This window comes from Sinomonas sp. R1AF57, from assembly GCF_002224485.1.
GTDB classification, from domain to species: domain Bacteria; phylum Actinomycetota; class Actinomycetes; order Actinomycetales; family Micrococcaceae; genus Sinomonas; species Sinomonas flava.
This window is the reverse complement of the sequence record NZ_CP022463.1, coordinates 1,336,817-1,393,589: the sequence shown is the minus strand read 5'-3', so window position 1 is coordinate 1,393,589 and position 56,773 is coordinate 1,336,817. Positions and strand designations below refer to the sequence as shown.

52 protein-coding genes, 1 tRNA gene and 1 rRNA gene (1 of these 54 only partly in view) are annotated in these 56,773 nt (G+C 71.0%); 16 read left to right on the top strand and 38 right to left on the bottom strand.

From position 1 onward, the window contains the following. Positions 1–1,000 carry the 5' portion of an acetyl-CoA hydrolase/transferase family protein gene (locus CGQ25_RS06385; RefSeq protein ID WP_208712319.1) on the bottom strand. The gene continues 533 nt to the left of window position 1, outside the view, so the window shows 1,000 of its 1,533 coding nt (coding positions 1–1,000); the start codon lies at positions 998–1,000; its stop codon lies off the left edge, out of view. A gap of 141 nt (positions 1,001–1,141) precedes the next feature. On the opposite strand from CGQ25_RS06385, the gene CGQ25_RS06380 reads away from it, so the two are divergent. Beyond that, complete coding sequence (locus tag CGQ25_RS06380) at positions 1,142–2,302, top strand: glycosyltransferase (protein WP_208712318.1); 1,161 nt, start codon at positions 1,142–1,144, stop codon at positions 2,300–2,302. A 57-nt stretch (positions 2,303–2,359) separates the two neighbouring features. Here the strand turns inward: CGQ25_RS06380 and CGQ25_RS06375 are convergent, their stop codons facing one another. The 7 genes from CGQ25_RS06375 to CGQ25_RS06345 all read right to left on the bottom strand — a co-directional run bounded on the left by CGQ25_RS06375 (position 2,360) and on the right by CGQ25_RS06345 (position 9,056). After that, complete coding sequence (locus CGQ25_RS06375) at positions 2,360–2,953, bottom strand: dienelactone hydrolase family protein (protein ID WP_208712317.1); 594 nt, start codon at positions 2,951–2,953, stop codon at positions 2,360–2,362. A 51-nt stretch (positions 2,954–3,004) separates the two neighbouring features. After that, positions 3,005–4,054 (bottom strand): LLM class flavin-dependent oxidoreductase, encoded by a 1,050-nt coding sequence (locus tag CGQ25_RS06370; RefSeq protein ID WP_208712316.1) that lies wholly within the window; start codon positions 4,052–4,054, stop codon positions 3,005–3,007. 117 nt (positions 4,055–4,171) lie between these two features. Then, positions 4,172–6,073, bottom strand: coding sequence for an FAD-binding monooxygenase (locus CGQ25_RS06365; protein ID WP_208712315.1), 1,902 nt, complete (start codon positions 6,071–6,073; stop codon positions 4,172–4,174). A gap of 187 nt (positions 6,074–6,260) precedes the next feature. After that, complete coding sequence (locus CGQ25_RS06360; RefSeq protein ID WP_208712314.1) at positions 6,261–7,637, bottom strand: wax ester/triacylglycerol synthase family O-acyltransferase; 1,377 nt, start codon at positions 7,635–7,637, stop codon at positions 6,261–6,263. Positions 7,638–7,874: 237 nt separating this feature from the next. Further along, positions 7,875–7,948 (bottom strand) — tRNA-Pro (locus tag CGQ25_RS06355). A gap of 148 nt (positions 7,949–8,096) precedes the next feature. Continuing rightward, positions 8,097–8,441: an ester cyclase gene (locus CGQ25_RS06350; RefSeq protein WP_208712313.1), complete on the bottom strand. Its 345-nt coding sequence runs from the start codon at positions 8,439–8,441 to the stop codon at positions 8,097–8,099. Positions 8,442–8,459: 18 nt separating this feature from the next. Further along, positions 8,460–9,056, bottom strand: a complete 597-nt coding sequence (locus CGQ25_RS06345; RefSeq protein ID WP_208712312.1) for a TetR/AcrR family transcriptional regulator — start codon at positions 9,054–9,056, stop codon at positions 8,460–8,462. Between the two features lie 100 nt (positions 9,057–9,156). On the opposite strand from CGQ25_RS06345, the gene CGQ25_RS06340 reads away from it, so the two are divergent. Then, positions 9,157–10,284 carry an ABC transporter permease gene (locus CGQ25_RS06340; RefSeq protein ID WP_208712311.1) on the top strand — a complete coding sequence of 376 codons (1,128 nt, stop codon included), beginning with the start codon at positions 9,157–9,159 and terminating at the stop codon, positions 10,282–10,284. Between the two features lie 27 nt (positions 10,285–10,311). Here the strand turns inward: CGQ25_RS06340 and betT are convergent, their stop codons facing one another. The 9 genes from betT to CGQ25_RS06295 form a co-directional block, all read right to left on the bottom strand. After that, the gene (betT, locus tag CGQ25_RS06335; protein ID WP_208712310.1) at positions 10,312–12,558 is read right to left on the bottom strand and encodes a choline BCCT transporter BetT; all 2,247 of its coding nucleotides are present in this window, start codon (positions 12,556–12,558) and stop codon (positions 10,312–10,314) included. A gap of 177 nt (positions 12,559–12,735) precedes the next feature. Beyond that, the gene (gene der / locus CGQ25_RS06330; protein WP_208712309.1) at positions 12,736–14,283 is read right to left on the bottom strand and encodes a ribosome biogenesis GTPase Der; all 1,548 of its coding nucleotides are present in this window, start codon (positions 14,281–14,283) and stop codon (positions 12,736–12,738) included. 31 nt (positions 14,284–14,314) lie between these two features. After that, positions 14,315–15,142, bottom strand: a complete 828-nt coding sequence (gene cmk, locus CGQ25_RS06325) for a (d)CMP kinase (protein ID WP_255405618.1) — start codon at positions 15,140–15,142, stop codon at positions 14,315–14,317. Beyond that, positions 15,124–16,224, bottom strand: a complete 1,101-nt coding sequence (locus CGQ25_RS06320; RefSeq protein ID WP_208712308.1) for a prephenate dehydrogenase — start codon at positions 16,222–16,224, stop codon at positions 15,124–15,126. The genes cmk and CGQ25_RS06320 overlap by 19 nt, the downstream gene beginning before the upstream one ends. A gap of 14 nt (positions 16,225–16,238) precedes the next feature. Then, positions 16,239–17,273 (bottom strand): pseudouridine synthase, encoded by a 1,035-nt coding sequence (locus tag CGQ25_RS06315; protein ID WP_208712307.1) that lies wholly within the window; start codon positions 17,271–17,273, stop codon positions 16,239–16,241. 128 nt (positions 17,274–17,401) lie between these two features. Beyond that, positions 17,402–17,959: an SMC-Scp complex subunit ScpB gene (gene scpB, locus CGQ25_RS06310; protein WP_208712939.1), complete on the bottom strand. Its 558-nt coding sequence runs from the start codon at positions 17,957–17,959 to the stop codon at positions 17,402–17,404. Continuing rightward, positions 17,949–18,911: a ScpA family protein gene (locus CGQ25_RS06305; RefSeq protein WP_208712306.1), complete on the bottom strand. Its 963-nt coding sequence runs from the start codon at positions 18,909–18,911 to the stop codon at positions 17,949–17,951. Before CGQ25_RS06305 ends, scpB begins: the two co-directional genes overlap by 11 nt. Further along, positions 18,898–19,797 (bottom strand): ParA family protein, encoded by a 900-nt coding sequence (locus CGQ25_RS06300; protein WP_208712305.1) that lies wholly within the window; start codon positions 19,795–19,797, stop codon positions 18,898–18,900. The genes CGQ25_RS06305 and CGQ25_RS06300 overlap by 14 nt, the downstream gene beginning before the upstream one ends. Positions 19,798–20,030: 233 nt before the next feature. Next, on the bottom strand, positions 20,031–21,410 hold the full coding sequence (locus CGQ25_RS06295; RefSeq protein ID WP_208712304.1) for a cation:dicarboxylate symporter family transporter: 1,380 nt from the start codon (positions 21,408–21,410) through the stop codon (positions 20,031–20,033). A 132-nt stretch (positions 21,411–21,542) separates the two neighbouring features. Between CGQ25_RS06295 and CGQ25_RS06290 the strand changes: the two genes are divergently transcribed. The 6 genes from CGQ25_RS06290 (at position 21,543) to CGQ25_RS06265 (ending at position 25,516) form a co-directional block, all read left to right on the top strand. Beyond that, positions 21,543–23,147 carry a sensor histidine kinase gene (locus CGQ25_RS06290; RefSeq protein WP_208712303.1) on the top strand — a complete coding sequence of 535 codons (1,605 nt, stop codon included), beginning with the start codon at positions 21,543–21,545 and terminating at the stop codon, positions 23,145–23,147. After that, the gene (locus CGQ25_RS06285) at positions 23,144–23,860 is read left to right on the top strand and encodes a response regulator (RefSeq protein ID WP_255405617.1); all 717 of its coding nucleotides are present in this window, start codon (positions 23,144–23,146) and stop codon (positions 23,858–23,860) included. Before CGQ25_RS06290 ends, CGQ25_RS06285 begins: the two co-directional genes overlap by 4 nt. A 143-nt stretch (positions 23,861–24,003) precedes the next feature. Then, a complete protein-coding gene (locus CGQ25_RS06280; RefSeq protein ID WP_208712302.1) occupies positions 24,004–24,174 on the top strand; it encodes a hypothetical protein in 171 nt (56 codons plus the stop codon). Between the two features lie 63 nt (positions 24,175–24,237). Beyond that, a complete protein-coding gene (locus tag CGQ25_RS06275; protein ID WP_208712301.1) occupies positions 24,238–24,438 on the top strand; it encodes a hypothetical protein in 201 nt (66 codons plus the stop codon). 211 nt (positions 24,439–24,649) lie between these two features. Next, positions 24,650–24,853, top strand: coding sequence for a cold-shock protein (locus CGQ25_RS06270; protein WP_208712300.1), 204 nt, complete (start codon positions 24,650–24,652; stop codon positions 24,851–24,853). A gap of 84 nt (positions 24,854–24,937) precedes the next feature. Further along, entirely contained in the window at positions 24,938–25,516 is a 579-nt protein-coding gene (locus CGQ25_RS06265) for an NTP transferase domain-containing protein (protein ID WP_208712299.1), read from the top strand. Here the strand turns inward: CGQ25_RS06265 and CGQ25_RS06260 are convergent. Continuing rightward, on the bottom strand, positions 25,513–28,410 hold the full coding sequence (locus CGQ25_RS06260; protein ID WP_208712298.1) for a chitobiase/beta-hexosaminidase C-terminal domain-containing protein: 2,898 nt from the start codon (positions 28,408–28,410) through the stop codon (positions 25,513–25,515). The genes CGQ25_RS06265 and CGQ25_RS06260 overlap by 4 nt on opposite strands. Before the next feature lie 291 nt (positions 28,411–28,701). On the opposite strand from CGQ25_RS06260, the gene CGQ25_RS06255 reads away from it, so the two are divergent. Then, positions 28,702–29,388, top strand: a complete 687-nt coding sequence (locus CGQ25_RS06255) for an SGNH/GDSL hydrolase family protein (protein WP_208712297.1) — start codon at positions 28,702–28,704, stop codon at positions 29,386–29,388. 20 nt (positions 29,389–29,408) lie between these two features. Here the strand turns inward: CGQ25_RS06255 and CGQ25_RS06250 are convergent, their stop codons facing one another. The 7 genes from CGQ25_RS06250 to CGQ25_RS06220 all read right to left on the bottom strand — a co-directional run bounded on the left by CGQ25_RS06250 (position 29,409) and on the right by CGQ25_RS06220 (position 36,350). Continuing rightward, entirely contained in the window at positions 29,409–30,134 is a 726-nt protein-coding gene (locus CGQ25_RS06250) for an aspartate/glutamate racemase family protein (protein WP_208712296.1), read from the bottom strand. 1 nt (position 30,135) lies between these two features. Continuing rightward, on the bottom strand, positions 30,136–31,605 hold the full coding sequence (locus tag CGQ25_RS06245; protein ID WP_208712295.1) for an amidohydrolase family protein: 1,470 nt from the start codon (positions 31,603–31,605) through the stop codon (positions 30,136–30,138). Next, a complete protein-coding gene (locus tag CGQ25_RS06240) occupies positions 31,605–32,393 on the bottom strand; it encodes an aspartate/glutamate racemase family protein (protein WP_208712294.1) in 789 nt (262 codons plus the stop codon). The genes CGQ25_RS06245 and CGQ25_RS06240 overlap by 1 nt, the downstream gene beginning before the upstream one ends. A gap of 56 nt (positions 32,394–32,449) precedes the next feature. Further along, positions 32,450–33,097 (bottom strand): GntR family transcriptional regulator, encoded by a 648-nt coding sequence (locus tag CGQ25_RS06235; RefSeq protein ID WP_208712293.1) that lies wholly within the window; start codon positions 33,095–33,097, stop codon positions 32,450–32,452. A 118-nt stretch (positions 33,098–33,215) separates the two neighbouring features. After that, positions 33,216–34,550, bottom strand: coding sequence for an MFS transporter (locus CGQ25_RS06230; RefSeq protein ID WP_208712292.1), 1,335 nt, complete (start codon positions 34,548–34,550; stop codon positions 33,216–33,218). 199 nt (positions 34,551–34,749) lie between these two features. After that, positions 34,750–35,598: an NAD(P)-dependent oxidoreductase gene (locus CGQ25_RS06225; RefSeq protein ID WP_208712291.1), complete on the bottom strand. Its 849-nt coding sequence runs from the start codon at positions 35,596–35,598 to the stop codon at positions 34,750–34,752. Between the two features lie 173 nt (positions 35,599–35,771). Beyond that, positions 35,772–36,350 (bottom strand): NADPH-dependent FMN reductase, encoded by a 579-nt coding sequence (locus CGQ25_RS06220; protein ID WP_208712290.1) that lies wholly within the window; start codon positions 36,348–36,350, stop codon positions 35,772–35,774. A gap of 103 nt (positions 36,351–36,453) precedes the next feature. On the opposite strand from CGQ25_RS06220, the gene CGQ25_RS06215 reads away from it, so the two are divergent. Together CGQ25_RS06215 and CGQ25_RS06210 are read left to right on the top strand one after the other, a co-directional pair. Further along, the gene (locus CGQ25_RS06215; protein WP_255405615.1) at positions 36,454–36,972 is read left to right on the top strand and encodes a MarR family winged helix-turn-helix transcriptional regulator; all 519 of its coding nucleotides are present in this window, start codon (positions 36,454–36,456) and stop codon (positions 36,970–36,972) included. Between the two features lie 4 nt (positions 36,973–36,976). Next, positions 36,977–38,377 (top strand): DUF1731 domain-containing protein, encoded by a 1,401-nt coding sequence (locus CGQ25_RS06210; protein ID WP_208712288.1) that lies wholly within the window; start codon positions 36,977–36,979, stop codon positions 38,375–38,377. A 12-nt stretch (positions 38,378–38,389) separates the two neighbouring features. On the opposite strand, the gene CGQ25_RS06205 is transcribed toward CGQ25_RS06210, so the two are convergent. Both CGQ25_RS06205 and CGQ25_RS06200 read right to left on the bottom strand, forming a co-directional pair. Next, positions 38,390–38,932: an acyl-CoA thioesterase gene (locus CGQ25_RS06205; protein ID WP_208712287.1), complete on the bottom strand. Its 543-nt coding sequence runs from the start codon at positions 38,930–38,932 to the stop codon at positions 38,390–38,392. Between the two features lie 31 nt (positions 38,933–38,963). Beyond that, positions 38,964–40,832 carry an AMP-binding protein gene (locus CGQ25_RS06200; protein WP_255405746.1) on the bottom strand — a complete coding sequence of 623 codons (1,869 nt, stop codon included), beginning with the start codon at positions 40,830–40,832 and terminating at the stop codon, positions 38,964–38,966. Positions 40,833–41,097: 265 nt separating this feature from the next. Here CGQ25_RS06200 and CGQ25_RS06195 point away from each other — a divergent pair, with 265 nt between their 5' ends. The 4 genes from CGQ25_RS06195 to CGQ25_RS06180 are packed head-to-tail and all read left to right on the top strand — an operon-like array spanning position 41,098 to position 45,370. Next, a complete protein-coding gene (locus tag CGQ25_RS06195) occupies positions 41,098–41,769 on the top strand; it encodes a GntR family transcriptional regulator (protein ID WP_208712285.1) in 672 nt (223 codons plus the stop codon). Beyond that, positions 41,762–43,282, top strand: a complete 1,521-nt coding sequence (locus CGQ25_RS06190) for an MmgE/PrpD family protein (RefSeq protein WP_208712284.1) — start codon at positions 41,762–41,764, stop codon at positions 43,280–43,282. Before CGQ25_RS06195 ends, CGQ25_RS06190 begins: the two co-directional genes overlap by 8 nt. Beyond that, on the top strand, positions 43,282–44,187 hold the full coding sequence (prpB, locus tag CGQ25_RS06185) for a methylisocitrate lyase (RefSeq protein ID WP_208712283.1): 906 nt from the start codon (positions 43,282–43,284) through the stop codon (positions 44,185–44,187). Before CGQ25_RS06190 ends, prpB begins: the two co-directional genes overlap by 1 nt. Before the next feature lie 31 nt (positions 44,188–44,218). Further along, positions 44,219–45,370: a bifunctional 2-methylcitrate synthase/citrate synthase gene (locus CGQ25_RS06180; RefSeq protein WP_208712282.1), complete on the top strand. Its 1,152-nt coding sequence runs from the start codon at positions 44,219–44,221 to the stop codon at positions 45,368–45,370. Positions 45,371–45,404: 34 nt separating this feature from the next. Here the strand turns inward: CGQ25_RS06180 and CGQ25_RS06175 are convergent, their stop codons facing one another. The 10 genes from CGQ25_RS06175 to CGQ25_RS18285 all read right to left on the bottom strand — a co-directional run bounded on the left by CGQ25_RS06175 (position 45,405) and on the right by CGQ25_RS18285 (position 55,154). Continuing rightward, positions 45,405–45,887, bottom strand: coding sequence for an 8-oxo-dGTP diphosphatase (locus CGQ25_RS06175; RefSeq protein WP_208712937.1), 483 nt, complete (start codon positions 45,885–45,887; stop codon positions 45,405–45,407). Between the two features lie 13 nt (positions 45,888–45,900). Then, on the bottom strand, positions 45,901–46,917 hold the full coding sequence (xerD, locus tag CGQ25_RS06170; RefSeq protein WP_369802321.1) for a site-specific tyrosine recombinase XerD: 1,017 nt from the start codon (positions 46,915–46,917) through the stop codon (positions 45,901–45,903). Between the two features lie 2 nt (positions 46,918–46,919). Next, a complete protein-coding gene (locus CGQ25_RS06165) occupies positions 46,920–47,603 on the bottom strand; it encodes an NUDIX hydrolase (RefSeq protein WP_208712280.1) in 684 nt (227 codons plus the stop codon). A gap of 9 nt (positions 47,604–47,612) precedes the next feature. Next, positions 47,613–49,346: a CTP synthase gene (locus tag CGQ25_RS06160; RefSeq protein WP_208712279.1), complete on the bottom strand. Its 1,734-nt coding sequence runs from the start codon at positions 49,344–49,346 to the stop codon at positions 47,613–47,615. A gap of 31 nt (positions 49,347–49,377) precedes the next feature. Further along, on the bottom strand, positions 49,378–51,126 hold the full coding sequence (gene recN / locus CGQ25_RS06155) for a DNA repair protein RecN (RefSeq protein WP_208712278.1): 1,749 nt from the start codon (positions 51,124–51,126) through the stop codon (positions 49,378–49,380). Positions 51,127–51,140: 14 nt separating this feature from the next. Next, a complete protein-coding gene (locus tag CGQ25_RS06150; RefSeq protein WP_208712277.1) occupies positions 51,141–52,160 on the bottom strand; it encodes an NAD kinase in 1,020 nt (339 codons plus the stop codon). Next, the gene (locus CGQ25_RS06145; RefSeq protein ID WP_208712276.1) at positions 52,157–52,999 is read right to left on the bottom strand and encodes a TlyA family RNA methyltransferase; all 843 of its coding nucleotides are present in this window, start codon (positions 52,997–52,999) and stop codon (positions 52,157–52,159) included. Before CGQ25_RS06145 ends, CGQ25_RS06150 begins: the two co-directional genes overlap by 4 nt. A 1-nt stretch (position 53,000) precedes the next feature. Further along, on the bottom strand, positions 53,001–53,195 hold the full coding sequence (locus CGQ25_RS06140; protein WP_208712275.1) for a hypothetical protein: 195 nt from the start codon (positions 53,193–53,195) through the stop codon (positions 53,001–53,003). A 66-nt stretch (positions 53,196–53,261) separates the two neighbouring features. Continuing rightward, positions 53,262–54,242, bottom strand: a complete 981-nt coding sequence (locus tag CGQ25_RS06135) for an HAD-IIA family hydrolase (protein WP_208712274.1) — start codon at positions 54,240–54,242, stop codon at positions 53,262–53,264. Next, positions 54,243–55,154, bottom strand: coding sequence for a tetratricopeptide repeat protein (locus CGQ25_RS18285; protein ID WP_222703708.1), 912 nt, complete (start codon positions 55,152–55,154; stop codon positions 54,243–54,245). Positions 55,155–55,160: 6 nt separating this feature from the next. On the opposite strand from CGQ25_RS18285, the gene CGQ25_RS06125 reads away from it, so the two are divergent. Beyond that, complete coding sequence (locus CGQ25_RS06125; RefSeq protein ID WP_208713196.1) at positions 55,161–56,483, top strand: hypothetical protein; 1,323 nt, start codon at positions 55,161–55,163, stop codon at positions 56,481–56,483. A gap of 157 nt (positions 56,484–56,640) precedes the next feature. On the opposite strand, the gene rrf is transcribed toward CGQ25_RS06125, so the two are convergent. Continuing rightward, positions 56,641–56,757, bottom strand: a 5S ribosomal RNA gene (gene rrf / locus CGQ25_RS06120). Positions 56,758–56,773 lie beyond the last annotated feature (16 nt).

Below are 56,773 nucleotides of genomic sequence, written 5' to 3'. Positions count from 1 at the left end.
GGTAGAGGTCGACGTTGGCGGTGAAGTCCGCGACGCCGTCCTCACTGAGGGAGAACGAGGTGGCGGACGCGAACTCGATCGTGCCGTCCTTGACCAGGCCGAGCATGCCGTCCTGGATGACCTCGGTGTAGGCGCTCAGGCCCCGGTAGCCGCCCTCGGCGAGGCCGGCGAGGACCGCGTTGGCGATGTTGCCCACCCCCGACTGAAGGGGCAGGAGTCGCTCGCCGAGCCGACCGCGGCGGACCTCATGGTCGAAGAAGTCCAGAAGGTGCGCCGCGATGGCGCGGGACGCCTCGTCGGGGGCGCTGAAGCCTGAGAGCCGGTCCGGGGCGTCGGTCTCGACGACAGCGACGACCTTCTCGGGGTCGACCCGGAGGTACGGCTCGCCGATCCGGTCGCTGGGGGCGAGAATCGGGACCGGGCGGCGGTTCGGCGGCAGGGCCGTGCCGTAGTAGACGTCGTGCATGCCCTCCATGGCGGCCGGCTGGCGGGAGTTGACCTCGAGGATCACCCTGCTGGCCATGTCGAGCCAGGTCTTGTTGTTGCCCACCGAGGAGGACGGGATGAGACGCCCGTCCTCGAGGATGCCGACCACCTCGACGACGGCGACATCCACGTCGCCGTAGAAGCCGAACCACGTGTGCTGGGCGACGTGGCTCAGGTGGATGTCCATGTAGTCCAGCTCGCCGTCGTTGATCCGCTTCCGCAGCGCCGGGTCGGACATGTACGGAAGCCGAAGCTCCATGCCGTCCGCCTTGGCGAGCACGCCGTCGAGCTCCGGGGCCGTCGACGCGCCCGTGAGGACCTTGATCTTGAACTGCTCCCCGGCCGAGTGCGCCGCCTCCATGTGGGCCGCGAGCGCCTGGGGCACGGCCTTCGGGTAGCCGGCGCCCGTGAAGCCGCTCATCGCCACGGTCATGCCGGGCCTGATCAGGGCCGCCGCCTGCTCCGGACTCATTCTCTTCTGCAGCATCCCGGCGTGGCGGATTCGCTCGTGCACCTGATCCCTCTTCTCTGCGGGGGCAGCTCTGCCCACGCAGCAGACGAGTCTATTCCTTCTGCCGCCGCCGGCGCTGTGACCTCTGTCATCATGGCACTGTGGGCGACGGGACAGAGGGTGCAGAGGAAGGCAAGACCGCCAGTGCCTGACAGGCCAAGGATCGTCCTCGCCACCGCTCCCGCGTTCGGGCACCTGTATCCGCTCATGCCCCTGGCGGAGGCCTTGGTGCGCGCGGGGGCGGACGTCCACATCGCGGTAGGCGAGCCGTTCCTCGGGCGTCTTCCGGTGCCCACGACGCGGTCGCTTCCGCCCGGGCTGACCTCGCTCAAGGATCTTACCCGTGCGGTCGTGTCCGAGTTCCCGGCAGTGAGGGACGACCCCGCCGGCCGCTGGGCGCCCGCGCTCTTCGGCGCCGTGGTTCCCCGCGCAGCCGCGCCCCAGCTCCGGCAGTCATGGGCCCGTGAGAAGCCGGACGCCGTGGTGCACGAAGCCCTGTTCCCTGCGGCGGGCATCGTTGCGGACGAGCTGGGGGTCCCGTCCTACACCTTCGGAATCGTCCGCTGGGCGCCCTTCGTCGGGACCATTCGGAGCGTGGCCCGCGCCGCGCTCGGCGACGACCCGCGTCCACCGTGGGCGCTTGGAGAGCCGCAGCCGGCACTGGACGTGGGGGCCGGCTACGTCGACCCCTTCCCCGTCACGCTGCAGGGCGTCGCGGGGCTTCCGGCCGCGCGGGTCCCGATCCGGACCGCCGCCTGGGCCGAGCGCGCGCCGTCGTTCGAGACATCACTCCTGGCACGGCCGGCTGGCGGCCGGCAGCGGGTCTTCGTGAGCCTGGGCACCGTCTTCAACACAGCCGGCTCATTGCGGACGGCGGTCCTCGGAGCTGCGCGGACGGGCGCCGAGGTGCTCGTGGCGTGCGGGGCGGACGGCGACCCCGCCGCTCTGGGCCCGGTGCCCGACTCCGTGAAGGTGCACAGGTTCGTGCCACAGGCCCTCGTGCTTCCGACCGTGGACGCGATCGTGCACCATGGCGGGTCGGGCACCATGCTCGCGGCCGCGCAGCACGGCATACCACAGCTGGTGGTACCGCAGGGCGCCGACCACTTCGTCAATGCCGCGGCAGTCACGGATTCCGGAATCGGCCTGCGTCCCGATGCGGACACCCCTGAGGGGATCGCAGCCGCCGTCGGGCGGCTGCTCGGGGACCACCGATTCCGGGACGCTGCCGCGGCGGTCGCCACGGAGATCGCCGCGATGCCCTCGCCGGACGACGTTGCGCGGCGGCTCCTCGAGGCGTTCTGAGCCGTGTCCGGACGGACCGCGCCCGGACCGGACTCGACGCTCGCGCCCGTCGCCCTGTCAGGATTGCGTTGGCGGCCCGACCGCGTCCAGGAACGCCAGGACCCTCTCAGCGAGGAGGGCCGCCTGCTCCGGCCGGAAGCTCGGCAGCATCGGCTCGGCGAAGTAGTGCTGGTCGCCGGGATAGGGGAAGAGCTCGCCGGAGTCGGCCTGCGAGACGAGATCCCGCGCCGCCTCGAGATCCCCCTCCTCCATGAACAGAGGGTCATGGTCCATGGCGTGGACCTGCACGGGAACGCCCTTCGGCCACGCGCTTCCGAATTCCGTGAGTGGGAGGCACGAGTAGAAGAAGAGCGCCCCGGCTGCACCCGGGCGCGTCTGGGCGAGCTTCTGCGCCGGGAGGACGCCGAGGGAGAATCCGGCGTAGACAAGGTTCTCCGGCATGGACGACGCCGCCTGCTCGCCCCGGGCGATGAGCTCGCCGATGCCGATGGACTGGGCATGCGCGACCCCCTCCTCCACGGTGGCGAAAGTCCTGCCGTCGAACAGGTCAGGCGTGGTGACGGTGTGGCCGTTGCGGAGGAGCGTCTCGGCGAACGATGCGATGCCGGACGTGAGGCCGAGCGCATGATGGAACAGGAGGACGTCTGCCATCCCGCCACGCTATCGGGCACGCAGGCGTCCGGCCAGAGGCGAGGGGAAGGGTCAGTCCACCGGATCGCCCTGGACGGGGCCGTCCGTGTTCGGCTTCCAGCCGAGTTCGGGAGCGACGTGCTTCGCGAACGATTCAAGGATGTGGAGGTTGTAGTCGACCCCGAGCTGGTTCGGGACCGTGAGCATGACCGTGTCGGCAGCCATCACGGCGGAGTCGGCTCTGAGCTGCTCGATGAGGTCGTCCGGCTCTGCGGCGTAGGTCTTGCCGAACGTCGACTGGAAGCCGTCGATCACCCCGATCTGGTCGGCGTCAGTGCGCATCCCGAAGTACATGGCGTCCTTCGAGTTCACGATCGGGAAGATGCTGCGGCTCACCGAGACGCGGGGCGGCCGGGTGTGGCCTGCCGCCTTGTACGCCGCCCGGTAGGCGTCGATCTGCTCGCGCTGGAGTTCGTGGAACGGCACACCCGTGGCCTCCGTGAGGAGAGTCGAGCTCATCATGTTCAGTCCCAGCTTCCCGGTCCACTCGGCGGTGGTGCGGGTGCCGCTCCCCCACCAGATCCGGTCGCGGAGGCCGGGCGAGTGCGGCTCGACCGGCAGAAGGGTCCCGGCCGGCGCCTGGCGCGGGTCGGCAGGGGCGATGCCCTCCCCGTCGATGGCCTTGAGGAACAGCTCGAAGTGCCGCCGCGCGAGGTCGGCGCCGCGCTCGTCCGTCGATCCGGTGTAGCCGAACGCCTCGTAGCCGCGGAGGGCGGGCTCGGGCGACCCTCGGCTCACGCCGATCGCGATCCGCCCGGCGCTGATGATGTCGAGCGCCGCGAGCTCCTCGGCCAGGTAGAGGGGGTTCTCGTACCGCATGTCGATGACCCCGGTACCGACCTCGATGTGCTTCGTCCTGGCTGCGATCGCGGACAGCAGCGGGACCGGCGCCGCCTGCTGCGGGGCGAAGTGGTGGACGCGGAAGTAGGCGCCGTTCACGCCCAGCTCGTCTGCGCCGACTCCGAGGTCGAGGGCCTGGCGGATCATGTCCGCCGCCCCCCGGGTCTCGGATCCGCGGAACGCGCCGTAGTGGCCGAAGGAGAGGAAACCGAACGCTTTCACGTGAAGCCTCAACCTTTTTCGGATCGCGTCTATTCCTCGACAAGACCCGCCGAGGGAACGAGACCCGCCGAAGGTCAGCGTGGCCCAGGCACCTGCCCGGGCCACGCTGCCGTTCTGTCAGACGGTCTGGGCCTTCTTGGCCCCCAGGACGCCTGCGAAGAACTCCCCAAGCTCGTCAGTGGCAGACAGGGGCAGGACATTGGCCACGTACTGGTCCGGGCGCACCACCACGACCACGCCCTCGCGGTCGATCCCGCGCTCCTCGAAGATGTCCTCGTCCTTGAGGGTGCCGAAGACGTTCTCGAGGTCGTTGAGCTGGAACGGGCCCACCTGCGGCTTGAACACCGCCGGGACGTCGTTGAGGTCGAACGAGCGGTGGTCGGCCTGGTACACCACCTTGACGTCGAACCACGCGTTGCGGTCGAGGCCCTCGGGGGTCGCGGCCACCGGCGAGGCGGGGTCGGCGGCGAGCCAGTCGGCGAACTTCGCGAGCGTCGAGTCGTCCGCACCCGGCTTGGCGGAGTCGGCGAAGACGTAGATGCGCCAGCGCCCGTCTGCGGCCGCGAGGTGGCCGAGGTGCAGCGGGTTCGTGTCGGAGATGCGCACGGCCTTGGCCGACTTGAAGCGCTTGCCGATGGGGAAGCCGGTGGCCAGCGCCTGGTGCTTCGCCTCGCCCACGATCATCGAGTGCGTGTACTCGGTCATGAACCCTGCGGGGAACTCCGCGGTGCGCACGTAGAAGTCCGCGAGCTCCTGGGGGTTCTCGAACTCCTCGGGCTTCTTGGCCATCATGGAGGACCAGGTGCGGTCGAAGTCGATGAGGTTCTGGGCGATGACCTGGCGCTCGGCGGTGTAGGTCGAGAGGAGGCTCTCGGGGCTGCGGCCCTCGAGGACGTGGCCCAGCTTCCAGCCGATGTTGAAGCCGTCCTGCATCGACACGTTCATGCCCTGCCCGGCCTTGGCGCTGTGCGTATGGCAGGCGTCGCCGGTGATGAAGACCCGCGGAGTGCGGGTGCCGGCCAGCTCGGTGGGGACGTCGTCGAAGCGGTGGGTCACGCGGTGGCCCACCTCGTAGACGCTGCTCCACGCGACGCTCTTCACGTCCACGGAGTACGGGTGGAGGATCCTGTTGGCCTTCTCGATGATGGTCTCGAGCGGGGTCTGGCGGATCTTGCCATGGTCGTCGTCCGGCACCACGCCGAGGTCCACGTACATCCGGAACAGGTAGCCGCCCTCGCGCGGGATGTGGAGGATGCTGCCGCCGTCGTGGGACTGGATGGCGCACTTCGTGCGGATGTCCGGGAAATCCGTGTTCGCAAGGACGTCCATGACGCCCCACGCGTGGTTGGCACGGTCGCCGCTCATCTCGCAGCCGATGGAGTCGCGCACCTTGCTGCGCGCGCCGTCGGAGCCGACGACGTACTTGGCGCTGATGGTGCGCTCCTGGCCTTGGTTGTCGGGACCGGAGCCGACGATCCGCACGGTCACCGGGTACTCGCCCTCGCCGATCTCGAGGCCGAGGAACTCCCAGCCGTAGTCCGGGGTCATCCGGGTCGGGGAGTTCTTCATGACCTCGGCGAAGTAGTCCAGGACGCGGGCCTGGTTGACGATCAGGTGCGGGAACTCGCTGATGCCCATCTCGTCGTCGACCGCGCGGGAGGTGCGGACGATGTTCTGCGGGTTCTCGGGGTCCGGGCTCCAGAAGTTCATCTCGGTGATGTGGTACGCCTCGGCGATGATCTCCGGGGCGAAGCCGAACGCCTGGAACGTCTCGACGCTGCGGGCCTGGATGCCGTCGGCCTGACCGATCTCAAGGCGGCCGGGCCGGCGCTCGATGATGCGCGTGGTCACATCCGGGAACTGCGAGAGCTGGGCCGCGGTGATCATGCCCGCGGGACCGGTGCCGATGATCAGGACGTCGACCTGGTCCGGCAGCTCCTCGGGGCGGTTGAGGCCGACGCCGGCGGCGGGCTGGACCTTCGGGTCCGTGGAGACATAGCCGTGATGGTGGAACTGCACGGTCTTCCTCACTTCTCTGTGGGGGTGGCGATGTGCCGCCGCTAGCTGATATGTTCGATATTAGAAACGCACGTTCGCATATCGCTCAATCGATAGTAAGCTGGCTCACGGCTGGGTTTCAAGCCGCGGCGTCGCGGAGGCCGCGCCGCGGAAGCAGCACCAGCCGGAGGAGTGCGGGTGAGTGAGGTCAGTCGTCGGAGAGCAGCGCCAGCTCCTCCGCGACGGCGGCGACGAGGCGGTCCGCGTCGGGGAGGGCCTGGGCGTCGGTGGTGACGGCGACGGTCAGGTCCCCGGCGTAGCTGATCATCGCCGCCGTGGCGCGGACGTCGAGGGCCACCGGGACCCAGGGGATGACGGCGAGGACGCGGCGGCCGGCCAGGTACTGGGTCTGACCGGGGCCGCGGAGGTTGGTCGCGGCGACGTTGACCCTGCCCTGCCGGGACCGGCCGTAGGCGGTGCCGGCACGGGCCAGCAGCGGAGCGGGGATGTGGTCTGCCATGGCCGCGAACGCGGCCGTCGCCTCAGCCACCCTCCGGGCCTTCTGCTCGGCGGTCCGCGCCGTGACGGCGGCAAGCCGGGCCACAGGGTCGGCGAGCTGGACGGGCAGCTCGACGAACATCGCCGAGGTCAGATTGCGCACCGCTCCAGGCCGGCGTCGGTCAGGGCCTGCAACGGGCACGATGGTCCGGAGCACCACTGTCCGGAGGTCCTCTCCCCGGTCCAGCAGGAAACGTCGGAAGGCGCCGGCCAAGGCTGCGAGGAAGACGTCGTTCACGGTGCAGCCCGCGGTGCGTGCGCGCCGCTGGACGGCGGCGAGGTCGGCGGTCGCCCATCCCCATAGCCTCTCGGCGCCCAGAGGGCCGTTCAGGACCGACGGCGGAAGGTCTGGGCGGATGACCTGGGCCAGTCCGAATCGGACGGCCCGCAGCTTCTGCAGCGCGGCGCGGGGGGCCAGGAGCGAGCGCACGGCGAGCCGGAGCGTCCGCAGCGCGAGGCCGGCCGCCCAGACGGGGAGGTCGACGGCGAGCTGGACCGTCGATGGCTTCGGCCGAGGCTGGGCGGCCGGGGCAGCAGCGGGAACCCTGCCAGGGCCGTCGGCCAGGAGCGCCTGCACGAGGCCCACGCCGGACCGGCCGTCGACCATGGTGTGATGGGCCTTGGCCACCGCAGCCCATCGCCCGCCCGCGAGTCCGTCGACCTGCCAGACTCCCCACAGCGGGCGGCGCGGGTCGAGCCGGGGAGCCATGAGGCACGCCACCGCGGCGCGGAGCTGGTCGTCCGAGCCCGGCTCGTCGAGGCAGTAGTGCTGCACATGGTCGGAGGCGTCGAATCCTTCGGCGTCGACCCAGATCGGACGTCCGAGCCCGAAGGGCATCGGCAGGACACGCCGGCCAAGGATCGGCAGGGAGGCGACCCGCTCCGCGACGTGGTGCCGGAACTGCTCCGGGCTAGGGGCTGGTCCTTCGAGGATGAGCACGGTGCCCACGTGCAGCGACTGGGCCCCAGTCTCCAGACGCAGGAACAGGGAGTCGAGGGCGCTGAGCCGATCGCGCGACCTCGGCATACGCCCTCCTGCCGTCCACGGAACCGTCCCCGGAGGCCAACTGCTTGACCTCCGTGAGCGGCGTCGTGGGGCCGGCGTCGTCCCCCCGGCGTCGGCCCGTTCGGGATGCCCCTCCTCGAGGCTCCTCCGCACAGTCAAGCCCCCCGGTGTGCGGCAGGCTAGGGACCAACGGCCCGGTCCGCGCCGGGGAGGACGCCAAAAGCCCCGGCGAGACATCGTCTCGCCGGGGCTTGTTCGTCGGGCTGACAGGATTTGAACCTGCGACCCCTTGACCCCCAGTCAAGTGCGCTACCAAGCTGCGCTACAGCCCGAACATCGCACGCCTAACACGATCACTTTCGCTCTCGCGCCCGGCCAAGCAACCGCTCCAGCATATCCGACGAGGGCGGATCGCGCGAATCGGGAGGAGGTCCGCGTGGCTCCTTGACGGGGGCCCGTCCGGCCAGTCATCGCCCGTGATCAGGCGTCCGTCGCCGGCGTCGGACGGCGCAGCGCGCCTACCTGGGGCATGAGCGCGAAGCGGTCGGGCACGCCCCAGTGCTCCGCCATGCGGCCGCCCTCGAAGCTCGCGATGTCGATGACCGTCAGCACCAGTTCGCAACCCGTGGGCGGCTGTCCCATGACGGGCACGGAGTGAGTGCCCCTGGACGTCATGCGAACCCACAGGGTGTTCCCGTCGAGGACCTGGTCATCGATCGTGCAGGCGACGTCGGGGATCATGGCCCGCACGCCGCGCACCACCGCGTCGTTGCCTGTGGCGAAGCCCTCCATGATGAGGCGGGTGAAGACTGCGAGTGGATCCACTCGGACATTCTGCGCCGGTCAGAGGCTGGCGAGTAGGGCCCGCGCCGACTCGACGTACCGCGCCTCGATCCCCGGGCCCCCGAGGGCGGCCTGGACGGCGAAGCCCTGGATCAGTCCCATGACAGCGGGGGCGAGGCGTCGCGCCTCGGAGGCTGCGGCGTCGGCCGCCCGGCCCCGGGAGGCGGCGAGCCACGCCGTCAGATAGTACTCGATGTGCGCGCGGATCTGGGCGATGATGTCCCGGGCAATGGCGCCCAGCTCGTCGTTGCGCACGGCCTCTCCCCACACCTGGACGGCGACCCCGGGAAAAAAGTCGGTGCTGGCCAGACCTCTCATGAGGGCGGTGACGGCCTCGGCGGGAGGGGGAACGGGGTCGTGGCCCCCGAGCTGCTCGAGCGCGGTCATGCGTTCGCCGAAGACCCTGCGGCCGACGTCGACGACCAGCTCCTCTTTTGAGCGGTAGTACACGTACACGGCGCCGGCGGAGAGACCGGCCGCGGCGATGATGTCCGCCATCGACACGTTCGAGAAGCCCCTGTCCGCGACGCAGGCCAGGGCCGCCGCCTGGATCCGCTCGCGCATGGCCGCGCGGTGCTCCTCGCTCACTTTCGGCATGAGGCTACGGTACCGCAAAGAAAACGAATGATCATTCTTGACGCATTGCGGCGCCTGAGGACAATAGAGAACAGGCATTCGTTTTAGCGAGAGGGCGATCATGTCCACCAGAACGCTCACCCCACGCGCCCCTGCGCACCGGGACGGCCCCGCCCGCGGCGCTCACACGCCATGGAGGCACGCCCTCCGCACGGCGGTCCTCGCGGCCATCGCAGTGTGCATCGTGCTCCTGGCCTTCGCATGGCCGAGCGTCACGGCAAAGGTCCAGAACCTGCCCGTCGCTGCGGTCGGCACGCCGGAGCAAGTCGCGCAGGTCACGTCCAAGGCGCCCGCGGGCGCACTCGACGTGCGGACAGCGGCGAGCCGCGACGAGGCGGTGGAGCTCATCCGGACGAAGGAGGCCTACGGAGCGGTCATCCTCGGGAACGCACCCGAGGTACTCATCGCGAGCGCCGCGAGCCCGGCCGCCGCGCAGGCCCTGACCCAGGTGGGCCAGCAGATGCAGTCCCAGATCCAGGCGCAGGTCATCGCCAGGCTGCAGGAGGCCCTCGGCCAGGCTGCGCAGCACTCGGCCCAGGGCCCCGGGCCAGCGGCTCCGCAGAGCCCGGCGGCCCAACAGGCGCCCCAGGCGGCGACGCCCACGGTGGCGGTGACCGACGTCGCGCCCCTCTCCCCCGACGACCCCCGCGGCACCGGGCTCGCCGTCGCCGGCCTGCCGCTCGCCATGGGCGGGATGATCGGCGGCGTGCTCATCTCGCTGCTCGTCTCCGGGACGTGGCGCCGGCTCGGTGCGATCACCGCCTACGGCGTCCTGGCAGGGCTGGGCCTGGCGGGGATCCTGCAGGGCTGGTTCCACATACTCCAGGGGAGCTTCTGGGCCAACGCGGGGGCGATAGGCCTCGGGGTCGTCGCCACCGCGGCGATCATCGTGGGCCTCAACGCGCTGCTGGGGCGGCCTGGCCTCGCCCTCGGCGCGGTCATCACGCTCTTCGTCGGCAATCCCCTCTCGTCGCTCACCCAGCCCAAGGAGTTCCTGCCGGCGCCGTGGGGCGATGTCGGGCAGTGGCTCGTCCCGGGCGCGTCGGGCACGCTCCTGCGCGACCTCTCCTACTTCCCGGAGGCCTCGGCGCAGTTCCCATGGCTCGTCCTGGCCGGCTGGGCCGTGGTCGGCGCTGTGCTCATCGCCGTCGGGCACTTCCGCAACGAGCCCGCGGTCGCCGAGGTGTAGGGTGCCGCGCGTCCCGGGCGCCCCCGCTCAGGCGGGCGCCTTCTCCGGCTCGGCGTCGAGCGGCACGCTCGGGACCTGGCCGGTGGTGAGGTCGACTGGCGGGGTGAGCATCGATGCCGCGGAGTGCTCGGCGGAGTACGCGAGGAAGCCCAGGTGCGCCTCGTACCGGTCCAGGACGTCGTCGATGACCTGCTGACGGGTCACGCCCATGAGGTCGTAGCCCTCCGATCCGGTCTGGGTGAAAACCTCGAGGCGGTAGTAGACGTCTTCCTCCTGGTTCACCCGGCCGCCGAACATCGGCACGGGCGCCGCGACCGCCGCAACCTCGTAGTGGAAGCTGCGGTACTCGTCCATGCTGACCACGAGGGTGTGGGTCGGGATGCCCGTCCCCTCCCCCGCGGCGGTGACGAGGCTCGCCACGTAGCCCTGCTGGGTGAGCTCGAGGGCGACGTCCCGCAGCGCCGGCTCCACCGTGCGCTCCATGAACAGCGCCACGGACTTCTTCGAGGGATAGGACCGGAGCCCGGCCAGCCGCTGGCGCCAGCTCCGCTCGGGCACCGCGCCGCCGGTCGCAGCCGTGGACCTGCTCCGCAGCGCGCGCCCCTCCCGCTCGGCGCGTTCCATCCGGAGGGCCTTCGAGAAGGACGCCATGACGAGATAGGCGATGACCGTCACCGGCAGCGCGAAGATCAGGGTGGCATACTCCATCGTGGTCACACCCCCGGCCATGAGCATGGCCACGGTGAGCACGGCAGTGAGCACCGCCCAGAAGATGCGCAGCCACTTCGCCCCGTCCTGGCCCGGGTCCGGGATCGACGACGAGAAGTTGGACATCACCATGGCGCCGGAGTTCGCACTCGTGAGGTAGAACAGCAGGCCGGACAGCGTCGCGAGGCCGATGAGGAAGGGCGCGCCGGGGAACTTCTCCAGGAGGGCGTACCAGCCCTGCTCGGGGCTCTCCATCGCCAGGGTCGCGAAGTCCATGTTGCCGTGCATCACCTCGTACAGGGCGCTGTTGCCGAAGATCGCCACGATGAGCAGGTCGCACAGCACGGGCGCGGTGATGGCCGCGATGACGAACTCGCGCAGCGTCCGGCCGCGGGAGATGCGGGCCAGGAACAGGCCCACGAACGGGCCCCACGCGAGCCAGAACGCCCAGAAGAAGAGCGTCCAGACCGCCATCCAGGAGGAACCGCCCTCCTCGTAGGCGAAGGTCTGCAGCGTGCGCCCCGGGAGCGTGGCGACGAAGCGGCCGATGTTCTCCACGGTCGCGTTGAGCACGAACGAGGTCTGCCCGGTCACGAGGATGTACAGCAGGAGCGCACCGGCGCTCCAGAGGTTGAGCTCGGAGATGAGGCGGATCCCCTTGTCCACGCCCGAGGTGCAGGCGGCGATCGTCATGACGACAGCCACCACCACGAGGGCGATCTGCAGGCCGAGGCCCTGCTCAAGCCCGAACAGCGTCGCGAAGCCGACGTTGAGCAGCACCACGCCGATGCCCATCGACGTCGCGACCCCGAAGACCGTCCCGACAAGCGCGAAGATGTCGATCGTGTCGCCGATGGCTCCCCGCACCCTCTTGCCCAGCAGGGGGTAGAGGGCGGCTCGGATGGACAGGGGCATGCCCCACCGGTACGCAAAGTAGCCCATGGCCATGCCCAGCAGCGCGTACATGGCCCAGCCGGCCACCCCGTAGTGGAACATCGTCCAGACGACCGCATCCTGGGCGGCCTCAGGGGTCTGGCCGGAGCCCGAGGGCGGCGCGATGTACTGGGTGATCGGGCCCGTGACGGAGTAGAAGAGCATGTCGATGCCGACTCCGGCCGCGAAGAGCATCGCCACCCAGGTGAACAGGCGGTACTGCGGACGCGAATGGTCCGGGCCGAGCCGGACGCTGCCCTCCTTGGACAGCGCGACCCACACCACGAACAGGATCACGAGCGTCACGGTCAGCACGTAGAACCATCCGAGGTTCGTCGCGATCCACTCGACGACCGCATGCATCGTCGAGGCGGCGTGCCCCGGCATCGCCATGGCGCACACCGAGAAGGCAAGGATGATGGCGGAGGAGATGACGAACACCCTCCAGCGGACCCTGGGTCCCCGACTCTCCCCGAACTCCTCCGGCCCTCGTCCCAGCTCGGCGCTGGAGACTGGAGGCCGGCCCTCGCCCCCGCCGGTCCGGCGACGCTCGGTTCCCCCGAGCCGGCTGCGTTCGATCGCCGCCCTCGGCGACGTGGTGTCGAATCCCTGGATATCCGCTGTTTCTGCCACTCATCCTCCTGTTCTCTGGCCGTCGCATCGTCAGGAGTCCGGGCTGTCCGGCGGTCCGACGGAGCGCTGCCAACCTTCCAATGGTACTACCTTCAACCTTTCTGGTATCCCGGGAAGCACGACGGCGGCGCCTCACCCGCGTGGGTGAGGCGCCGCCGTCGTCCGCGGTGGTGGCCGTTACTTCTTCTTCGAGCGCCTCTCGCGCACGCGCATCCCGATCTCGATCGGGGTGCCCTCGAAGCCGAACGTCTCGCGCAGCCGGCGCGTGATGAAGCGGCGGTAGCCCGGGTCCAGGAACCCGGTGGTGAACAGGACGAACTTGGGCGGGCGGCTCTGCGCCTGGGTCCCGAACAGGATGCGCGGCTGCTTGCCACCGCGCACTGGATGGGGATGCGCGGCCACGAGCTCGCCCAGGAACGCATTGAGCCGACCGGTCGGGATGCGGGTGTCCCATCCCTCGAGCGCCTTCTCGAGCGCCGGCACGAGGCGGTCCCGGTGCCAGCCCGTCTTCGCCGAGATGTTCACGCGCGGAGCCCATTCGACGTGGGCGAGGTCCTTCTCGATCTCACGCTCGAGCCAGCGGCGCCGCTCGTCGTCCATGAGGTCCCACTTGTTGAATGCGATCACGAGCGCGCGCCCCGACTCGATCGCGAGGTTGAGGATGCGCACGTCCTGCTCCGCGAGCACCTCGTCCGCGGCGAGGAGCACGACGGCGACCTCCGCCTTCTCGAGCGCGGCCTGCGTCCGCAGGGACGCGTAGTACTCCGCGCCCTGGGACATGTGCTGGCGGCGGCGGATGCCCGCTGTGTCGACGAAGCGCCACGTCTTGCCGCCGAGCTCGATGTACTCGTCGATCGGGTCGCGCGTGGTCCCGGCCATCTCGTTCACGACCGCCCGCTCGGAGCCGGCGAGCTTGTTCAGGAGCGAGGACTTGCCCACGTTGGGACGGCCGATGAGGGCCACGCGGCGCGGGCCGCCCGAGCGTTCCACCCCAGCGACGGCCGAGAACTCCGGCAGCACCTCCAGGGCGGCGTCGAGGAGGTCGGCGACGCCGCGGCCGTGCAGCGCCGAGACGGGCCAGGGCTGGCCGAAGCCGAGGCCCCACAGGACCGAGGCGTCGGCCTCCTGGGCAAAGTCGTCGACCTTGTTGGCCACGAGCAGGACCGGCTTCTTGGACTTGCGCAGCATGCGCATGACCGCCTCGTCGGTTGCGGTCGCCCCCACGGTGGAGTCGACCACGAACATCACGGCGTCGGCGAGGCCGACGGCGATCTCGGCCTGCTCGGCCACCATGGCGTGGATGCCCTTGGCGTCGCGCTCCCAGCCGCCGGTGTCGACGAGGGTGAACTTCCGCCCGTTCCACTCTGCCGGGTAGGACACGCGGTCCCGCGTGACGCCGGGGACGTCCTCGACGACCGCCTCGCGCCGGCCGAGGATGCGGTTCACGAGCGTGGACTTGCCCACGTTGGGCCGGCCGATGATCGCGAGCACGGGGTCCATGCGCGTGGGCGCGTCCGGGTCCCACTCCTCGCCGAGGCCCGCAAGGAGGCGCGCGTCCTCGTCGTCGAGCTCGTAGTCGTCCAGCCCGGCCCGGAGCGTCGCAGCACGCTGCTCCGCCTCGGAGTCGTCCATTGCGGCGAGGTGCTCGGCGACCTCGTCGGTGCCCTCGGGCACGAACTCGTCGTCCTGGGCCGATGAGGATCCGGTTTCCACGGATTCGGTCATGTGAGTCTCCTTGACATCTCTGGGGGCCGGCTCAGGCGCCGGCCGGGCGGCCGCCGACGGCCGCGTGCACGACGCCGAGCACGGCGTCGACGGTCTGGTCGAAGTCCAGGTCGGACGAGTCGACGGTGAAGACGCCGTCCGCGGCCTGGGTGAAGCTCGCGACCGTCGAATCCTTCGCGTCCCGCGCGACGACCTGCTCGCGCAGCTGCTCCGCGGTCTGGGTCCCGCCGAGCTGGGCGCCACGGCGGCGCATGCGCGCCTCCTCGGAGGCCGTCAGCAGGAGCCGGACCTCGGCGTCGCGCGCCACGACGGTGGTGATGTCCCGGCCTTCGACCACCATGCGGCGGCCGTGGGCGGCGATGAGGGCGCGCTGGCGGCGGATGAGCTCGTCGCGGACGCCGAGATTCGTGGCGACGGCACTCACGGCGGAGGAGATCCGCGGCTCGCGGATCTCCGCGGTCACGTCGTGGCCGCGCACGACGACGCGCTCCGCGTCGGCGCTCGTGCTCAGCTCGAGGTCGAGCGCCCGCGCGGCGGCCTCGACGAGGGCGCCGTCCGCGAGGTCGAGGCCCCGCTCGAGGCAGTCCCACGCCACGGCGCGGTACATCGCCCCCGTGTCGAGGTACGCGAGCCGCAGCCGGCGCGCCACCTCCTTGGAGATGCTCGACTTCCCCGAGCCTGAGGGCCCGTCGATCGCGACGACGAGGGGACGGCCCACGCGCAGCGGCTGGCCCGACTGCGCCGGACCGCCGCCGGGGCCCGGGGTGTACCGGACGGACGTCCCCTCGGACGTGCTCGCCGAGCTCAGCGACCCACCGTGCTGCGCATCCTGCCGCGCGCTCATTGCAGTACCCGCCATCCGCGCTCCTCCAGTTCCGTTACCAGTGCATCGTGCTTGCTCGGGAGCACGGAGATCTCCACCATGCCCACGTTCCGGCCCGACGAGTGGTCGAGGCGGAGGTCTTCGAGGTTCACCCCGATCTCGCCGATCTCCGTCAGGAGCCTGGCGATCTGGCCCGGGCGGTCGTCCACGAGCACCGTGAGCCAGGCGAAGGCATGCGGCGGTCCGCCGTGCTTGCCCGGGATCCGTGCCTGCCCGGCATTGCCCTCCGCCATGAGCTGCGCGAGGTCGAGCCGCGCACCCGGCGCCGCCGGGGCCTCGAGAGTGCGGATGAGCCGCTCGACGTCCTCGCGGACGCCGTAGAGGTGCTCGACGATCTTCGGCGCGTTCGCCCCGAGGATCTGCACCCAGAGGCCCGGGTCGCTCGCGGCGATCCTCGTGGTGTCACGGAGCCCGTTGCCCGCGAGGGCGAGCAGGCGCAGGTCCGTGCCCTGCAGCCGCGAGGCGAGCAGCGAGGACATGACCTGCGGGAGGTGGCTCACGAGGGCCACCGCCTCGTCGTGCTCCTCGGGGCCGAACTCGACCACCGTGGCGCCGAGGTCAGCGCCGAGCGCCTTGGCCGCGCGGACGGCGTCGGGCGCCGCCTCTCCCCCGGGGCACACGACCCAGGGCATCGACGTGAACAGCTCGCCCCGGGCGGCAACCGGCCCGGACTTCTCCCGCCCGGCCATGGGGTGCGTGCCCACGTAGCGGGACAGGTCCACCCCGCGCCCGCGGAGGTCGGCGAGGATCGCGCCCTTGACGCTCGCAATGTCCACGACGACGGCGCGCGGCCACCGCTCGAGGGAGCGCGCGACGACGTCGGCGGTCACGTCGGGCGGCGCGGCGACGACGACGACCTCGGGCTGCGCACCTGGGTCCGCCTCCAGCTCCGCGACCGGCCGTCCGGCTCCGATGTCGACCGCGACGGCCTGGTTGGTCGGCGAGGGGTCCTCGAGGAACACCGGCACGCCGCGGTGCTCGAGACCGAGCCCGATGCTCGTTCCGAGAAGGCCCGTGCCGATCACGACGACGGGCCCGTGAAGGTGGGTGACAGCCATTCTCTCGTCCCGGATCAGAGACCCACGGCCGCCATGAGGTGGCCGATCTCCTGCTTGCCGAGGCGGCGGACGGTGCCCTGCTTCTGGTCTCCGAGGCCGATGGGACCGATCTTGGCGCGCACGAGGCGCTGGACGGGGAACCCGACGGCGTCGAACATGCGGCGCACGATCCGGTTCTTGCCGGAATGGAGCACGACCTCGCACAGCACGAAGCCTGGGGTCGAGTCGACGAGCCGGAACGAGTCGACCTTCGCAAGGCCGTCCTCGAGCTCGACGCCGCGGCGCAGCTGGGCGCCGACGCCCTGCGGCATCGGGCCGCGCACCTGGACGACATAAGTCTTGGGCACCTCGTAGGACGGGTGCGTCAGCCGGTTCGCGAGCTCGCCGTCGTTGGTCAGGGGCAGCAGGCCCTCGGTGTTGGTGTCGAGCCGCCCGACGTGGAAGAGCCGCTCCGGCGAGCCCGGGCGGAGGTAGTCCGAGATGCACGGCCGGCCCTCGGGGTCGTCCATCGTGGACACGACCCCGCGCGGCTTGTTGAACGCCATGTAGACGAGGTGCTCGTTGGTCTGGACCCGCACGCCGTCCACGTGGATGACATCGGTCTCGGGGTTGACGCGCGAACCGAGCTCGGTGACGATCTGCCCATTGACCTCGACGCGGCCCTCCGCGATGAGCTCCTCGCAGACGCGGCGCGACGCGACGCCGGCGTTGGCCATGACTTTCTGCAGGCGCACGCCCTCCTCGCTCATCTCGGCCCGCGACCGCGGCGTGTGCTGGGGCAGCGGGGTGGGCGACTTGCGGCCCCCTGCGGAGTCCCGCTGCGGCTTGTCCCTGCGGACGGGGCCGAGGTTCTTCCCGAAGCGCTCCCCCGCGAACGGCGCCGCACCGGATCCCTTGGCCTGGGGGCGATCGCCCCGCTTGCGCGCGGGCGACTTGGGGGCGCCCTTCGCGCCTCCGCGCGCGGCGCCGCCGCGCGAGCCGGCGCCCGATGAACCGTTCCTGCGAGGGTGTCCTCCGTTGGGTGAACCCTGGCGTCCCGCCTGTGTCATGACCAATGCCTTTGCAGTATGAAGCGCCCGGGAATCCGGGGTGGCCGGAGGGACGCGTTGGTAGGTGAGGGCGAATGCCCGCAGTCAAGGATACCGGATGGCCCGCTCGGCGCCCCGGCGGCCCGCGGTCAGGGGTACGCGCCGTCGATCGAGCCGAGCTCGTCGAGCCCCGGGAGGTGCGGGGAAATCTGGGGCAGCTCGGCCACGGAGCCGATCCCGAGCCGCTCGAGGAAATAGGAGGTCGTGGAGTACAGGATGGCTCCCGACTCGGGGTCCGTGCCAGCCTCCTCGACGAGTCCGCGGGTCACGAGCGTCTTGACCACCGAGTCGACGTTGACGCCCCGGATCGCGGCGACCCGCGAGCGCGCCACAGGCTGGCGGTACGCGATGACGGCGAGCGTCTCGAGCGCAGCCTGAGTGAGCCGCGCGGTCTGTCCCTCGATGACGTAGCGGGACACGATCTCCGCGAAGTCGGGCCGCGAGTAGAAGCGCCATCCCCCTGCCACGGACCGCAGTTCGAATCCCCGTCCCTGGCGGTCGTACTCCCCCGCGAGGCGGGAGAGGTGGGCCTCGACCTCCGGCTGCGGCACGTCGAGGACGCTCGCGAGCTCGGCCGCGCCCACCGGCTCGTCGACCACCATGAGCACCGCCTCGAGCGCGGCTCCGATCCTGCCCTCATCCGTCATGGCCATCTTCCCAGCTTTCGTCGTTCTCGGACATGCCGCCCGGCACGGCGGGGATGGCGGCGCCGTCGTACTCCTCGCCCATCCGCTCCGAGGTCCAGCTGGCGGCGGCGGTCCAGCGCACGCTCAGCTCCGCCAGCGGGGCGGCCTGCTCGAACGCCACCGCGCGGTCACGGAAGAGCTCGAGCAGCGCGAGGAAGCGCACGACGACGACCAGCCGGCTCGCGGCGTCCGCCGTGAGGGCCCGGAAGCTCAAGGGGCCGGCAGCCTGCAGGCGGAGCCCGATGAGCTCGGCCTGCTCGCGCACGCTCACGGGAGGAGCGTGGAGGTGCTCCACGCCGACCTCGCTCGGCGCCTCCTCCTTCGGCGCGAACGCCCTCGCGGCAATGGCCGCGAACTGCTCGGGGGTGTGCTGCCACACGAGATCGGGCAGGAGCGCGGCGAAGGACGGCTCGAGGGTCACGGTCCGGGGGTAGCGGCGGCCCTCCTCCTCGAGGGTCGAAGCGAAGACCGCTGCGATCTCCTTGAAGGCCCTGTACTGCAGGAGGCGCGCGAACAGGAGGTCCCGGGCCTCGAGCCGGGCCACGTCCTCCTCGTCCTCGACCTCCCCGGCGGGAAGCAGGCGGGCGGCCTTGAGGTCGAGGAGGGTCGCGGCGATGACGAGGAACTCGCTTGCCTCGTCCAGGGCCCAGTCCTCGCCGCGCTCCTGGAGCGCGCGGATGTACGCGATGAAGTCGTCCGTGACGGTCGCCAGGGCCACCTCGGTGATGTCGAGGCGGTGCTTCGCGATGAGCCCGAGGAGCAGGTCGAAGGGGCCGGTGAAGTTCTCGAGGCGAACCTCGAACCCGCCGCGGTTCCCGGACGGCTGGTCGCCGGGGAGTTCGGGCGAGAGGTCTGCGGATGCCGGCCGCGCGGCGTCGTGCGCCGTCCCCGCCTCCTGGCTAGGGGGCGCCACCGCGGGCCACGAGCTCGCGGGCCAGCCGGCGGTACGCCTCGGCGCCCGGGTGGTTGGACGCGTAGCGGGTGATGGGCTCGGCGGCGACGGTTGCGTCGGCGAACTTGATGGTGCGCTTGATGACCGTGTCGAAGACCTTGTCGCCGAAGGCCTCGACCAGCCGGGCGAGGACCTCGCGGGAGTGGAGCGTGCGGGCGTCGTACATCGTGGCCAGGACGCCGTCCACGGTGAGGCGCGGGTTCAGGCGGTCCTGGACCTTCTCGATCGTCTCGACGAGCAGGGCCACCGCGCGCAGGGCGAAGAACTCGCAGATGAGCGGGATCACGACGCCGTGCGCGGCCGTGAGCGCGTTGACCGTCAGGAGGCCCAGGGAAGGCTGGCAGTCGATGAGGATGACGTCGTACTCGTCCTCGACACGCCGCAGCGCGCCAGCGAGGACCTGTTCGCGCGCGACCTCGGTCACGAGCTGGACTTCGGCCGCCGAGAGGTCGATGTTCGCCGGGAGGAGGTCGACATTCTCGACCTCGGTGTGCCGGATCGCCGAATGGACGTCGACGTGGCGGTCCATCATGACGTTGTACACGGTCGTCTCGAGCTCGTGGGGGTTGATGCCGAAGCCGGCCGAGGCAGCACCCTGCGGGTCGAAGTCGACGATCAGGACCTTGCGGCCGTACTCCGCGAGCGCGGCGGCGAGGTTGATGGCGGAGGTGGTCTTGCCGACGCCGCCCTTCTGGTTGACCATCGCGATGATGCGGGCCGGGCCGTGGGAGGACAGGGGCGCGGGCTCGGGGAACTCGCGCAGGGGCCGCCCAGTGGGGCCGAGCTCGGTCCCGGCGATGTCTGCGGAAATGCCGTCCAGAGTCGCTGCGCTCTGCTCTGTGCTCACGTAACCATCCACACTTTCGATTCGCTTGCTGGGCTGGCTTGCCTGCGGCGTCCTTGAGTCCTCAGCCTACACAGCCGCAACACGCATCCCCGGGACCTTGACAAATGCCCCTCCGGCGCGCCTCACCTTCAACTGGAACTTCAAGGTTTCCGCTCCGGACGCGGCTGAGGGCCACCTCGTGTGGGTCGATGCCAGGCAAAGACCCACGGGAGGTGACCCTCAGGCGGGGCGGGTCAGGTGCGGGCGGGCTCGCCCGGCGCGCCGACGACGTCCTCGCTCTCGGGCTCGCCGCCGTGGCCGTGCCCGGCGAGCATCGTCGTCTCGTCGAACGGGCGCCGGCCCGAGAGGACCTCGCCGACGCGGTCCGTGTCGATCTCCCGGGTCCACGTGCCCATCAGGACGGTGGCGACGGCGTTGCCCGTGAAGTTGGTCAGCGCGCGGGCCTCGGACATGAAGCGGTCGATGCCGACGATGAACGAGACGCCGCCCACGAGCTGAGGCGCGTGCGCCTGGAGGCCGCCGGCGAGGGTCGCGAGGCCCGCGCCGGAGACGCCGGCCGCACCCTTGGAGGCGATGATCATGAACACGAGGAGTCCGATCTGCTCGCCCAGGGCGAGAGGCTGGCCCATGGCCGTGGCGATGAACAGGGACGCCATCGTCAGGTAGATCGCGGTGCCGTCCAGGTTGAACGAGTAGCCCGTCGGAACCGTCACGCCGACGACCGGCTTGGAGACGCCGAGGTGCTCCATCTTGGCGATGAGGCGCGGCAGGGCGGCCTCAGAGGAGGACGTCGAGACGATGATGAGGTACTCGCGGCCCAGGTACTTCATGAGCTTGAAGATGTTCACGCCCGAGACGACCTTCAGGATCGTGCCGAGGATGAAGACGATGAAAAGGATGCAGGTGATGTAGAAGGCGACCATCAGCGTCAGCAGGCTCAGGACGGCCTTCCAGCCGGTGGCGCCGACCACGGCGGCGATGGCACCGAAGGCGCCGATCGGGGCCAGCCACATGATCATGATGAGGATGCGGAACACGAGCACCTGCGCCTGGCGGATGAACTCGAGCAGCAGCGCGCCGGTCTTGCCCATGCGCTGGAGTGCGAAGCCGACGAGGAGCGCCACAAAGAGCGTCTGGAGGATCTCGCCTGAGGTCAGGGAGGACACGAGCGTCTTGGGGATGATGCCCAGCAGGAAGTTCGTGGTGTCCGCGGACTCGGTCGCCTTGTACGTGGCGTCCTTGAGGTTCAGGCCCTCGCCCGGGTGGATGAAGTTGCCCACCACGAGGCCGATCGCGAGCGCGAAGGTGCTCATGACCATGAAGTACAGGAGGGCGAGCCCGCCGACCTTGCCGACGGTGGCGGCCTTCGCGATCGAGCCGATGCCCAGCACGATCGTGCAGAAGATGACCGGGGCGATCATCATCTTGATGAGGGCCACGAATCCGTCGCCGAGCGGCTTGAGATCCGCAGCGAACCCGTCCTTGCCGGGGAAGAGGAGGCCGACGACGACGCCGAGCACGACGGCGACGATGACGGCGATGTAGAGGACGTGCGTGCGGTCGGCAGGCTTCTTGGCGGGCGCCCGCTCGGGGGCCGTTGGCGACGTTGCCACGGGATGCTCCTTGATACCTTGGCTGAGGCCCGGTGTGGGCCTGTTCACCCCCTACTCTTTCCCGCGCTGTGACAGACCTCACCGTTGCGGTCATATTGGTCACAGGAAACCCCCGACATGGAAAGGACCAGCATGAGGAGGATGAGCCTCGCGAGCAGGCTCCTCGCGATCCTGGTCCTCGCCGTCGTGGCCCTGACGGCATTCATCGGGACGGCCATGTACGTGGACGCCCGCGACCAGACCCACCAGAACGCCGGGCGGCGGACGCTCTCCACGGCGGAGGCCATCGCGGACAGCCCGTTCGTCATCGACGCCGCGCGGAATGCGGCGACGACGGACCCCTCCCCCGTCCTGCAGCCCTACGCCGAGCAGGTCATCCAGGACGCGGACCTGGACTTCGTCACGATCATGGCTCCGGACCGGACCCGCTGGACCCACGCGAATCCCGAGCAGATCGGGGGGAAGTACCTCGGGAGCGTGGACGAGGCGCTCGCGGGGCACGCGCTCACGGAGACCTACACCGGGACGCTGGGGCCCTCGGTCCGGTCGATCGTCCCGATCGTCGACGGGGGCAAGGTCGTCGGCATGGTCGCCGCCGGCGTCCGCGTGAGCGCGCTCGAGGTGGCCGCCGCGGGCCGGCTCCCGGCGCTCCTGGCGATCGCCGCCGTCGTGCTCGCCCTCGGCTCGCTCGGCTCGCTCGGCCTCGGCCGGTACCTGTCCCGCGTCACGCGCGGCTACGGCCCGGAGGAGCTGGGCCAGCTGTTCGCGTACTACGAGTCGGTGCTGCATTCGGTCCGGGAGGGCGTGGTTCTCGTGGACCGGCGGGGCAGGGTGGTGATCCGGAACGACCAGGCCTCGCGCCTCCTGGGCCTCCCCGAGCACGACGACGGCGCGGAGCCGGCCGGGCTGGATGGCCTCGCGCTGCCCGAGAGCCTGCGCGAGCTGCTCGCCAGCGGCCGCAGCGCCCACGACGAGATCCACCTGACGTCCGACCGCGTCCTCGTGGTCAACCAGGAACCGGCGACCATCCGCGAGGGACGGCGCCCCAAGGTGATCGGCGCGGTCGCGACCCTCCGGGACCGGACCGAGATCGCCGCGCTCGGCAGCGAGCTCGAGACGCTGCGCACGCTCTCCGATGCCCTCCGCAGCCAGGCCCACGAGCACGGGAATCGGCTCCACACGATCGTCTCCCTGCTCGAGCTCGGGCGCACCGCGGAGGCGCTCTCGTTCGCCACCGAGGACCTGAAGCTGAGCCAGTCCCTGGCCGACGAGCTCGTGGTCTCCCTCGACGAGCCCGTCCTCGCCGCGCTCGTCATGGGCAAGGCCGCCCAGGCCAATGAGCGCGGCGTGCGCCTCGACGCCGACGCGTCCGCGACGCTGGCCGGATCCGGCATGGCGCCGCAGGACCTCGTGACCATCGTCGGCAACCTCGTCGACAACGCGATCGACGCCGCGGCCGCCGGCGAGCCGCCGCGCTGGGTGTCGCTCGGGATCGCGGAGGAGGGCGACGACGTCGTGATCGAGGTGGCGGACAGCGGGACGGGCGTGCCGGCGGAGGAGGCCGACCGGATCCTCCAGTACGGGTACTCGACCAAGCCGCACACGGGCCCGGGCCGAGGACTGGGCCTCGCGCTCGTCAAGCGCTCCGTCGAGCGGCTCGGCGGATCCCTGGCCCTGACGCCTGGCAAGGGTGCCGTCTTCACCGTCGTCCTGCCACGGAAGGAGCACGTGCCGTGACCCAGGCAGCAGAGGCAACCCGGGCCATCCGGGTGCTCGTCGTCGAGGACGAGCCGATCGCAGCGGACGCCCACGCGGCCTACGTCGGGCGGGTGCCGGGCTTCGTCCATTCCGGCACCGCGCACGACGGCGCGTCGGCCCTCCGCCTCGCGGGCCAGCTCGCCGCGGCGGGGACACCGGTGGACCTCGTCCTGCTCGACATGAACCTCCCAGACCTCCATGGTCTCGACGTGGGCCGGCGCCTGCGGGCGGCGGGGCATCCCGTGGACATCATCGCGATCACCGCTGTCCGCGAGCTGCCCGTCGTGCGGCGCGCGATCTCGGTGGGGGTCGTGCAGTACCTCATCAAGCCGTTCACCTTCGCGGCGTTCGCCGAGCGCCTGGAGCACTACCGGGCGTACCGCCAGGCGCTGGCGGGACACGCTGGCCCGACCTCGCAGGCCGCCGTGGACGAGGCCCTCGCCGCGCTGCGCGCGCCGGTGTCGAAGCCGCTGCCGAAGGGCCTCTCGGCGCACACCCTCGAGGCCGTCAGGGACTACCTGCGCCTGCGCGGTGACGCCGTCTCCGCGTCTGAGCTGACGGAGGCCGTCGGCATCTCCCGCGTGACGGCACGCCGCTACCTCGAGCACCTGGCCGACGTCGGCGAGCTGACGCGCTCCGCCCGGTACGGCACCCCCGGGCGCCCGGAGAACGAGTACCGCTGGGCGGGGTAGGGCGGTCCGGGGAGCCCGTCGGCGCCGCACATTGCGGCGCGCCGCAGACAGGGCCCTTGGCTCCTGTCGCTCGACGCTGGACGGGCCTACCGTTGAACCAGGGAGCCGCCAGCGCGGCGTCCCGGCGACGGAAAGGAGCAGCGATGAGCAGCGAGAGCCCCGAACTGGTCGAGCCCAACGGCGCGGCCACCGCGACGGCCGAGGCCCGCGAGGCGCCGGAGCCCGTGCTTCCCGACATCGACTCCCTGCCCGACGGTTCGGGCAATGACCGCGACGGCGACGAGACCGACGACGAGCGCTTCGACGCGGGCTGACGCAGCGGCGCACACAGTGCCGGGCCAGGACGGGCCCCGGCGGCAACGAGGAGAAGAGGAGCCATGACGCACAGCCTCGACTACGGCGACACCGAAGACGACGACCTCACCGAGCCCTTGGACGGCAGGGACAGCCAGGCCCCGGAGGGGTCCAGCGACAACCCCGAGACGATGGATGAGATCGACCCCCTGCACGACCCGCACCGGCTGATCGAGCTCGACGTCGAGGAGGAGAACCCGGACATCGAGCGCGGTCTCGACTAGGCGGCCTTCCGACTCGTCGAGGGGACGCGCGCGCCACTGGCCGGACCCCTTTCTGCTCCTGTAGGGTTGAGCTGTAGTCGTTGTGTTTCACGTTGTGTCTGCACGGCGCCCATCCTCCGCCGGAGGCCGGGGCCGTGCTTGCTTGGCGGTTTCTGGACACCGCTGCGAGCAGCCCCGAAGGCCGAGGCTGCACCCGTCCCGAGGAGGACGCATGGCAACTGGCACCGTCAAGTGGTTCAACAGTGAAAAGGGCTTCGGGTTCATCGCGCCCGATGACAACGGCGCGGACATCTTCGTGCACTTCTCCGCGATCGAGTCCAAGGGCTACCGCGAGCTCCAGGAAGGCCAGAAGGTCGAGTTCGAGGCCCAGCAGGGCCCGAAGGGCCTCCAGGCCGCCAAGGTCCGCCCGCTCTGATCTGCGTCTGCCAATCGGTTGACGCATCGCGGTCTCCCGGAGGGCCGGCAGCTTCCCGCTGCCGGCCCTCCGGCGTCTGCGCAGGTGGTCGGTCTCGTGCTCGCGGCGGGCGCCGGCCGCAGGATGGGGTCTCCCAAGGCATTGGTGGCGGACGACGGCGGCCCCTGGCTCGCGCGGGCGGCCCTGCTTCCGCTGTCGGCAGGCTGTGCGCGCGTGCTGGCCGTGCTCGGCGCTGCAGCTGAGGAGGCACGCCAGCTCCTGCCAGCCGATCCGAGGATCGTCCCCGTCGTCGCGCCCGCTTGGGCCTCCGGCATGGCGGCTTCGCTCCGTGCCGGCATCGAGGCCGCGGCAGCGATCGAACCCGCCCCCAACGCGGTGCTCGTGACCCTCGTCGACCTGCCCTCGCTGCAGGAGGAGGCGTTCAGGAAGGTCCTCGCGGGCCCCGTCGATCCGGGCTCGCTCCGCCGTGCGGAGTACGGCGGCCGCCCAGGGCACCCCGTGCTCATCGGGCGGGACCACTGGGCCCCGCTCCTCGCCGAGCTCGCCGGCGACCGGGGCGCCGGCCCCTACCTCGCCGCGCACGGCGCCGAAGCGGTCGACTGCACGGGCCTCGGCGGGGACCTCGACATCGACCTGCCGGGTCCCCAGACCTCTCGCGGCTAGGAGATGAACTTCAAGGCACCCCACCCCGTGGCGAGCTGCGTGCGCCCGTTCACGTCGATGCCGCCGGTGCCGGTGCCCGGGTAGAGCCAGAGGACGCCGCTGCCGTCTCGGGCAATGATGTCGGTCTTGGCGTCGCCCGTGAGGTCGCCGGGAGCCGCGATCGCCGTCATTGACCCCCAGCCGGTGGCGATCTGGGAGCGGCTGAGCCAGCCGTTGGCCCCGTCGCCCGGGTACAGCCAGAGGGTGCCGTTGGTGTCGCGTGCGATGACGTCGTTCTTGCCGTCGCCGTTGAAGTCGCGGCCGCTGACGATCGCGTTCATGACGTTCCAGCCCCAGCCAACCTGGACGCGTGACTTCCAGCCGCCGGTCCCGTCACCCGGGTAGAGCCACAGGGCGCCGCCGCTGTCCCGTGCCAGGACGTCGCTGTTGCCGTCGCCGTCGAAGTCGCCGGGCGAGAGGACCGCCGTCATGACGTTCCACCCCCAGCCGACCTGGACCCGGGTGCCGAAGCCGCCCGAACCGTTGCCGGGATAGAGGAAGAGGGCGCCATCGCTGGTCCTGCGGGCCAGGACGTCGTTCTTGCCGTCGCCGTTGAAGTCGCCCGGCGTCATGGTGGCGTTCATCCCGCTCCAGCCCGTGGCGACCTGCACGCCTGCCGCGATGCCGCCGGCGCCGTCGCCCTTGTAGAGCTTGAGGAGGTCGCCGTCCGCCGCGAGGACGTCCGCGTAGCCGTCGCCGGTGTAGTCGTGCCAGGAGGGTGTGACCGGCTTGGGCTGGAGCGTGTAGGTCTGGCTCTGGACGGTTGACGTGTTCCCCGCCAAGTCCTTCCCGAAGTAGGAGAGCGTGAACGTCTGAGTCAGCGTCAGCGGCCCGGTGTACGGGGTGCTGGCCGTGGTGGGTGTCGAGCCGTCGGTCGTGTAGTAGATGGCCGTGTTGCCCTCGTTGGAGGACAGCGTGATCTGCTGTCCCGAGGGATACGTGCCGCCCACCGGGTTCGCCGTGATCGTCGGCGGTGTCGTGTCGGCGGCGATCGTGTATACCTGCTGGGCAACTGCCGAGGCATTCCCGGCACTGTCCGTCGCGAAGTACTTGAGCGTCATAGCCGCATCGAGTGAGATCGGCCCGGTGTAGGTGGTCCCTGCGGTCACGGGATCCGAGCCGTCCGTCGTGTACCGGATCGTCGCGGGCTCATTGGCCGTGAGCTTGATCTGCGTCCCCGCCGGGTACGCTCCGCCGACCGGATCCGCGGTGACTGTGGGAGGGGTCTTGTCATCCGCGAGGGTGTACGTCTGCGTCGCGACCGCGGACGAGTTGCCGGCGGCGTCCTTGCCGAAGTACTTCAGCGTCAGCCCGGAACCGATCGGAATCGGCGACGTGTACGTGGGGCTCGTGGCTGTCGGTGTCGAGCCATCCGTGGTGTAGCGGATGGTCGTCGACGGCTCGTTGGAGCTCAGCGTCACCGTCTGGCCCGAGGGGTAGGCGCCGCCAGGCGGCGTCGCCGTGATCACCGGCGCCGTGGTGTCGGCGCCCTTGAAGACCTCGAACTCGGCCAGGCCGGCCGCCGTCGTGCTCGGGCTTACCCCGGTGACGGTGAACTTCACCGAGGTCACGGTCCGGCCCGGGAAGGTCACGGTGGTGCCGGCGCCGTTGTTGTAGAGCGCGCCGACCGGCACCGAGGTGCCGTCGGAGAAGTCGAGCACGCCCGACGTGACCTGCTGGTCGGCGAGCGGACGGTCGAACAGGTTCACCATCGAAACGGCGGTCGGCGAGCCGAAGGTGTACTGGATCCAGGCGCCGGTCTTCTCGCCGTTGGAGACCCATTCCTTCCCGGGAGCCTGGGGGGCGCCCCACGCGTAGCCGTCGCGGGCGCGGTCCGGGCTCTGGGTGCTGGACGCCTGGGAGGAGGCCTGGACGGTGGTCCCGGAGTCCTTGGCGGCGTTCTTGGTCCACTGGATGGCAGTGGGGTACTCGCGCTTGAGCCACTCGTTGTACGGCGAGTCCGGGCACCCCTCCCCCGGCGAGTTGCAGACGTTGTGGTCGTAGCCCGCGAACGTCACGAACGCGTCCACCTTCTTGGTCAGCTCGGGGTCGAACACGTTCTGGGCGTACTCGTCGATCACGTACGCGTCGTAGCCGGTGAGGGTGTGCGGCGCCGTGTAGGAGGCGCTGGCCTGCTGCGCGAACTTCGCCGTCGCCCAGTGGTCGCTGTGGTCGTAGGGATTGGTGTAGGAGCCGGTCCAGTCCTGGGTGCGCAGCGTCGTCGGCTTGAAGGACTGCATGGTCTGCAGCAGGATGCTGGCCAGCTGCGACTTCGTGTACGCCGCGCGGCCGTCGACCGGTGTGACGGAGCTGAGCGTGCCGTTCCAGAGCTTGAGGATGCTCTGGTAGTTGTAGGTGTCGCTGCCCGAGCCGTCCGGGAAGCCGTCCGGGATGCGGAGGAACATCACCTGGATGTTGGAACCGCTCAGCTGCCACCGCGCGATGTCCCGGTTGGCGATGCCGTCATCGATGTCGACCCACGAGTTCGCCTTGCCGGCCATCTGCGCATACGTCGCCTGGATGCCGGCCTCGAGGCTCTGCCAGTAGGAGGCACCTTCGCCCGCCTCCCCCGCTGTGGTGAAGACCGTGAGGGAACAGCGGTCCACTTCGAGGTCCCGCATGAAGTCAGGGCTCAGGAAGAGCAGGTCGTCGTCGGTATGGGCCACGATGTTCATGTCCCCGTTGGCGCACGCGGTGGCGCTCCGCGCCGGCGCCGGCGCCTGGAGCCCCACGAGAGCAGCGGCGCCCAGGACGGCGGCGAGGACGGCCGCCGCCATCCTGCGGACAGAGCCGCCCCTCTGGGAGGGCTGGAACCGTGTCCTCCGGTCCGGGTGCGAAGGCGTCTGAGTGTCCACGGTCAACCCCAATCACTGATGAACGCGCCCGCAGCAGCGCGGGCCCCGGAGGCTCCGCCCCCTGCGGCGAGTCCGAGATCGGTATGCGAGACCCGTTGCCGCTCCCTGACAACGCCACATCCACGGATCAGAGTACGCGCGGGTGCCATGCGCGGGAAGTGATCAAAGTCCCCAGAATCACAGGCAGAGTGCTCAACTCCACAGCCCGGTCACAGCCTCTGCGCCCCAGTCATTTGCGATCATGGTTGGGTCATGATGATTGGACCCGACAGCGCAGGGAGGAGTGCTCTGATGGCCCCTCCGCCCACGTTCCCCTTCGCGCGCGCGGCGTTCGCGTTGACGGCGGTGGCCCTCACCGGGGCAGTCTGCGCCACGGCCGGGCTCTGGCGGGCGCCAGCCCCCGCCGCAGTATCACCCCGCGCCGACGCATTCCACGTGGTCGTCGTCGGGGACTCCCTGAGCACCGGCTACGGCACCTCTCCTGACTTCGCCTGGCCCACGCTGCTCTCCGCCGAGGAGATGGGGCGGGTCGACGTCGTGAACTCCTCCGAGAACGGCGACGGCTTCCTCGCCGTGGGCGACGACAACGGGACCTTCGTCTCCCACGTCGCCGAGGCCGCCCGACCGGATGCCCAGATGGTCGTCTTCTTCGGCTCGGAGAACGACATGGGCGCCGATGACTCCGAACTCGGCGCCGCCGTCGACGAGGCCCTGCAGACCGCTCGAACGTCTTCCCCGAAGGCGCGGCTCGTCGTCGTGGGCCCGCCGTCCTACACCGCGGACCCCGAACCCGAGCGGGTCGCGGTGCACGACACTCTCGAGGCCGCGGCCGCGCGCGAAGGCGCGGACTTCGTGGACCCCATAGCGCAGGAGTGGTTCGTCGGGCTGGACGGACTCGTGGGTCCGGACGGTGTCCACCCGAGCGTGGCCGGGCAGTACTACCTGCGCGACGAGATGGCCCGCGCCCTCGGGCTCTGACGGCGATCCTCCACGGCTCCTCAGGCGAGGAGCTTCCCCCAGCGCGGGTCCAGGAGCGGCGCCCCTGCGATGTCGAGGCACCGCCACAGCGTGACGGCGACCGAGTCGAGGACCGGGACCCCTGTCCGCGACTCGAGGTCCGCGACGACCGGGGCCCCGTAGAGGTTGGTGCAGAGGAACACCAGCGCGTCCGGGCGCTCGGCGGTGAGCTCGAGAGAGCCGGGGACGAGCTCTTCCGGGGCGACCCTCGCGAAGGACTCGTTGTCGCTCAGGCCCAGCGCCCGATGCCCGCTGGTCCGCACGCCCGCCTCGGCGTACCGGGCGATCACCTGCTCGTTCACGTCGGCCGTGTACGGCGTGAAGAGACCGATGGTCCCGATGCCGAACGCTGCGAAGGCGTCGAGGTAGGCGAGCGTGGAGGTCGTGGCCGGGATTCCGGTGGCGGCCGTGATCTCCGCGGCGATCTCCCTGTCATGCCCGACGCCGAGCCATGACCCCGAGGTGCCGTTCCAGGCGATGACGTCGACGTCCGCCGTGGCCAGGAGCTCTGCGGCGGAGCGCATGGCCCCGACGTCGAACTGCCTGTCGGATCCGGAGTCAAGCGCAATCCGCGTCACCGGGATGCGGGTGGAATGGATCGTGACGTCCTCGCGGTCCCCGAGGAGGCGGTAGCTCATCGGTTCGAGGCAGGTGTTGGACGAAGGCACGATCACCCCGATGCGGGTGGGGCGGGCGGTCTGGGGCATCTCAGTTTCCTCTCTGGTCGGCGATGGAGGGGACGCGCACGCCCGTGCCGGATACGTCCCGGGATTCCGCGTAGCCACGCCGCTCCACGAACCGGCCGACGGGGCCTGGGTCGTGGAAGCCGTCCTCATCGAGGACCACTCGGCCGCCCGCGACGACGGTGTGGGGCCACCCGCGCAGCACGCGCCCGTGGAACGGCGAGAAGTCGGTGCCCATGTGGAGGGCGGCGCTGTCGACCGTCCGCGCCTCGGCAGGATCGAAGACGACGAGGTCCGCGTCGTAGCCGGGAGCGATGGTTCCCTTTCCGGGGATCGCGTTGATCCGCGCGGGCGAGGCCGCGAAGAGGTCGACGAACCGCTCGAGCAGCCGCGCGCCGTCGTGCGCCTCCCGGTCCGCCCACGCGTCGGCGAGGGCCGTGAAGGCCACCGGCATGCGGGTCTCGACGCCGGGCAGGCCGTGGGGCATCTGGCGGACGTCGTCCGCCCGCCCGCGCTTCTGCGTGAGGTCGTAGCACGAATGGTCGCTCGAGACGGTGTGGACGGAGCCGTCGGCGAAGCGCCGGCGGACCGCCGCGACGGTCTCGGGGGAGCGCATCGGCGGGCAGCAGGCGTACCAGTGCGGGAACTGGGACGAGTAGACGCCGTCGTCGAGGACGAGGTAGTGGGGGCAGGTCTCGGAATGCGCGTCCAGACCCCGGGCGCGGGCCTCTGCCACGAGGTCGATCGCCCCGGGCGTGGACTGGTGCACGAAGTAGACGGGGGCCCCCGTGTACTCGGCCAGGGCGAGGACCTCCCGGACGGACGCCTCCTCGGCGAGCTCCGGGCGGGTCTCGTGCAGGTGCCCGATCCCGATCCGGCCTGCCGAGGCGTGCTCCTGGGTGCAGTCGACGATCATGGCGTCGTGCTCGGCGTGGATGTAGGTGAGTCCGTCGAGCCGCACCATCTCGCGCATGACCCGCAGCACCGTGTCGTCGTCTGCCATCGTGGATCCCCGGTTGGTCATGTACATCTTGACGGACCGGATTCCCAGGACGGCGAGCTCCTCGAGCTGGGCGGGGACGGTCTCGTCCCACTCGACGACGGCCCCATGGAGGGCCACGTCGCAGCGGGACTCCGCCGCGAGGGCCAGCTTGTGCCTCGCCGCCTCTAGGGGGGTTTCGGAGGAGTCCCTCGGGATGCCGAAGTCGAGGATGGTCGTCGTCCCTCCCCACAGCGCTGCTGCCGAGGTGATGGCGAAATCGTCCAGGGTGCTCCACTGCCCGGTGGTCTGCGCCACGTGGCAGTGGGCGTCGATCCCTCCCGGGATGACGGCGCGGCCGGCGGCGTCGATGGTGCGCTCGGCGGCGGGGACTGGCTCGGCGGCGTCGACGACGGCGGTGACCCGCCCGCCGTCGACCACGACATGGGCGAGCCGGCGTGAATCCGCGTTGACCACGAGACCGTTGGCGATGACGAGGTCTGCAATGCCGGGCATCACTGCACGCTCCCCGCGCCCTGGGGCGCGCGGCCGGCTGCGAGCTGGGCCGTGTCGAGCGCGGCGTCGAGCGCCGGCGAGAGGCCGGTGCGCCGCTTCAGCGGCGGGGCAGCGAACGAGCCCGCGCGGTGGGGGCCCGAGGCGAGCCCTACCACGGCCTCGGCGAGCCGGATGCCGGCGCCGATGCCGTCCACGACGGGAACGGGGATCTCGTCGGCGACCTCGCGCGCCAGGCCCGCGAGCGGCGCACCGGCGAGGATCACGACGTCGGCGCCGTCCCCGGCCACGGCCAGCCGCGCGAGTTCGACGAGCGTCGGGCGGAAGTCCTCCTGGACGCTGCCGATGCCCCGCAGCGCCTCTGTGATCGAGCGGATCGACGCCAGCCGGGAGCCGAAGCCGAACCGCTCGACGCAGTCGCGGTACCAGGCCGTGATGCGGTCCGAGATCGCGATGATCGAGAACCGGTGCCCCTGGAGCGCGGCGGCGCAGAGGGCTGCCTCGGTGATCCCGAGCACCGGGACGTCGGCGAGTTCCTTGAGGGCGGGCATGCCCGGATCGCCGAAGGCTGCGACCACGACGCCGTCGACCTGGCCGGCGTGCTCAGCGATGAGCTCGGCCACGGCGCCGGCGGCGATCAGCGATTCGAGGCGCGTCTCGATGTACTCGACACCGTGGCCCGCGGTGCGGACGACAAGTTCGGTGGCGGGGGCTGCGGACCGCTCCGCCTCCGAGCGGATCAGCGCGGTCACGTCCTCGCTGATGTTGGGGTTGATGACCAGAAGTCTCATGTACGGGTTCCTTGAGGGGAACGGCCAGCGCTCTCGCGGAGGCCGTGTCGGGATAGTCAGACGGTGTCCGGGTACTGCGCCCGGTACTTGCCGATGTGCCGTGCGGACTGGGCTGCGGCGGCGTCGGGATCGCCGCTGGCAATCGCGGCGAGGAGGTCGCGGTGCTCCTGGATGAGCTCAGGCAGGTCGGTCACGTGCCGGAAGAGCCAGTGCATGCGCCCTTGGAGCGGCTCGAGCGCGGTCCGGAGGAACGCGTTGTCCGCGATCGCCGTGACCTCGTCGTGGAAGTCGTTGTTGAACCGGTGCGCCTCATGGACGCTCCCGCGACGCAGGGCATCCGACGCCTGGTCCAGGAGAGCCTCCAGGCGGGACACGTCCTCGGGCGTGGCGCGCTGGGACGCGAGCCGGCAGGCGAGGACCTCGAGGGACGCCCGGACGTCGAAGAGGTCCTCGACCTCCTTCTCGCTGAGCCCGGCCACCACCGAGCCCCGTGTGGCGCGGGGAGCGAGCAGGCCCTCCTGCTGCAGCATGCGCAGGGCCTCGCGCACGGGGAGCCTCGAGACGTTGAACTCCCCGGCGAGGTCCCGCTCGATGAGGCGCGTCCCGGGGGCGTAGTACCCCTCGAAGATCCGCGAGCGCAGCGTGTCGCGGATGACCTCCCGCAGCGGGCGGTCCCGGCCGGGCTCCTCGACTGGCTGTGCCATGATCGCTCCTCAGGTGAGTACGGGCCTCGGCCCGCCGTGACGGTTCGTGCTGTGGTCCATTCGACCACGGGGGCGGTGCCCGGCCGGCGGCAAGCCCGCCGGCCGGGCACAGCCGGGATCAGACGGGGAGTCGCTTGCTGTAGTCGAGCGCGAGCACCGAGACCCCCATGACGATCGCCGAGCCGACGAAGTAGAGGAGGGCCCAGGTGTAGCCCCCGGTGGCGCCGACGATGAAGCCCACGGCGATCGGGGTGACGAAGCCGGCGATGTTGCCGCTGAGGTTCATCGCCCCGCCGAGGACGCCTGCGTTCGTGCGTCCGCCCAGCGTCGCGGGCACGGCCCAGAACAGGCCCACCCACCGCAGGAAGAAGAGGACCACGGAGAGGAGCACGACCGCGGCGATCGGATCCGAGACGACCGTGACCCCGACGAGCCCGCCGGCCACGATCACACTCGAGATGCCCAGGAGCGTCCGCATCACGAGGTTCGCCCCCAGCCCGCGGGCACGGAGCCTGTCTGCGAGCGTGCCGCCGAGGATCTCCCCGACGAACCCGGCGCCGAAGATCACGAACGTGGACCACCCGATGGTCTTCAGGTCGAACCCCTTGGCCTGGGACAGGTAGAGCGGGCCCCAGGTCAGCAGGCCGTAGAAGACGCCGTTGAATCCGAGCCAGCCGAGGCACATCGCCCAGAACGAGCGGAACTTCAGGTAGGGCAGGAGCGCGCGGCGTGCCTCGCCGTTCACGCCGGCGGCCTCGTCCTCGGCCCGGTGCGAGGCCTCGATGTACTCGGCCTCCGCCTCGTTGACTGCCTTGTGGGCCCGGGGATTGTCCCGGATGTACCACCAGGTGAGCGCGCCGAGCAGGACAGTCGCAATGCCGGCGATGACGAATGCCGCGCGCCAGCCGCCGGCGGCGCTGATGAGCCAGGTGATGATGACGGCTCCCACGCCGGCGCCGAGAGGGGCACCCGCGTCGAGGATCGTGGCGCCGCGGCCCCGCTCCTTGGAGTGCATCCACAGGGCGTTGAGCTTCCCGCCCGCCGGCATGATGCCGGCCTCGGTGACGCCGATGCCCATGCGGGCGATGAACATGCTCAGGAATCCGCCGGCCATGCCGGACGCAGCTGTGGCCGCGCCCCAGCCGACGCAGGAGGCCGTGATGACCTTGCGCGGGCCGAAGCGGTCGATGAGCCAGCCGACGGGGACCTGCATCAGCGCATAGGTCCAGAAGAAGGCTGAGAGCAGGAGCCCGACCAGTTCAGGCGAGAGGTCGAACTCCTTCTGGATGACCGGCAGCGCGACGGAGATCGATCCTCGGTCCACGTAGTTCACGGTGACCAGGACCAGGAGCAGGATGAACAGCTTCCAGCGCACACTGGTGCGCTTGGGCGCGGGCTGCCCGCCATCCTTGGCGAGCGGCCGCGGGGCGGTGGCTTCTTCTCGAAGGGACACACGTCCTCCTTCACAGCGGTGGGAAGTGCGGCAGCCGAACAGGCGGATGCCGAGCCCGGGTGGGCGGTGCGCAATGTGTGGGAGAGCTCTCTCTTGGGATTCCGATTTGGGATCCCAAGAGAGAGCTTACGCAGTGTCCCAGACCACAGTCAAGGATTTGGGATCCCAATTTGGGATCCTAAGCGAGAGGCTCTGGGGCTCAGCCGACCTCGTCCCTCCAGGAGTGCTGAGGGTCGTACCCGAGGACGCGGCGGGCCTTGTCGATGGACAGGAGCGTCTCGTGCTCGCCGAGCTCCTTCGTGACGGTCACCCCGGGGAACACCTCGGCAGCGAGGTCGGCGGAGCTGCGGGACATGACCGTGTCCGCAGCGGCGATGATGTACGCCTCGAAGCCCGGCCGGGCGCCCTCGAGCGCGCGCTCGACCGCCTGCGCGCCGTCGCGCGCGTCTATGTATCCCCAGAGGTTCCACTTGCGCCCACGCGGGTCGGCGTCGAAGCCCGGGAAGGCTGCATAGTCGGCCGGGACCATCACGTTGGAGAACCTGAAGGCGCTCACGCTCAGCTCGGGGTCCCAGCGGCACAGCTGGATGGCCATCTGCTCCTCGAGGTGCTTGACCAGCGAGTATGTGCTCTCGGGTCGGGCGGGGTACTCCTCGTCGACCGGGATGTACGGAGGCGGCGTGTCGAACGGCAGGCCCAGGACGGTCTCGCTCGAGGCATAGACGATCCGCTTGACGCCCGCCCGGCGGGCCGCCTGGAACACGTTGTAGGTCGCGAGCATGTTGTTGCGGAACGTCGCGGCGTCCGGGGCCAGCCCGGGGGCAGGGATGGCCGCGAGATGCACGACGGCGTCGACCCCGCTGTGGCGGTCGTCGATGCCCGCGAGCGCGTCGGCGACCTGGCCGTAGTCGGTGAGGTCGATGCGCACGTAGCCCGGGCCGCGCTCCCCCACCGTGTCGAGGTTCCATACGGTGTGCCCGGCGCTGCGGAGGTGCTCGACCACTGCCCGCCCGAGCTTCCCGCTTCCGCCGGTGAGTGCGATCTGCATGGTTCACTCCCTTTCTCGGCGCCCACGGTGGCCGCCCCGACCATCCTCGCTGGCCTGCACCGCCGACGGCTATGCCCCACGGCCCCGACACGCACGACGGCGGCACCCGGGTGAGCCTCATGAGCTCACCCAGATGCCGCCGTCGCGCGCTGGCTGTCTGGAAAGGGGAAGGGTCAGACGGCCACGTTGAGGGAAGCCCGGACCGACTCGAGGGCCTTGGTCCAGACCACGAGCTGGTCGAGCATCGGGTCGACCGAGGCGGCCTGCATCTCGGTGGGCTTGAACACGGAGAAGTTCTCGAAGTCGCTGAAGAGCGAGAACATGCCGGTCTTCTGGACGTGGGCGACCTGGAGCTCCGAGAGGATGCCGCGGAGGTGCTCGACGGCGCGCACGCCGAAGGCCGAACCGTAGGAGACGATGCCGGCGGCCTTGTTGGCGAACTCGGCGTTGAGGTACGAGAGCGCGTTGGCGAGTGCTGGCGCGACCGAGTGGTTGTACTCGGGGGAGATGAAGATGTAGCCGTCGAACTCGTCGATGCGGGCCGAGAACTCCTTGGTGGACTCGTTGCTGTACGACTGGTAGGCAGCGGGCATGGCCTCGTTCAGGAGCGGGAGGCTGTAGTCGGCGATGTCGACGAGCTCGAACTCCACCTCGGGCTTCTGCTGCCGGGCGCGCTCGAGGACCCACTCGGCGACCTGGCGGTTGTTGCGGCCGGGGCGGGTGCTGCCAGTGACGACGGCGATCTTGGTCATAGGGTCTCTCCTTGTTGACGCATCAATCAAAACTTGATGGTTCAACTAGAACATGGGCATAATTGATGTGTCAAGCACTGATGGGGGATCTGGAGGAGTGATCGTGGGCACACAGGCTGCAACCGAGGCCGAGCCGCGCTGGCTGGACGCGCGCGAGCGGGAGGTCTGGCTTGCGCTGCGCCGGCTCATGTGGGGCCTGCCGCCCGCGATCGACCGCCAGCTCACCCGAGACTCGCGCCTGTCCGGTCCCGAGTACTCGGTGCTCGCGACCCTCTCCGAATGCCCGGACGGTGTCCTCCGGTCGGGCACGGCGGCACAGGAGCTCGGCTGGGAGCGGAGCCGCCTCTCGCACATCCTCAAGCGCATGGAGGCCAAGGGGCTCATCTTCCGCACCTGTTCGACCCTCGACGCGCGCGGACAGGACGTCCACCTCACCGATGCAGGCCGTGCCGCGATCGTCGACGCCGCCCCGGGCCACGTGGAGTTCGTGCGCAGGACGGTCTTCGACCCTCTCTCACCGGAGCAGCAGGACCTCCTCCGAGAGGCATGCAGCCGGATCATCGACGCCGCCATGACGGTAGAGGCGGAGGCGGGGGACGGACCGGGGCGACAGCTAGACTGACCGCGTGACCTGGCAGCGCAGCGCATCGCAGTGGTTCCGCCTCCCGGCCCAGCAGCTGTGGGAGGTCATCTCGCGGCTCGAGCTGTGGCCCCAGTGGAACCCGGCAGTGGCGCACGCCGATCTCGACGGGCCCCTCCGCGAGGGGACGTCCGGCCGCTACTCCCCCAGTCACCGGCTCATCGGGCCGCTGCACCGACGGACCGCGCCGGCCTTCAGCCTGACCGCCGTCCAGGATGGACGGCGGCTCGCCCTCCGGCAGCCCCAGCCTGGCGGCTCACAGGACATCGAGTGGACCCTCGAGGAGCGGGACGGGGGTACTGTCCTGACCCAGCGCGTCTCGGTGGCCGGGCCGCTCGCCCAGCAGTTCGGCCTCACCGCAGGAGAGCCGCTCGTGCGCGGCTTCGAGCTGCAGTGCGCGCGCCTGTACCGCCTCGCCGCCCCGCCGGCGCCGTCCGCGGACGCCGACGGACGCGACCTCACCGTCATCGTCGGGGGCTCGGGCTTCCTCGGAACCCTGCTGGCCGCTGACCTGGCCTGCGACGGCCGGCGCGTCGCGGTGCTGACCCGTTCCGCGAGCGACTCGCCCTTCGAGCAGATCACCTGGGACGGCGCGCACGACGGCGAGTGGTCGGCCCGGCTGGGTGCCGAGCCCCGCCTGCGCCTCGCCAACCTGTCCGGGGTGAGCCTGGACCGCCCGGGGACGGACGAGAACCTCGCCCTGCTGACCGCCAGCCGGGTCGAGCCGACCCGGGCGCTCGTCGAGGCGAGCCGCTCGTGGGACCGGCCCGTCGAGCACTGGCTCCAGCAGAGCGCCGTCGGGATCTACGGCGACAGCGGGGACGTCGCGGACGAGTCGACCCAGCCACCGCAGCTCGCCGGCGGGCTCGCCGCCGTCGTGAGGGCGTGGGAGGGCGCCGCGGACGGGGCCGCCGCGGAGCACCGGACGGTGCTGCGCACCGCCGTCGTGCTCCACCGCGACGCGCCGCTCATGACGCGCCTGACAGTTCCCGCCCGGATCGGCGCCGGGGGCCACCTCGGCACGGGCGGGCAGTGGTTCACCTGGATCCACGCCGCGGACTGGGTGCGGATCGCCCGGGCCGCCCTCGGCCTCGCGGCCGATCCCGGCGGCTCAGGGCTCGCGGCCCTGCCGGACGGTGTGGTCAATGCCGCCTCACCGCAGCCCGTGACCAACCGGGAGCTCATGGCGCACCTGCGCGAGCTCGTGGGGGTCCCGGTCGGCATCCCCGCCCCGGCCGCCCTCGTGCGGCTCGGCGCGGGAGTGATGCGCACCAACCCCGCCCTCGCGCTGGACAGCGTGCGCGCGGTACCCGGCGTGCTCAACGAGGCAGGCTTCGGCTTCCGCTACCCGACGCTGGCCGCAGCCATCAAGGAGCTCGGCTCCTAGGAGCCCGGGGCCCTACCAGGCGTGCGGAGCGGGGCGCCGGGTGCTCGGCAGCGCGTTCTCCTCGCGCCACCGGTGGAGGAACTCCGGCAGCACGAGGTCCGCCGGCGGGCGTCCCACCTCGGCGAAGATCTCCTCGTTGGGCACGGGCCCGGCGGAGGAGACGAGGCGGGCCGCGATGTAGGCGCGGGCGTACACCTCGCCGTCGGCCACCATGCGCTGCTCGAAGAACATCGCCTTCTCGTCGAATCCGATGATGCGGCTCTCGACCGTGTAGCGCTGCCAGAGCGTCAGCGACTTGCGGAAGGTGATCGTCTCGAGGTTCACCACCGGCGACCACCCTCTGGCCCTCATCCTGTCCCACGCGCCCGCGCGGACCATGAGGTCGAACCGGCCCAGGTCCATGAGGGAGAAGTACATGCCGTTGTTGACGTGCATGGCGAGGTCGATGTCCGTGGGCAGCACCCGAAGCGGCAGGGAAGAGGTCTCCCACACGGTCAGGGGCGGGCGCCGGCGGGACGTGATCAGCAGCAGGAGCGTGCGCAGGAGGAGATGCATGGCCCCATGCTACTGGTGAGTAACTTCGCCGTCATGTCCGCTGGGTCAGGACCGGCACGAGGCGGTCGATGACCGTGGCATCCTCGATCGTCGACGGGACGGCGTAGTCCTCCCCATCGGCGATCTGGCGCATGGTCTTGCGCAGGATCTTCCCCGAGCGGGTCTTGGGCAGGGCGTCCACGACGACCGCCTGCTTGAAGTCGGCCACCGGCCCGACCTCGCGCCGCACGAGCGCCACGAGCTCGGCCGCGAGCTGGTCCCCGGGGACGGACACTCCGGCCTTGAGCACGACGAAGCCGACAGCCCGCTGCCCCTTGAGCTGGTCCTTGAGTCCGATGACGGCGCACTCGGCGACGGCCGGATGACGGGCCAGGACGGCCTCGATGGCCCCGGTCGAGAGGCGGTGGCCGGCGACGTTGATGATGTCGTCGGTGCGCCCCATGACGTAGACGTACCCGTCGGGGTCGCGGTAGCCCGAGTCGCCGGTGGCGTAGAAGCCCGGGAAGGCAGAGAGGTACGAGGCGACGAACCGCTCATCGTTGTGCCACAGGGTCGTGAGCGTGCCGGGCGGCAGGGGCAGCCGCAGCGCGATGTTCCCCTCCTCGCCCGGTCCCAGCGGGGCGCCGGCCCCGTCGAGGATCTCGAGCTCGTAGCCGGGCATGGGCAGTGAGGGCGAGCCCGCCTTGAGCGGCAGCTCCTCGACTCCGGCCGGGTTCCCGCAGATCGCCCAGCCCGTCTCGGTCTGCCACCAGTGGTCCACGACGGGGATGCCGAGCTTCTCCCCCGCCCAGCGGTACGTCTCCGGGTCGAGCCGCTCCCCCGCCGCGTAGAGCCGCACCAGGGACGAGACGTCGTATCCGGCAAGCAGCCCGAGCTCCGGGTCCGCGCGGCGGATGGCCCTCAGCGCCGTCGGCGCCGTGAAGAGGACCTTGACGCGGTGGTCCTGCACGACCCTCCAGAACGCCCCCGCGTCGGGTGTGCCGACCGGCTTGCCCTCGTACAGGACCGTCGTCGCTCCCGCCAGGAGCGGGCCGTAGACGATGTACGAGTGGCCCACGACCCAGCCGACGTCGGAGGCGGTCCACATCACCTCCCCCGGGCCGACCCCGTAGAGGCTGCGCATGGTCCACGAGAGGGCCACCGCGTGCCCCCCGTTGTCGCGCTGCACGCCCTTCGGCGTGCCGGTGGTCCCTGAGGTGTAGAGGATGTACAGCGGGTCCGACGCCGCCACAGGCACCGGGGCGACGGGGTCGGCACCGGCGAGGGCCTCGTCGAAGCCGAGCCAGCCGGGGTAGTCGGCGAGCGTATGGCCGAAGCCCTCGCGGGGCACGACGACGACCGGGAGATCGGGCACGCCGGCGACCTCGAGGGCCTCCTCGACGGCGGGAAGGTACTCGACCCGGCGGTTCGGCTCGATGCCGCCGCTGGCCGTCACGATGAGCTTCGGGCGCGCGTCGGCGATCCGGGCGGCGAGCTCGCGCGGCGCGAAGCCGCCGAACACGACCGAATGGACTGCGCCGAGGCGCGCGCACGCGAGCATCGAGATCACGGCCTCGGGGATCATCGGCAGGTAGAGGACCACGCGGTCGCCCTTGCCGACGCCCAGGCTCCGCAGGGCCCCGGCGAACCGGGCGACGAGGTCGGTCAATTCGGCGTAGGTGTACACACGCTGCGTGCCGAGGGCAGCCGAGTCGTAGACGAGGGCGGCGTCCGCGCCCCGCCCGGCCTCCACATGGCGGTCGAGCGCGTTGTAGCAGGTGTTCAGCTCGCCGCCCGGGAACCAGCGGTACAGCGGGCGCTCGCCGGCATCCAGCGCTGCGGTGGGCCGAGTGGTCCACGCGATCGAATCCGCGGCCTCGAGCCAGAAGCCCTCGCGGTCCTCGAGGCTGCGCCTGTACAGGCGCTCGTATGTGCCGGTCCCCTGGGCCGCGGCTGGTTGCTCCCCGGTCCCCGGCGTCGTCCCCGTACCCTGCGTCGTCCCCTGCGTCACTGTGGTGCTCCTCACTTCGTCGTGATGCCCCCAGCGTAGGGGACCGGACGGGCGGCCCACAAGGGTTCGTGTATACATCCAAAGCGACTTGCCCTGCCACAACGCTTGCTTTCACGCCGAGCCCCTGCGAATGTATACACAGAGGTAAATCCGGCCACCCGTCGAGAGGAGTGTCATGAAGGCCAGCGACCGCGCCTATGCGGCACTCCGGGACGACATCGTCGAGTGGCGGCTGCCCCCCGGGACCGTGCTCGGCGAGGTCGAGCAGTCCGAGCGGCTGGGGGTCTCGCGGACTCCCCTGCGCGAGGCGCTCGCGAGGCTCACCGCCGAGGGACTGGCCTCCGCCCAGCGGGGGCGGGGCGTCGTCGTGAGCGACATCTCCCTGGCCCACATCGACGAGCTCTTCGAGCTCCGCGAGGCCCTCGAGTCGAAGGCCGCCGCGCTCGCCGCGCTCAGGGGGGACCGCGAGCTCTTCGCAGTGCTGCGCGACCGGTTCGCGGCGGCGCCGGCGCTCCTGAACGACGACGACCCGCAGCGCCACGAGTACTACGCCCTCGCCGCAGAGCTCGACGCGGCGATCGACGCCGCGGTCGGGAACTCCTACCTCGCGCAGTCGCTCGAGGGCCTGCGCGTCCACCTCACCCGGGTGCGCCGCCTCGCGAAGGACGACGCCGCGCGGCTGAGGCAGGCGGCGTCCGAGCACGCCGCGATCGCCGCCGCCATTGCCGACGGCAACGCGCACCTGGCGGCCGCCGCGACCGCAGTCCACCTCAGCAACAGCCTGAACCACATCAAGTCCACCCACACCACTCCCACCCCCCACATCCGAGAGGTCTCCCATGGTTGAGATGCATAAGGTCCGCGTCTACAAGAGCGAAGAGAACCTTCCGCGCGAGGAGCAGCTCGCGCACAGGATCGCGAAGGTCGCCGCCGACCCGGTCGAGGTAACGCCCGAGGTGACGGAGATGATCATCAACCGCATCATCGACAACGCCTCCGTCGCCATCGCCTCCCTCAACCGCGGCCCGATCGTCGCCGCGCGGGCGCAGGCACTGGCCCACGCGCCGTCGTCCGGCGGCCGTGGCGCTCTCGTGTACGGCGTCACCGAGCGGGTCTCCCCCGAGTGGGCCGCGTGGGCCAACGGGGTGGCCGTGCGCGAGCTGGACTACCACGACACGTTCCTCGCGGCGGAGTACTCCCACCCCGGCGACAACATCCCGCCGATCCTCGCCGTGGGCCAGCACGTCGGCTCGAGCGGCCGCGACCTCATCCGCGGCATCGCGACCGGCTACGAGATCCAGGTGGACCTCGTGAAGGCCATCAGCCTGCACAAGCACAAGATCGACCACGTGGCCCACCTCGGCCCCTCCGCTGCGGCGGGGATCGGGACGCTGCTCGGCCTCGACGTCGAGACGATCTTCCAGGCCGTGGGCCAGGCCCTGCACACGACGACCGCGACCCGCCAGTCCCGCAAGGGCGAGATCTCGACGTGGAAGGCCCACGCCCCGGCCTTCGCGGGCAAGATGGCCGTCGAGGCCGTGGACCGGGCGATGCGCGGCCAGACCTCGCCCGTGCCGATCTACGAAGGCGAGGACGGCGTCATCGCCTGGCTCCTCGATGGCCCCGACGCCTCGTACGAGGTGCCGCTCCCGGCCGACGGCGAGGCGAAGCGCGCCATCCTCGACACCTACACCAAGGAGCACTCGGCCGAGTACCAGGCGCAGGCCTGGATCGACCTGGCGCGGAAGCTGAACCGCGAGCACCCCGAGGTGACGGACCCGGCGAACGTGGCGAGCATCCTCATCAGGACGAGCCACCACACGCACTACGTCATCGGCTCGGGGGCCAACGACCCGCAGAAGTACGACCCGACGGCCTCCCGCGAGACGCTCGACCACTCGATCCCCTACATCTTCGCCGTCGCCCTCCAGGACGGCGCGTGGCACCACGTCGACTCCTACTCGCCCGAGCGGGCCGGGCGGCCGGACACGGTGGCCCTGTGGCACAAGGTGACCACCGAGGAAGACCCGGAGTGGACCCGCCGGTACCACTCGCTGGACATCTCCGAGAAGGCCTTCGGCGGCTCCGTGGTCATCACGCTCACCGACGGCACCGTCATCGAGGACCAGATCGCCGTCGCCGACGCGCACCCGCTCGGGGCCCGCCCGTTCGGGCGCGAGCAGTACATCGCCAAGTTCCGCAACCTCGCGGCCGAGGCCGTGGCGCCGGAGGAGATCGACCGCTTCCTCGACGCGGTCCAGCGCCTCCCCGAGCTCGGCGCGGGCGAACTCGACGCGCTCAACATCGTGGCGAAGGACGGCGTGATCGACCTCGCCGCGGCCCCGAAGGGACTGTTCTGATGCTGTACTCGAAGTCCACGCCCGAGCAGAAGCGGGTGAAGCTGCGCGAGATCCTCTCCTCCGGGACGCTCCAGCAGTTCCCCGGAGCGTTCAGCCCGCTGTCCGCGCGGCTGATCGAGGAGAAGGGGTTCCCCGGGGTGTACATCTCCGGGGCGGTCCTGGCCAACGACCTCGGCCTGCCGGACATCGGCCTCACGACGCTCACCGAGGTGGCCACCCGCGCCGGGCAGATCGCGCGCATGACCGACCTGCCCGCCATCGTGGATGCCGACACGGGCTTCGGCGAGGCCATGAACGTGGCCCGCTCGGTGCAGGAGCTTGAGAACGCCGGACTCGCCGGCTGCCACATCGAGGACCAGGTCAATCCCAAGCGGTGCGGCCATCTCGACGGCAAGGCCGTCGTCGACCTCGACACGGCCCTCCAGCGGATCCGCGCCGCGGCCGACGCGCGCCGGGACCCGAACTTCCTCGTCATGGCGCGCACCGACGTGCGCGCCGCGGACGGGCTTGAGGCGGCGGTCGAGCGCGCCAAGGCGCTCGTGGACGCCGGGGCCGATGCGATCTTCCCCGAGGCCATGGCGAGCCTCGAGGAGTTCGCGGCGATCCGGGGCGCCGTCGACGTGCCGATCCTGGCCAACATGACAGAGTTCGGCAAGAGCCGGCTCTTCACCCGGGACGAGCTCGCGGGGATCGGCGTGAACCTCGTGATCTACCCGGTCACCCTCCTGCGCATTGCGATGGGGGCGGCAGAACGTACGCTGGATACCATCAGGGCGGACGGAACGCAGGAGGCCGAGGTGGAGAACATGCTGACCCGCTCGCGCCTCTACGAGCTGGTCGACTACGAGGCGTACAACCGCTTCGACACCGGCGTGTTCAACTTCCAGGTTCCCGGCCGATACTGAGTGCCAAGGACCACAGAATAGGAGTCCTGCGATGACGCAAGTGCCCAATACCGAAGAGATCAAGAAGGGCCTGGCCGGCGTGGTGGTGGACTACACCGCCATCTCCAAGGTCAACCCCGAGACCAACTCCCTCCTCTACCGCGGCTACCCCGTCCAGGAGCTCGCCGCCCGCTGCAGCATGGAGGAGGTCGCCTACCTCCTGTGGAACGGCGAGCTCCCGACCCAGGACCAGCTCGCCGAGTTCGAGGCGCGGGAGCGCTCGGGCCGCTCCCTCGACCCGGTCGTGAAGCAGGTCGTGGATGCGCTGCCGACCACCTCCCACCCGATGGACGTGTGCCGCACGGCGGCCAGCGTGCACGGCGCACGGCACGCGCTCGCGGCGGACTCGTCGCGCGAGGCCAACCTCGCCAAGGCCCTCGAGCTCTTCGCCGCCATGCCCGCCGTCGTCGCCTACGACCAGCGCCGGCGCCGCGGCCAGGACCTCATCGAGTCCCGCAGCGACCTCGGCTACGCGGCGAACTTCCTCTGGATGACGTTCGGCGAGGAGCCGGCCCCCGAGGTGGTGCGCGCCTTCGAGGTGTCGATGATCCTCTACGCCGAGCACTCGTTCAACGCCTCGACGTTCACGGCCCGCGTCGTGACCTCGACACTGTCCGACCTGCACTCCGCCGTGACGGCTGCGATCGGTGCCCTCAAGGGACCCCTCCACGGCGGGGCGAACGAGGCCGTCATGGAGACCTTCGAGGAGATCGGGATCCGCGCCGACGAATCCCATGAGGAGGCCAAGACCCGCGCCAAGGCGTGGATGGACGCCGCGCTCGCTGCCAAGAAGAAGGTCATGGGCTTCGGCCACCGCGTCTACAAGCACGGCGACTCGCGCGTGCCGACCATGAAGGCGGCCCTCGACGACCTCATCGCGTTCTACGGGCGCCCCGAGGTCCTGGGGCTCTACGACGGCCTCGAGCAGTCGATGGACGAGGCCAAGGGCATCAAGCCGAACCTGGACTACCCCACCGGCCCGGCCTACCACCTCATGGGATTCGACATCCCCACGTTCACGCCGCTGTTCGTGGCAAGCCGGATCGTGGGCTGGACGGCCCACGTCATGGAGCAGCTCGAGAGCAACTCCCTCATCCGCCCGCTCTCGGCCTACAACGGCCCGGACGAGCGGCACCTCGACTGACCCTCCGCTGAGGTCCCGGCGCCAGCCGGCGCGGTCACTGGCCGAGGACGACGAAACGGGCCACCGTCTCGTTGTCCTCGGCCATTTCCACGTAGAAGTCCCCGACCGTCCCGGACAGGACCACGGGCAGCCAGTGGTCCGCGTCCTGCCACATGTGCTCGACGGGGAGCCGGTCCACGGGGTACCACGCCGGGGCGATCTCCTCGGTCTCGCCGATCTCTCCCGTCCACACCGTCGAGGTGAACATGGTGCACTCCATGTCCCAGGCCGGCCGGGCGGGGAAGCGGAAGTCGACGGTGCCCGCCGGGGTGAGCAGCGCGGCGTCGAGCACGACGCCGGCCTCCTCGGCTAGCTCGCGCACGGCCGCTTCCGCCGGGGTCTCCCCCGGTTCGATGTGCCCCCCGAGGCCCACGACCTTGCCGAGGCCGAACCCGCGCTTCTTGCGGCCCAGCAGCACCTCGCGGCCGAGGGGAGCCTCGCGCAGGAGGAAGCAGAGGGCGACGGGGGCGCCCATCAGCGGTGGCTCCGCATCATCCTCTGGCCCTCGGGTGCGCCGCAGCGTAGACCTCGCGCAGCGTGTCTGCGGTGACGAGCGTGTAGACCTGCGTGGTGGTGACTGAGGCGTGGCCCAGAAGCTCCTGGACCACCCTCACGTCCGCGCCGCCCTCGAGGAGGTGGGTCGCGAAGGAGTGGCGCAGCGTGTGGGGCGAGACGTCCCGGCCGATCTGGGCCTTCTCGGCGACGTCCTTCAAAATGGTCCAGGCGCTCTGGCGGCTCAGCCGGCCGCCCCGGGCGTTGAGGAAGAGCGCGGGGGTGCCGCGTCCCTTGGACACGAGGGTGGGGCGGGCGCGGACGAGGTAGGCCGAGAGCGCCCGGGCGGCAAAGCTGCCGATTGGGACGAGGCGTTCCTTGGAGCCCTTGCCGAAGAGCCGCACGACCGGGGGGCCGCCGTCCGCGGAATCGAGACGGAGGTCGTCGACGTCGAGACCGACCGCCTCGCTGATGCGCGCACCCGTCGCGTAGAGGAATTCGAGCAGCGCCCGGTCGCGCAGGCCCGAGGGCGTGTCGGCGGCGGCTGCCTCGAGGATCCGGGTCACCTCGTGCACGGTGATGGCCTTGGGGAGGCGCTGGCCGGCGAGCGGGGGGTGGACGTCGACGGCGGGGTCGTTCGGCGTCGTGCCCTCGAGCGCCCAGAAGCGGTGGAGCCCGCGCACGGCGACCACGGTCCGGGCCGCCGATCTCGCGGTGAGCGGGCTGCCGCCGTCGGCCCCGTCCCGGAGAGCCTGCGCGAAGGCGCCCACGTGCTGCCGCTGGACGTGCGCCGGCAAGGTGAGGCCGGCCGCGCCGAGGTAGGCACCGTAGCGGGCGAGGTCGCGGCGGTACGCGGCAAGGGTGTTGGCGGCGAGGCCCCGCTCCACCGCGAGGTGCCGCAGGTAGTCCTCGACGCCACGGGCGACGGCGGGCGGCGGCTCTGCTGGCCCCGCGGCTGGGGCGGGGGTCGCCGGGGCGGCGGCCGGTGCGGGGTCCGGGGCCTGCACGGGGGGCACGGTCACCGCTGCGCGGGGTGCGCCGGCCACGGGGCGTCGCCGGGGCGCAGCGAAGAGAAGCCCGCGGCGCGCGCCGCGTGGGCGGCCAGGACGGCGACCGCCGCGCTGGGGTTGTGCAGCCTGCCCTCGAGGACCGCCCGGACGGCGTCGTCGAGGTCGACCCAGGCGAACTCGATCTCCGACTCCTCGTCGGTGCGGGTGTGGCGCTCGTGGTGCGGGACCTCGCGCAGACCGCGGGCGAGGTAGATGCGGATCGCCTCGCTCGAGGAGCCCGGGGAGCTGAAGAACTCCGCCAGGACGTGCCACTCGTCGGCGGCGAGGTCCGCCTCTTCGGCGAGCTCGCGCGCGGCGGCGGCAAGGTTGGACTCGCCGTCGACATCGAGGAGCCCGGCCGGGATCTCCCAGAGGTCCATCCCGACAGGATGCCGGTACTGGCGCAGGAGGAGGATGCGGCCGTCGTCGTCCATGGGAAGGACGGCAACGGCTCCGGGGTGGTCGATGAAGTCGCGGTGCAGCGTCCCGGACCCCTCGGAGAGCTCGAAGGCGTCGCTGCGGACGTCCCAGATGCGGCCCTCGTAGACGGTATGGGAGGACAGCACGCGCCGCGGGCTCACGGCATCCTCGACGGTCGTGGCAGTGTGTTCGACCGCCGGGGCGTCGTGGGGCCGCGGCGCGTGCTTCGTCATGTCCGCAGCCTACTTGCCCTTGGCGGCCGAGGCGGGCACCTTCGCGGTCTCCGTGGCGCCGTTCTGGCGCTCGAGGGCCGCCTTGACGAGGCCCACGAACAGCGGGTGGGGGCGGGTCGGGCGCGAGCCGAGCTCGGGGTGGGCCTGCGTCGCCACGTAGTACGGGTGGACGTCGCGCGGCAGCTCCACGAACTCGACGAGCTTCCCGTCGGGGGACGTGCCGGAGAACTTCAGGCCCTTGCCCGCGATCTGCTCCCGGTAGGCGTTGTTGACCTCGTAGCGGTGGCGGTGGCGCTCGGCCACCTTGGTCGCGCCGTACGTCTCGGCGATCACCGAGCCGGGCTCGAGGACCGCGTCGTAGAGGCCGAGCCTCATCGTGCCTCCGAGGTCGCCCTTGCCGCCGACGATGTCGAGCTGCTCCTCCATGGTGGCGATCACGGGGTACTTCGAGTCGGGCTCGAACTCGCTCGAGGACGCGCCCTCAAGGCCGACCACGTTGCGGGCGTACTCGATGACCATGCACTGCAGCCCGAGGCACAGGCCCAGGGTCGGCAGGCCGGTCTCCCGGGCGAGCGTGAGTGCCCCGAGCTTGCCCTCGAGCCCACGGATGCCGAAGCCCCCGGGCACGAGGATCGCGTCGACGCCGGCAAGCGCCTTCTTCGCCCCCGCGGGCGTCTGGCACTCGTCGGAGGCGACCCAGCGGATGTTGACCTTGGCGTCGTTGGCGAAGCCGCCGGCGCGGAGGGCCTCGGTCACCGACAGGTAGGCGTCCGGGAGGTCGATGTACTTGCCGACCAGCGCGATCTCGACCTCGTGGGAGGGGTGGTGGACCGCCGCGAGGAGGCGGTCCCACTTGGTCCAGTCCACGTCCTTGAAGGGCAGGTCGAGGGCGCGGACGATGTACGAGTCCAGGCCCTGGGAGTGGAGGACCTTGGGGATGTCGTAGATGCTCGGCGCGTCCGGGCAGCTGATCACGGCGTCGGTGTCGACGTCGCACATGCGGCCGATCTTGTCCCGCATCGCATCCGGGATCGCGCGGTCGGAGCGGATGACGATGGCCTCGGGCTGGATGCCGATCGAGCGCAGGGCCGCGACGGAGTGCTGGGTCGGCTTGGTCTTGAGCTCCTGGGACGGCCCGATGTAGGGCACGAGGGAGACGTGGACGAAGAAGACATTGGTCCGGCCGACGTCCTGGCGCACCTGGCGCGCGGCCTCGAGGAACGGCTGGGACTCGATGTCCCCGACCGTGCCGCCGATCTCCGTGATGATCACATCAGGGGCGTTCTCGCCCTCGGACGGAAGGCGCATGCGGCGCTTGATCTCGTCCGTGATGTGCGGGATGACCTGGACGGTGTCACCGAGGTACTCGCCGCGGCGCTCCTTGGCGATGACGGTCGAGTAGACCTGGCCGGTGGTCACGTTGGCCGAGCCGTCGAGGGACTCGTCGAGGAAGCGCTCGTAGTGGCCGATGTCGAGGTCGGTCTCTGCGCCGTCCTCAGTGACGAAGACCTCGCCGTGCTGGAAGGGGTTCATGGTTCCCGGATCCACGTTGAGGTAGGGATCCAGCTTCTGCATGGTCACCGAGAGGCCGCGGGCCCGCAGCAGGTGGCCGAGGCTGGATGCCGTCAGACCCTTCCCGAGCGAGGACGCCACGCCGCCGGTGACGAAGATCTGTTTGGTCGTCTGGGCGGAGTCTGAAAAACGGGAATGAGTACGCTGCACCACGGAATTCGAGCATATCACCCCGGCGCCGGGCAATGGGCCGGCGCGCCGGTCAACGCGCCGCCGTCGCCCTCGAGGCCTGCGCGTCCTCGAGGAGTTCGAGGGCGTGGGCCTGCGCCGACGCAGAGTCCTCCTGGCCCGCGAGCATCCGGGCCAGCTCGACCACCCGCTCCTCCTCGCCGAGCACCCGGATGTCGCTCGATGTGACGCCCTGGACGCCGTCCGAGGTCCGGCCGGTGGCAACCGAGTTCTTGATCACAGTGATGTGCCGGTCGGCGAAGGCCGCGACCTGCGGGAGGTGCGTGACGACGAGGACCTGCACGTGCTGTGCGAGCATCGCGAGGCGCCGCCCGATCTCGACCGCCGCGCGGCCGCCCACCCCTGAGTCCACCTCGTCGAAGACGAACGTGGGGACGGGGTCGACGGCCGCGAGGACGACCTCGATTGCGAGCATGACGCGGGAGAGCTCGCCGCCGGAGGCGCCCTTGCCGAGCGGCCGTGCCGGCGCGCCGGCGTGCGGCCGGAGGAGGATGGCGACTGTGTCCGCGCCCTCCGGCCCGAGCTCGTCCGTCTCCTCGACCGCGACCTGGAGGGTCGCGTCAGGCATGGCCAGGGCCGTGAGCTCCTCGCTGACGCGGGCGGCGAGGGCGCCGGCCGCGTCCCGGCGCTGCGCCGTCATCTCGGCCGCGAGCTCCCGCAGGCGGGCTTCGTCGGCCGCGATCTGGGCGGTGAGCACCTCGATGCGGCCGTCGTCGTCCTGCAGCTCGAAGAGCCGCTTCTGGCCGGTCTCGGCCCAGGCGATGACCTCGTCCAGCGTCGGGGCGTACTTGCGGGTGAGGCCCGTCAGGGCCGCCCGTCGCTCCTCGACCTCGGCGAGGCGGCCGGGCCCGTCGGAGTCGAGGGACGCGCCGTAGCTCGCGAGGGAGGCAGCGATGTCTGCAAGGAGGTAGCCCACCTCGGCGAGCCGCTCGGCAGAGGCGCCGAGCTCGGCGTCGTGCTCGGCGACCTGCTCGAGTGTGCGCTTCGCGGAGTCCACGAGCGTGGTCGCATCGGCGCCCTCAGCGAAGTCCTCGGCGACGAGGGCCTCGTGCGCCCGCTGGGCGGCGACGCGCAGCGCCTCCGCGTTCGAGAGGCGCGCCGACTCGGCCCGCAGTTCCTCGTCCTCGCCGGGCTGCGGGCCCACCTCCGCGATCTCGGCCAGGGACGCCTCGAGCGACTCGGCCTCGCGGATGCGCTCGCGCGAGGAGGAGACCAGCTCGTCGAGCTCGCGGCGCGACGCCGTCCAGCGGGTGTAGGTCTCCTCGTAGTCCTTCTGGACAGCGGTGAGCTTCTCCCCCGCGAACTTGTCGAGGGCCTCCCGCTGGGCTGCAGGGCTCTTGAGCCGGAGCTGCTCGGACTGTCCGTGGATCACCACGAGCGCCCCGCCCACCTCGGCGAGGACGCCCACGGGCGCGCTGCGTCCGCCCACGTGGGCACGGCTGCGCCCGTCGGCGCCGACCGTGCGGGCCAGCAGGAGCTCGGCGGCGCCGTCGTACTCCTCGACGTCAGCCCCGGCCTCCTGGGCGCGCACGACGGCGGCGTGGCCGGGTTCCAGCCGGACCCTCGCCTCCGCGAGGCCCGACTTGGCGCCTGTGCGCACCGCGCCGGCGTCGGAGCGGCCGCCCAGGAGCAGCCCGAGCGCGGTGACCACCATGGTCTTGCCGGCACCGGTCTCGCCCGTCACCACGCTCAGCCCGGGTCCCAAGGGCAGGGAGGCCTCGGTGATGACGCCGAGGTCGCGGATCCTGAGTTCCTCGATCACGTGTCCTCCTGGTTTCAGTTCGTCGGGTCGTCTCCGGCCGGGGCGACGTCGCCCTCGCGGCGGGCCCCCCATGGAACGGCGGGCACCTCGGGTACGCCCGGCTCCGGGCCGGCGCCCGGCCTGGCCGGAACGGGTCCGCGCCAGCCGTGGATCGGGAGCTCGAACTTGCGTACGAGCCTGGCGGAGAACGGCGTGGCGCTGATCCTCGCGAGGCGGACCGGCACCGGGGACTTCGTGACCTCGACCCGTGCGCCCGGTGGGAGGTCGACCGACCGGCGTCCGTCGCACCACAGGACCGCGTGTGCGTCGGTGCGCCCCAGGATCTCGACGGCGAGACGGGACCTGGGCGAGACGACCAGCGGCTTCGCGAACAGCGCGTGGGCGCTGATCGGCGTGATCAGGAGCGCCTCGACCTCCGGCCACACGACGGGGCCGCCCGCAGAGAAGGCGTAGGCGGTGCTTCCCGTCGGCGTCGCGAGGACGACGCCGTCGCAGCCGTACGACGTCAGCGGCTTCCCGTCGACCTCGGTGACGACCTCGATCATCCGCTCGCGGGCGGCCTTCTCGATCGCGGCCTCGTTCAGCGCCCATGTGTGGGCGACCTTGGTGCCGTGGTGCCACACCGTGACGTCGATGGTCATGCGCTCCTCGACCGAATAGCTCCGCGAGGCGACCCACTGCACCGTCTGCGCGAGGTCGGCCCGCTCGCTCTCGGCAAGGAAGCCCACGTGCCCCAGGTTCACGCCGAGGAGGGGGACATCGACCTTGACGTTCCGGACGAGCTCGGCGGCGCGCAGGATCGTCCCGTCCCCGCCCAGGACCATCACGAGCTCCACCTCGTCGAGCTCGACGTCCTCTCCCAGGATCTCCGTGGGATGGTCGAGGCCGCCGAAGTGCGCCTCGAGATCACGCTGCTGCGAAGCCGACATGACGGGTGCGAGCCCCGAGCCGTAGAGCTGGGCGCAGGCCTCCCTCGCCGCGACCATCGAATCCTCGCGGCCGGTATGGGCGAGGACCAGGACCCTCCGGTTCATGCGCGCTCCTTGCCTCGACGTTCTGCTGCTGTCTCTGCCTGCTCGGCTGGCCAGTGCGCCTCGACCCACGCCCCGGCCGGCACTTCGGGCGCGGGCGGCTGCCCGGACGGGCGGGTGAGCCACAGGAAGTACTCGACGTTGCCGTCCTGTCCCGGCAGGGGACTCCTGGCAAGGCCGCGCAGGGCGAGGCCAGCAGCGACCGCCGCCTCCGCGACCGCGGTCACCGCGCGGCGTCGCTCGCCGTCGGAGCCCACGACGCCGGTGCGTGCGAGCCGCTCCCGGCCGACCTCGAACTGGGGCTTGACCATGACCAGGAGGTCTCCGCCGGGCTCCGTGCAGCCCGCGAGCGGACCGAGGACGAGGGTGAGCGAGATGAACGAAAGGTCCGCGACCGTCAGCCTCGCGGTGCCGCCGATGGCGGCAGGATCGAGGTCGCGGACGTTGACGCCCTCGTGGACCTCGACCCGGGGATCGCTGCGCAGGCTGTCGACGAGCTGCCCGTGGCCGACGTCGACAGCCACGACATGATCGGCGCCGGACTGGAGGAGGACGTCGGTGAAGCCGCCCGTCGAGGCCCCGGCGTCGAGGCAGCGGGACCCTCGGGGGTCGATGTCCGGGAAGCTCGCGAGGGCACCGGCGAGCTTGTGGCCCGCGCGGCTCACATAGCGGTCGTGCTCGGTGGCCGAGACGTGGATGTCGGCGCCCTCGCCCACGGTCTGGGACGCGCGGGTGACCGGTTCACCGTCCACGCTCACGGCGCCGTCCGCGATCAGGCGAGCGGCGTGGGTGCGCGAACGCGCGAGCCGGCGCCGGACGAGTTCGAGGTCGAGCCGCGCCACCCTACTCCCCCGGCTCCATGCCGAGGACGCCGGACAGCGCCGCGTGGAACGCCTCGAAGGCCGCGGCACGCTCCGCGAGGGGCAGCGCCGCGGCCGCGTCGAGGGCAGCAAGCGCCTGCTCCGTTTCGGGGACCACGGCCTCGTGCTCGCATCCGCGGGCAGCGCCCGGTCCCGGAAGCTGTGGATCCTCGCTCATGGACCCCAGCTTATCGAGACCGGGCGGCAGTTTCGCCGACCCTGCCAATGGAGCGGGCCTGTGGACTCAGCCTGCCCAGCGCACCTCCGGTGCGGTGGGGAGGTCGGCGTCAGGGTGGGCCTCCCACCATGCCGCGCAGGCTGCCCGCCACGCGTTGAGGTCGCCGGGTTCGCCTTCGACGCTCACGACCGCGCCCTCTGCCCGGGCGACGGCGCCGCCCACCCGCCACGCGCCGTCGTGCGCGACGGACTCGGGGTAGGGGGCGAAGAATTCGTCCAGCGTGCCCAGGATGAACGAGGGTCGCTCCGCGGCGCGCGCAGCAAGGATGCTCTCGGGCGTGTCGACTCCGGTCAGCACGGCGGCGGTGGCGAAGCCAGCGCGGTTGCCGCCCAGGATGTCCGTGTCGAGGCGGTCGCCCACCACGAGCGGCCGGCTGGCCCCGAGCCTGTCCGCCGCGGCGAGGAAGAGCGGCGCTTCCGGCTTCCCCGCGACGAGAGGGTCACGTCCTGTTGCCGCCCGGACCGCCGCGACGAGCGTTCCGTTGCCCGGGGCCATCCCCCGGGCCTGCGGGATCGAGAGGTCCGTGTTGGTCGCGATCCACAGCGCGCCGCGAGCGACCGCGTAGGCCGCCTCGGCGAGGTCCCTCCAGCCGAGGTCTGGGCTGAAGCCCTGGATCACCGCGTCCGGCTGCTCCTCGCTCGAGCGGACGGGGACGAGCCCCCGCATCTCGACCTCGCGCCCCAGCGCCGCGCTGCCTGTCACCAGGACGCGCGCGCCCGCCGCGACGTGCTGCGCTAGCAGGTCCGCGCCCGCCTGGGCGGAGCTCACGACGTCGTCATCCGCCGCCGGCGCGCCGAGCTCCCTCAGATGGGCGGCCACCTCGGCGGGGGTGCGCGAGGCGTTGTTCGTCACGTAGCCCAGCCGCACGCCCCGGGGGGCGAGGGCCCTGAGTGCGTCGACGGCGCCGGGAATCGCATGGGGACCGGCGTATACGACTCCGTCCAAGTCGGACAGGACGGCGTCGAAGCCGTCGATGAGGGCTCCCATCTAGGCGTCGCCCTGCGGGCGCTCGTCGTCCTCCACGGAGGGGAACTCCGGGGCGAGGTCTTCCTGGTCGAGGGTCTCGGAGGTGGTCATGCCGATCTCATCCTCGGCGAGGCCTGTCTCGGGCGCTGCGTCCTCGTCGCCAACGGCGTCGAGTCCAACAGGCTCGGCTCCGGTCGAATCGGCATCGCTCGAATCGCCTCCGGTCGAATCGACCCCGGTCCCTTCGGGCGATCCGTCCCCCACCTGCGGGACGCCGCCGCCGTGAGGCGCCGCGCCGTCGTCGGAAGCGTCGTCCTGAGGGGCTGCGGCCGCCGAACGCGCCGCGCGCTCCTCCTCCTCGCGGCGTTCCTCCTCCTCGTCCCAGCCGAGGTCCATGATCTCGGGCTCCTCGAACTCGCCCACGCCCAGAGCACTCTCGGCGACGCCGATCTGGCGGTACCACTTGGCTGCCTCATCGGAGCGCCCCGCCGCCGACAGGGCGTCGGCGTACGCCTCGAAGAGGCGGGGGCTGAAGGAGAAGGCGCGGTTGATGTCGAGCTGCGGGATCTCCAGCTCCTCCACGGCGCCCTTGTAGTCCCCCATGTCGGCGCGGGCCCCGGAGGCGACCATCGCGAGCTCCGCCTTGCCGGCGTTGTCCAGCATGTTGCGCTCATCCGAGTGCGCGAGCTCGAGTGCCTTCTCGGGGCGCCCGAGACCGCGCTCGCAGTCGGCCATGTGGGCGAGGTGGATGCTCGAGCCGGTGATGCGGCGGAACGTCCGGAACTCCCGGAGCGCGTCGTCGTAGCGCCCGGCGGCGTAGGCCGTCATCCCGACGGCCTCGCGGACAGCGCCGATGCGCCCCCCGCGCCGGCTCGCGGCAAGGGCGTGCTGGTAGGCCGCTTCCGGGTCATCGTCGATGAGCCGGCCTGCCATGACCAGGTGCTTCGAGACCCACTCGCTGTTGTTGCCTTCGAGGGTGCGAAGCTGTCCGAACGTAGCGCGGTCGAGCTCCCGGCCCGTGACGTCCGGGTCGATCTCGGGGGACCGCTCGCGATCGGGCCGGTTCGAGACCCTGAGGTCAGCGGCGTTGTGGCGACGCTCCCGGTCCTCGCGCGGTTCGAAACCGCGCTCGCTGCGATCGCCACGGTCATGACGATCGCCACGGTCGTCGCGCCCAGGACGCCCGCCAAAGTCCCTGCGGTTGCCGAAGGAACGGCGCTCGCCGCCCTCGCGGTCGTCGCGCTGGAACGGACGACGCTCACCACGGTCGCCACGATCACCGAAGGAACGGCGCTCGCCGCGGTCATCGCGCTGGAACGGACGACGCTCACCACGATCACCATAGGAGCCGCGCTCGCCAGACGAACCACGGTCGCCGAAGGAACGGCGCTCGCCGCGGTCGTCGCGCTGGAACGGACGACGCTCACCACGGTCGCCACGATCACCGAAGGAACGGCGCTCGCCGCGGTCGTCGCGCTGGAACGGACGACGCTCACCACGCTCGCCGAAGGAACGGCGCTCGCCGCGGTCGTCGCGCTGGAACGGACGACGCTGACCACGGTCATCGCGCTGGAACGGACGACGCTCACCACGGTCGTTACGATCACCGAAGGAGCGACGCTCACCACGATCACCATAGGAGCCGCGCTCGCCAGACGAACCACGGTCGCCGCGGTCGTCGCGCTGGAACGGACGACGCTCACCACGGTCATCGCGCTGGAACGGACGACGCTCACCACGGTCGTTACGATCACCGAAGGAGCGACGCTCACCACGGTCATCCCGCTGGAACGGACGACGCTCACCACGGTCGTTACGATCACCGAAGGAGCGACGCTCACCACGGTCATCCCGCTGGAACGGACGACGCTCGCCACGATCACCATAGGAGCCGCGCTCGCCAGACGAACCACGGTCGCCGAAGGAGCGACGCTCACCACGATCACCATAGGAGCCCCGCTGGCCGCGCTCACCGTACGAACCGCGGTCGTCACGGTCGCCGAACGAACGCCGCTCCCCGGCGGGGCCACCCTGGGCACCTCGATCGCGGTCGCGGAAGCCACGCGGGCGACCGCCAGAGTTGCTGGTGCCCCGGAAGGGAGCGCCGGATCGGTCGGAGCCTCTATCGGAGCCGCCCCGGCGAGGACCGTCGAATCCCCGTCCCCTGTTGCCTCGCCCGTTCTCGTCTGCCATGGTGGCTCCTCTTCCCTGATGTCCTTGGTGATCGGCGACTTGGCGCCGTCACGTCCCTATGTACTTTGAATGAAGCTGTCAGTCTCGATGCTGAGACGCACCGCAGCCGCGAACCTGACCGACGCTCGCGCCATCAAGTCTACGTGGGCTGCCTTCGCCCTGCCGAGCCGTCGTTAAATGCAGGGAGCCCCCCGGCGGGTGCTGGGGGGCTCGACCTGGTGGTGTTGTCCGGCGGTGTCCTACTCTCCCACACCCTCGCGGGTGCAGTACCATCGGCGCTGTGGGTCTTAGCTTCCGGGTTCGGGATGGGACCGGGCGTTTCCCCCACGCTGTGACCGCCGTAACCCTGTGTCCCGTCC

Bases quoted from the DNA above. Each gene is read 5' to 3' on its own strand.
- CGQ25_RS06375 (WP_208712317.1), bottom strand. From the start codon at position 2,953: ATGGCAGACGTCCTCCTGTTCCATCATGCGCTCGGCCTCACGTCCGGC.
- CGQ25_RS06340 (WP_208712311.1), top strand. From the start codon at position 9,157: ATGTCCACCAGAACGCTCACCCCACGCGCCCCTGCGCACCGGGACGGC.
- CGQ25_RS06280 (WP_208712302.1), top strand. From the start codon at position 24,004: ATGAGCAGCGAGAGCCCCGAACTGGTCGAGCCCAACGGCGCGGCCACC.
- CGQ25_RS06250 (WP_208712296.1), bottom strand. From the start codon at position 30,134: ATGCCCCAGACCGCCCGCCCCACCCGCATCGGGGTGATCGTGCCTTCG.
- CGQ25_RS06315 (WP_208712307.1), bottom strand. From the start codon at position 17,273: ATGACACAGGCGGGACGCCAGGGTTCACCCAACGGAGGACACCCTCGC.
- CGQ25_RS06255 (WP_208712297.1), top strand. From the start codon at position 28,702: ATGGCCCCTCCGCCCACGTTCCCCTTCGCGCGCGCGGCGTTCGCGTTG.
- CGQ25_RS18285 (WP_222703708.1), bottom strand. From the start codon at position 55,154: ATGGCAGGCCGGCTCATCGACGATGACCCGGAAGCGGCCTACCAGCAC.
- CGQ25_RS06180 (WP_208712282.1), top strand. From the start codon at position 44,219: ATGACGCAAGTGCCCAATACCGAAGAGATCAAGAAGGGCCTGGCCGGC.
- scpB (WP_208712939.1), bottom strand. From the start codon at position 17,959: ATGACGGATGAGGGCAGGATCGGAGCCGCGCTCGAGGCGGTGCTCATG.
- CGQ25_RS06360 (WP_208712314.1), bottom strand. From the start codon at position 7,637: ATGCCGAGGTCGCGCGATCGGCTCAGCGCCCTCGACTCCCTGTTCCTG.
- CGQ25_RS06195 (WP_208712285.1), top strand. From the start codon at position 41,098: ATGAAGGCCAGCGACCGCGCCTATGCGGCACTCCGGGACGACATCGTC.
- CGQ25_RS06225 (WP_208712291.1), bottom strand. From the start codon at position 35,598: ATGCAGATCGCACTCACCGGCGGAAGCGGGAAGCTCGGGCGGGCAGTG.
- CGQ25_RS06220 (WP_208712290.1), bottom strand. From the start codon at position 36,350: ATGACCAAGATCGCCGTCGTCACTGGCAGCACCCGCCCCGGCCGCAAC.
- CGQ25_RS06135 (WP_208712274.1), bottom strand. From the start codon at position 54,242: ATGGGAGCCCTCATCGACGGCTTCGACGCCGTCCTGTCCGACTTGGAC.
- CGQ25_RS06290 (WP_208712303.1), top strand. From the start codon at position 21,543: ATGAGGAGGATGAGCCTCGCGAGCAGGCTCCTCGCGATCCTGGTCCTC.
- cmk (WP_255405618.1), bottom strand. From the start codon at position 15,142: ATGGCGGGTACTGCAATGAGCGCGCGGCAGGATGCGCAGCACGGTGGG.
- CGQ25_RS06275 (WP_208712301.1), top strand. From the start codon at position 24,238: ATGACGCACAGCCTCGACTACGGCGACACCGAAGACGACGACCTCACC.
- CGQ25_RS06150 (WP_208712277.1), bottom strand. From the start codon at position 52,160: ATGAACCGGAGGGTCCTGGTCCTCGCCCATACCGGCCGCGAGGATTCG.
- CGQ25_RS06205 (WP_208712287.1), bottom strand. From the start codon at position 38,932: ATGCATCTCCTCCTGCGCACGCTCCTGCTGCTGATCACGTCCCGCCGG.
- CGQ25_RS06240 (WP_208712294.1), bottom strand. From the start codon at position 32,393: ATGAGACTTCTGGTCATCAACCCCAACATCAGCGAGGACGTGACCGCG.
- CGQ25_RS06140 (WP_208712275.1), bottom strand. From the start codon at position 53,195: ATGAGCGAGGATCCACAGCTTCCGGGACCGGGCGCTGCCCGCGGATGC.
- CGQ25_RS06345 (WP_208712312.1), bottom strand. From the start codon at position 9,056: ATGCCGAAAGTGAGCGAGGAGCACCGCGCGGCCATGCGCGAGCGGATC.
- prpB (WP_208712283.1), top strand. From the start codon at position 43,282: ATGCTGTACTCGAAGTCCACGCCCGAGCAGAAGCGGGTGAAGCTGCGC.
- der (WP_208712309.1), bottom strand. From the start codon at position 14,283: ATGACCGAATCCGTGGAAACCGGATCCTCATCGGCCCAGGACGACGAG.
- CGQ25_RS06235 (WP_208712293.1), bottom strand. From the start codon at position 33,097: ATGGCACAGCCAGTCGAGGAGCCCGGCCGGGACCGCCCGCTGCGGGAG.
- CGQ25_RS06270 (WP_208712300.1), top strand. From the start codon at position 24,650: ATGGCAACTGGCACCGTCAAGTGGTTCAACAGTGAAAAGGGCTTCGGG.
- CGQ25_RS06190 (WP_208712284.1), top strand. From the start codon at position 41,762: ATGGTTGAGATGCATAAGGTCCGCGTCTACAAGAGCGAAGAGAACCTT.
- CGQ25_RS06245 (WP_208712295.1), bottom strand. From the start codon at position 31,605: ATGCCCGGCATTGCAGACCTCGTCATCGCCAACGGTCTCGTGGTCAAC.
- CGQ25_RS06320 (WP_208712308.1), bottom strand. From the start codon at position 16,224: ATGGCTGTCACCCACCTTCACGGGCCCGTCGTCGTGATCGGCACGGGC.
- CGQ25_RS06165 (WP_208712280.1), bottom strand. From the start codon at position 47,603: ATGACGAAGCACGCGCCGCGGCCCCACGACGCCCCGGCGGTCGAACAC.